Origin of the sequence: Chitinivorax sp. PXF-14 (assembly GCF_040812015.1) — a bacterium.
Lineage (GTDB): Bacteria > Pseudomonadota > Gammaproteobacteria > Burkholderiales > SCOH01 > JBFNXJ01.
This window is the reverse complement of record NZ_JBFNXJ010000003.1, coordinates 220,541-274,576: the sequence shown is the minus strand read 5'-3', so window position 1 is coordinate 274,576 and position 54,036 is coordinate 220,541. Positions and strand designations below refer to the sequence as shown.

The window sequence follows — 54,036 nt, the reverse complement described above, 5'->3', positions numbered from 1 at the left end:
AGCGCGGCGCGGATCGCCCCGGCCGGCCACAGCGCCAGCTCGACATCGGACAGGATGTCGGCGCCGCGCACATTGTCCGGCAGCAGCGGGTGGCGTGTCTCGCTGAGCTTGCTGCCGTCGTAGCTGAGCGTCAGCACGCGCTGGCCCAGCGCCAGGCCGACCAGCGTGAGCTGCTCGGGCGCGATGTCGAGCACCGCGTCGAGTGAGTCGCTGCGGCCCTCGCGCTCCACCGTCACGCGCTGCTGCAGGCTCAGCGCCTGGCCGAAACTGGCTGGCGGTAGCGCGAGCGTCCAGCGCGGCGCCTCGGGCGGCTGCGCGCAGGCGGCCAGCAGACAGGCGGCGGGGAGGGCGCGCGTGAACCACATCAGGCGCACAGTTCCTCGAGCGTCGCCAGGCGGCGCTTGGTCTCGCGCACATAGGCGTTGCTGTCGTCCCAGGCGTAGCCGGCGAGAATCGCGCAGATGCGGCGGCGGATGTCGGGCTGGGCGTTCTCGAAGAAGATGATCTGCTGGAAACCGCCGGCGTACCACGATTCGACGAAGGCGCGGAAGGTGTCGACGCCTTTCTTCAACGGCTGGGCGAAGTCCTGCTGCCAGTCCACCGTCTCGCCGGCGTGTTCGCGCGCGAGGCAGGCGCAGGCCAGGCTGGCCGACTTGAAGGCGATGGTGACGCCGCTCGAGAACACCGGGTCGAGAAACTCGCCGGCATTGCCGAGCAGCGCGTAGCCCTTGCCGGCCAGCGATTTGACGTTGGACGAGTAGCCGACGATCTGACGCGCGGGCGTGTCCCACTGCGCGTTTTTCAAGAGCTCGCGCGAGGCCGGGTCTTCGAACACCAGCGCCTGCAGCCGCTCGGTGTCGCTGCCCTGGTATTGCGCGAGGAATTCCTGCTTCGCCACCACGCCGATCGAGCAGCGGCCGTCGGCGAACGGGATCAGCCAGTACCACACGTCGACATGATCGGGGTGCGTGGTGATGCGGATCTTGTTGCGGTCGAAGCGCACGCCGTCGAGGCCGGCCGGCGGGATGCGGTCCTCGATATGGGTGAAGATCGCGCCGCGCGCGGGGAAGGTCGACGGTGCTTCGAGGTCGAGCAGGCGTGGCAGGATGCGCGCGAAGCCGCTGGCATCGAGCAGGAAGCCGGCGTCGATGCGGTATTCCTCGCCCCCTGCCGAGCGTGCGGTCACCTGCGGGCGCTCGCCCGACACATCGACCGCCAGCACCTCGTGGCGGAAACGCAGCTCGGCGCCCATGCGCTCGGCCTCGCGGGCCAGCACCTGGTCGAAGCGGGCGCGTTGCACCTGGTAGGTCGTGCCCCAGCCCTGCGAGTGCTTGTCGCGGAAATCGAACTCGGTGTAACGCTCGCCGCGCACGAAGGCGGCGCCGTTCTTGTACTGGAAGCCGGCCTCGACCACCGCCTGCAGCATGCCGGCCTCGTCGAGGTAAGCCATGCTTTGCGGCAGCAGGCTCTCACCGATCGAGAAGCGCGGGAACTGTTCCTTTTCCAGTACCAGCACCTGGCGCCCCTGCTTGCGCAGGATGCCGGCCGCCACCGAGCCGGCCGGGCCGGCGCCGATGATCAGGATGTCGCAGTGTTCGAGGCGTTGAGTCATGTCGGTGTGTCTCTTGATGGTTGTCGTTCAGAGTCGGGTGCGGCGGCGCCGGTCTCGATGCCGAAGCAGGGGGCGACCAGCCACACGGTGGCAATGCCGATCAGCATGGTCAGGCCGAAGGCCCTGAGCGCCGGGGTCTCGCTCAGGCCCAGCAGGCCGAAGCTCAGCAGCGTGCTGGCGGCGGACAGGCAGACGGCGAGCCAGGCATGGCGGTCGTGCCGTTCCGGGTGTTCCTGCAGGAAGATGCCGTAATCCTCGCCCATGCCGAGGATCAACAGCAATGCCAGCAGGTGGAATAGCTGCAGGGGCTGGCCGAGCCAGCCGAACACGGCGAGCGTCAGCAGGCTGGCGAACGCGGTCGGCGCCAGCACGCGCCAGGTATGGCGGCGGTAGCGCGGCCACAGCAGCAGCCACACCGCCACATAGCTCGCCAGCACGACCCAGCCCATCATCACGCGGTAGCGGCCCATCACCGACGACACCTCGCCGACCTTGTCGACCCAGCTCACGCCATCGAGCCCCTGCGCCTGTGCCGCGAGCGGCGCCAGATTGCGGTGATCGACGCCGCTGAGCGCGACGATGCTGGCCCACTTGCCGCCGATCTGGCCCAGCCACAGGTGCCGGTAAGGCTCGGACAGCGGGCTGGCCAGCCATTGTTCGACTGCCAGCGGGGTGGCCGGGGCTGCGAGGCGCGCGCGCGTGGCCCGTGCCCAGTCCGGCCCTTCGTCGAGCGCAGCGGCCAGGCTGTCGAGCGCGCCAGACGATGCATACAGCCGGGCTGCGAGCAGCGCCTGGTCTTGCTGCTGGCGCTGGTGCGAGGGCACCCATTCCGACACGGCCTGGTAGCCGCCGAGCTTGTGCTGGCCGACCAGCGTGTCGAGCCGCTGGCGCAACCGTTCTTCGCGCTGCAGGAGCGCCTGTTCGCTGTCCGCGCGCAGCAGGTAGAACTGCGCCGGCGCCGGCGCGCGCAGGATGCGGCCGACCTCCAGCTGCGCTGTCAGCAGCTCGGGCGGCGAGTTCTGCAGCAGGCGGATGTCGTCGTTGCTGGACAGGCGCGAGATGCCGATCGCCAGCGCAACGGCGGCGCCCAGGCCGAGCAGCACGGTGGCGCGGTTCCGCCGCAGGCGCGGCCAGTACTGGCGCGTGGCGCCGAGCCGGCGGGCAAAGGCCGATTCGTGGGCATGGCGGCGATCGAGCCAGGGAAACCATAGCGCGACCGTGAGCCAGGCGAACACCAGGCCGACGCCCGAGAACACCGCCATCTGCCGTAGGCCGGGGAAGGGCGTGAGCGCCAGGCCGAAATAGGCGACGACGGTGGTCAGCATCGCCAGCGCGAGCCCCGGCAGCAGCGCCCGCATCACCGCGATGTTGTCGCGGCGGTCGCCGAGCCGCGTGGCCAGGTAGTGGATGCCGTAGTCCTCGGCTACGCCGACCAGGCTGGCGCCGAACACCAGCGTGATCAGGTGCAGGTGTGGAAACAGCAGCAGGCTGACCGACAGCGCGCCGAGCGTACCGACCGCGAGCGATAGCAGCACGAGCGAAATCGGCCACAGCGAGCGGAAACTGAGCCACATCAGCAGGACGATGCCGGCCAGCGAGCCCCAGCCTATCGTCGAGATTTCGTCATTGGCCTGGGCCGAGGCGTGCGCCGCGTGGAGCACCACGCCGGCGGCAATCAGACGGCTGTCCGGCACAGCCTTGAGAGCGGCCTGGCGCGCGGCGTCGAGCACCGGCAGCACCGCCTGCTGGGTGCGGAAGGAGAAGGCCTTGTCGGTCAGCGTGACGGGCAGCAGCACATAGTGCAGCTCGCCATCGTCGACGCGCAGCTGGCCATCGAGCTGGCGCACCGGGGTTTCGGCCGCGCGCTCGGCAAGCCAGTGGCCGAACAGGGCGAAGGGATCGTCCTGCCAGGCGCCGAGCTTGGCGGCGCCGAGCGGGCTCGCCAGATTGCGCAGCGCACCTTGCGCCCACTGGGCGGCACTCTGCGTCTGCAGCGCCTGGCGGTCGGCCTGGCTCAGCAGTGCGCCGCGGTGCGCCCACCAGCCTGCCAGCGCCTGCTGTTGTTCGGCGCCCAGCGCCGTGGCGGGCTTGAACCACTGCGGTGCCGCATCGAGCTCGCGACGGTAGGCCGCCGCCGCCGCGCGTGCCCGGCCCCAGTCGCGGTGGCCGACGAGCACCACGAGGTGCTGCTGTGCGGCATCGGCTACCTTGGCGATGGCCTGGCCTACCAGCGGGTCGCGTTCCTCGGCCGGCAGCAGCGCCAGGATGTCGGTCTCGGGCGCGCGCTTCTCGATCAGCCACACCCAGCCGTTGTGCAGCGACACCGCGAGCACCACCAGCAGCCAGGCCCAGGCGAGCCGGCGCCAGACGGCATGGCCTTGCGTGGTCAGGGTGTCGGGCAGCGCTTGCGGGCTAGTCAAACTGTTTCGCCTCGTCGCCCTGGAACGCGGCGCGCCCCTGGCTGGTTGCGCTGAAATCGATGTCGGTGCGGTCGCCGCTCGTCTCGACAATGGCGACGCGCCTGACCGTGTCGGCGCCGCTCAGCGAGATGGCGGCGATCACACGCTTCAGGTTGGCGTCGCGCGGGGCCAGCTGCGCCTGCCAGTCGCGGCCGCTGGTGCTGGCCTTGAGCTCGAACAGGGCATCGAGCTGGCGCAGGTCGCCCGCAAGCAGCGAGAACAACAGGCCGTTGATCATGCGGATCGCCGGCTCCTGCTGCGCCGACAGCCGCTTCACCACCTGCCCGCCCTGCGATTCGACGATCTCGTCACGCGCGAGCCTGAGCTCCGATGGGAAAGGTCGCACGGTGCGCCACAGCACGCCCTTGCCGGGCACCACGCAGAAACGCCCGCTCGATTTGACCGGGTTTTTCAGGCCGAGCAGCGTTTTGGCCTGCTGGAACTGGCCGCACACCACGTCGGGCCTGGCCAGCAGCGGCTGGATCTTGTCGATGTCGCCCGCCGCGCGGGCCGCCGGCATGGCGAGCAGCGATGCCGTGAGCCACAGCGGATACAGTACGCGGCGCGTCATACCGGCTGCAGCCCGAGTTTCTCGAACAGGATCGCGGGCGAGACGAAGCACATCTCCTGCGTCGTGATCTCGACCGCCACCTGTACCGTCGTGCCCTTGGTCAGCCGGCGGCCGCTCGCCACGTCGCTGATCAGGTAGGCGATCTTCATGCGGTTTTCCCACTCCACCAGCTCGGCACGCACGCGGATCAGCTGGCCGAAGGTGGCCGGCTTCACATAGCGCAGGTGCAGGTCGATCACCGGCCAGGCATAGCCCGAGGCGCGCATCTGCGGGTAGTTGTAGTCGATCTGGTCGAGCAGCGCGCAGCGCGCGATTTCGAGGTATTTGACGTAGTTGCCGTGCCACACGATCTCCATCGGGTCGAGGTCGAAGAACTGCACCTGCAGCTCGACTTCGGCCACGCGCGGGTTGGCCGGCGGGTTGATGGCATCAGGCATATACGCTCCAGTGTTGGCTGCGGATCTGTTCGAGCAGCTGGCGCAGCTCGCCGTCGAGCGCGCGGTCTTCCGTGATCGGGTGCACGCTGCCGGCCAGCGCGTCGAGCTGTTGCGCCAGCGCCGGAGTCAGCGCGAGCGCGGTCTGCTGCTGGCGCAGCCAGATGCCCTGGCGCACGGTGATCAAGAGGCCGGCCGTGACCTGTTCGGCGAGCTCGAGCACGCGCAGGCAATCGCGCGCGGCGATGGTGCCCATGCTGACCTTGTCCTGGTTGTGGCACTCGGTCGAGCGCGAGAATACCGAGGCCGGCATGGTCAGCTTGAGCGCCTCGGCCGTCCACGCCGAGACGCTGATCTGCAGCGCCTTCAGGCCGTGGTTGATGGCCGCGCGCGGGCCCTGCGCGCCGGACAGGTTGGCGGGCAGCCCGTGGTTGAACTTGGTGTCGACGAGCAGCGCCATCTGCCGGTCGAGCAGGTCGGCGACGTTGGCCACGGCCTGCTTCAGCGAATCCATGGCGAAGGCGATGTGGCCGCCGTAGAAATGGCCGCCGTGCAGCACGTGCTCGTTCTCGCCGTCGATGATCGGGTTGTCGTTGGCGCTGTTGAGCTCGTTCTCGATCCATTGCCCGAGCCACGGCAGCGCATCCTGCAGCACGCCGATCACGTGTGGCGCGCAGCGGATCGAGTAGCGGTCCTGCAGGCGGCGTTCGTTGCGTTCGGGCGTATCCGACGCCAGGTCGGCGCGGATGCGCGCGGCCACGAGCTGCTGCCCGGCGTGCGGCTTGACCGAGAACAGCGTTTCGTCGAAATGATGGGCATTGCCGTCCAGCGCGATGCTGGCGAGCGCCGTGATGCGCGTGGCGAGCCGGGCCAGGTAGTCGGCGCGCTCGAAGGCGAGGCAGGCCAGCGCGGTCATCGCCGCCGTACCGTTCATGATCGCCAGGCCCTCTTTCGGGCGCAGGCGGATCGGCTCGATCCCGGCCTGGGCCTGGGCCTGCGCGGCGGCCATGCGCTCGCCGCGGTAGATTACCTCGCGCTCGCCGCACAGCGCGGCGGCGACATAGGACAGCGGCGTCAGGTCGCCGCTCGCGCCGACCGAGCCCTCGGCCGGGATCAGCGGCAGGATGTCGTGCGCGAGCAGCGCCGCGAGCTGTTCCAGCAGGCGCACGCTGACGCCCGAGTAGCCGCGCGACAGCGAGGCGAGCCGTGTCGCCAGCACCGCGCGCGTCTGCGCGGGCGTGAGCCAGGCGCCAAGGCCGCAGCCGTGGTAGGTGTAGAGATGGTGCGGCAGCTCGGCGACGAGCTCGGCCGGCACGGTGACCGTGCACGAGTCGCCGTAGCCGGTGGTCACGCCGTAGATCACGCCGTCCTCGGCCAGCAGGCGGTCGAGGAAGTCGGCACCGCGCTGGATGAAGGCGCGGAATGCCGGGTCGCTCGACAGCTCGGCCGTGGCGCGGCCATGCGCGATGTCTGCGATGTCGGCGATGCTCAGCCGTGCGCGGTCGAAAACCACGCGGCGACGCGTATTCGGTTCAGTTGGGTGCATCGTGTGTTACCGCCTGGGGCGGTGCCCAGAAATCGTAGAAATTGAACCACTGCAGCGGCGCCAGCCGGCAGTAGTGGGCAAGCCGCGCGGCGTAATCGGCCGCCAGCTCGGCGAATGCGGCATCGCGCTCGCGGCGCGGCAGCTTGATCTGCTCGCGGAACAGCTCGTAATAGACGTGATAGCCGCCGTCGCGCTGCAGGCAGAACAGCAGGTAGGTCGGGCATTGCAGCAGGCTCGCCAGCACATAGGGGCCGACCGGGAAGGCCGCCCGCTCGCCGAGGAAATCGGCCCAGGCGACGCGAGGATTCGGCGACACCGGCACGCGGTCGCCCGCGATCACCACGAATTCGCCGGCGTTGACCTTCTCCGCCAGGCGGATCGCCACGTCGGGCGACATGTCGGTCACCTGCCACAGGTTCAGCATGCTTTCCGGGTTGAGCTCGGCCAGCAGCTTGTTGAAGGCCTGCGCATGCTTGGTGTGGACGAGGATGGTGAGTTTCAGCCCCTGGCGCGTTTTCGACAGCGCGCGGCAGAGCTCGACGTTGCCGAGGTGGCCGGTGATGATCAGGCCGCCGCGTCCCTGTGCCTGCTGGTCGGCGAAATGCTGCTGGTTGTGGCGTGTCACCTGGCCCACGTCGAGCTTGCCGCTCCACACGCGCAGCTTGTCGAGCAGCGCCTCGGCGAAGGCGATGAAGTGCCGCACCATGAGCCAGGTGCCGGCCCGGCCCGGCAACACGTGATCGAGATAAGCACGCGATGCGGCGCGCGCGCGCGGGTTGCGCAGCACGTAGAACAGCACGACCGGGTAAAGCAGGAAACGGAACGGCCAGCGGCCGAACCAGCGGAACACCAGGAACAGGAACTTCATCCCGGCGACGAAGCTGACCTCGTTGATTTGCGCCCAGTGGCGGCGGTCGGCGCTCATGCGGGCCTCCAGCGGCGCCACAGCAGCTGCGGCAGGCGCGCCAGCATGCCGAAGAACAGCACCGTGTGCATGCGCGAGATCAGCACATTGTCCATCACCATGCGGAAATGCGAGACGCCGTCGACCGGGTAGCGCACCGGCGTCAGCAGGTTGACCATCTTCATGCCGGACCAGTGCAGCCGCACCAGCACCTCGGTATCGAAATCCATGCGGCTGCCGAGCTTCACGCGCTGCGCCAGTGCCAGCACCGGCGCGATCGGGTAGACGCGGAAGCCGCACATCGAATCGTGGATGTCGAGGCTCAGCGTGTTGATCCACACCCATACGTGGGTCAGGTAGCGCGAATAGAGACGACCCTTGGGCACTGACTCGTCGTATTGCGGCTGGCCGACGATCATCGCCCGCGGCTCGGCGCGCGCATGCTCGACGAAGCGGCCGATGTCGGCCACCTTGTGCTGGCCGTCGGCGTCGATCTGCACGGCATGGCTGTAGCCCAGCCTGGCCGCGTGGGCCAGACCGCTCAGCACCGCGTGACCCTTGCCCCGGTTGGCCGCGTGCACCACCAGCGACACCCGCTCTGCATGCGCCGCCGCGAGGCGCACCAGCGCCTGCGCGCAGGGCGGCGACGAGCCGTCGTCGACGAGCACGCAGTGCAGGCCGCTGTCGAGCGCGCCCTCGACCACGGCGTCGATCGCGTGCTCGTGGTTGTAGACGGGAATCACGACACAGGCCTGGAACATATCAACTCTCGAAAACGACACGGCCGCTCGCATGCTGGCCGACATCGGATGCCAGCCTGAAGGCCAGCGACTGCTTCTCGGCACGCCAGTCGAGCTCGAGCCGCACCGGCCGGCCCGGCTGGATCACGCGCTGGAACTTGACCGCTTCGAGCCGCAGGAAGGCGCCGGCAATCGCGAAATGCCGGCGGCCGTAGTGGATCGCCCAGTCGACCTGGGTCACGCCGGGCAGCACCGGCGCGGCGGTGAAGTGGCCGTCGAAATGGATCAGGTCGCCCGGGATGCCCAGTTCGAGCACGAGGCGGACGTCATTCTGCTCGACGACGCGTGTCAGCGGCAGGCTGGGGGCCGCAAACAGCCCAGCCAGCGCGGCCTCGGTAGTCTTGCCCTGGGCGTTGGCCGGCAGGGCATCGACAAAGCGCCAGCGGCGCGGCAGGGCGACGCGTTCGGTCGATTCGGCCAGCAAGGCGCGCAGCCGGCGGCTGAACGCCGGCTTGCCGTCGCTGGCCAGCAGGGCCTGCCCGGCCGTGCTCGGCACCACTACCGCGGCCAGTTGCTCGCGGCCGTCGGCCAGTGCCAGCACGCGGGCTTCCGTGATCCAGCCCGAGGCCCGCAATGCGTGCTCGATCGCGTCGAGCGACACGCGCTTGCCCTCGATCTTGGCGATGCGGTCGGCGCGGCCCGCCAGCAGAAAGCGGCCATCGGGCAGAAAGCGGGCGCGGTCGGCCGTGACGAAAGGCGTGGCATCGGCCAGGTGCGGCGACGCCACCACCAGGCAGCCATCGGCCAGACTCAGCGTGACGTTCGGAAAGGCGCTGCAGGCTTCGTCCAGCCCGCCCGTGCGGCGGCGCCAGGCGATGCCGCCGGTTTCGGAGCTGCCGTAGATTTCGGTCGGCGTGTGGCCGAGCAGTTGCTCGCAGCGCAGTACGCCATCGAGCGGCAGCGGGCCGCCCGACGAGAACACGGTGCGCAGCCCCGCGCGGGGCCAGTCCAGCGTATCCGGCAGGCGCTTGAGATGGGCCGGGCTGGCGACGAGTACCGCCGCGCGGTCGGCGAGCGCTGCCGCCAGCTCCTCGGGAAACGCCAGGCTATGCGCGAGGAAGGGCCGGTGCGACGCGAGTGGCCACAATATCTTGAACAGCAGGCCGTAGATATGTTGGTGCGACACCGTGGCGACCACCTCGGCATCGCCAAGGGCGGCGCCGAACATCGCTTCCAGCGTGGCGACTTCGCTTGCCAGCTGCCGCAGGCGCTTGGGGATCGCACTGGGCTGGCCGGTGCTGCCCGAGGTGAACACGACAACGGCCGGGAAGTCCGCATCCAGCGCGGAGAACGGCGCCGCGCCAGGGTTGCCGTGCAGGGCCGTCAGCGGGCGGTAGTCCGGCGGGAATTCGCCGGCGAAGGCGCTGACCTGGGCCGCCAGCTGGCGGCAGGTGGCCGGCAGCGCGTCGCCGGGCAGCCACACGGTCTTGCCGGCCTGCCAGGCGCCGAGCAAGGCAACGGCGAATTCGAGGCCATCGGTCTGGTAAAGCGCGACGGCTTGTCCGTCCACCAGCGCGAAAGCGGCCATCCAGGCCGCCGCGCGCTGGCGGAAGGCCTGCTCGTCGATGGATTCGCCGTGGCGGCTCGCGACGGCGCGTGGCGACGGCGTGTCGATCAGGCGGCGATACAGGCGCTCAGGCATGCAGCCTCCGCTTCACGCGCAGCCGCACCAGGTATTCGCCGGCGAATAACAGGCCCATCAGCCCGTAGGCGATCAGGCCGTTGTACAGCGACCAGACCGCGGGCGAGGCCCACAGCGCGGTGTACAGCGCAATCGCGCCATTGAGCACGAAGAAGCCGCACCACACCTGGGTCACGCGGCGCGTGTAGGCGACGCCGGCGGGCGGCAGATCGGGCTCGGTCAGCCGGGCCAGACGTTCGACCACGCTCGGCGGATGCGCGAGGCTCCAGCCGAACACGCCGAGCATCGCTGCGTTGACGAGCACCGGGTAGAGCTTGAGCGGCAGCGACTGGTTGCTCCACAGCACCGCCAGCAGCAGTACGCCGGCGCCGATCAGCCAGCCGCGCGAGGCGAGCGTCCTGTTGGCGCCGATGCGGGCCAGCACCACGGCGGCCAGCAGCGCGGCCATCAGGCGCGGCTCGACATGCCCCTGGCCGTACCACACGGCAAAGGGGTAGAGCAGCGTCAGCAACGCGACGACGAGATTGCGCCAGGACAAGCCTATTCCTTGGTCAGTGCGGCGATCGCATCGATCACGTCCTGCACGGTGCGCACGCTCTTGAAGGTCTCCGCCGTCAGGCGCTTGCCGGTCAGCTGCTTGAGCTTCACCGCAAGATCGACCGCGTCGATGCTGTCGATGTCGAGATCGGTGTAGAGATTGGCGTCACGCGTGATCCTGGCGGGCTCGAGCTCGAAGGTGTCGTGCAGCACATCCACGATCATTTGGTAGATTTCGTCTTGGGTCATGTGGAGTCCTTACTGCTTGCGGCTGGCGATCAGCTGGGTCAGCGCGGCGACCGAGGCGAAATGCTTGCGGGTGTCCTCGGAGTCGGCCGAGAGCTGGATGCCGTAACGTTTCTGGATGGCGACGCCGAGTTCGAGCGCATCGATCGAATCGAGCCCGAGGCCCTCGACGAACAGCGGCGCATCGGTGTCGATGTCGGCGGGGGTCATGTCCTCGAGCTGGAGCGCGTCGATGATCAGTTGTTTGACTTCGTCTTCAAGCTGCATGGGCCTGGCTTTCCTTGATGAAATACTGTTCCAGATGGGCGGTCAGCTGTCTCGCGGCCAGGGCTTCGTGGCCGGTGTGCTGGATATAGGGGGCGATCGCGATGTCTTCCTTGACCTCGATCGTGAAGTGGGCGCGGCGTGGCGGCACGCGCCACCATTTTTCGCCCTTGCCGAGCGTCGGCGGCGTACAGCGGATGACCACCGGCGTCACCGCGCGCGCGCCACGCACTGCGATATTGGCGGCGCCGCGCTTGAGGTGGATGGCACCATCGCGCGGCGTGCGCGTGCCTTCGGGGAAGATGATCAGGTTGCCGCCGCGTTCGAGCGAGGCCACGCAATCCTCGACCAGCTCCACCCCCGAGTCGTTGCGGATATAGCCCGCCGCCCGCACCGGGCCGTGGGTGAAGGGGTTGCGCCAGAGCGTGGCCTTCACCACGCAGTCGGCATTGCGCACGAAGGCCATCAGGAACACCGTGTCGATCAGCGACGGGTGGTTGGCCAGGATCAGGAGCCCGCGCCGGTTGAGGCGCTCCAGCCCGCGCAGCTCGTAGCGCAGCACGCCGACGCCACGCATCAGCGCGATGAAGGTACGGAACGTCAGCCGCAGCACCTCGCGCGCGATGGCGACGCGACGCTTGCGATGCCAGACGAACAGGTCGATCAACGGGAACACCGCGACGCGCAGCAGCAGCCCGCCCGCGCCGAATGCCGCGAAGCTCAGGCCGGTGCCGACGATACGCCAGCAGCGGTCGACCACCTCACGCATCGCGGCTCCAGTGCCAGGTATGGTGGCCGGCGACGTGGGACAGCTGCTCCGCGCCGCCGATGAAGAAACGCAGCACCTCCAGCGCCGGCAACTGCGCGCTGGCGGCCGTATCCGCGTGGTCGGGCGCCGTCCGCCAGCTCAGGTTGAGCGGCCGCTCGCCCGCCGGCTCGATGAGCCAGGCCCAGGCATAGGCGGGTGTCGGCTCGTCGGCGAAACCGGCATAGACCGTCGGCAGGGGGCAATCCGCCACGACCAGCAGCACCTGCTCGGCGCCGTCCGCCAGCAGGCCGCAGGCCTCGATGACGCCGTGTGCGGCCGATTCGCTGCCGGCTGCGAGCGCGATGCAGTTGGCCTGGTCCTTGCGCGCGATCGAGAACAGGCCGCCCGAGGCATTGTGCACGGACAGGCCGAAGGTGGTCGGCGACAATGGCTCGCCCTGTGCGAGCGCGGCCAGCAACTCGATCGAGCGTTCCGTTTCGCCGTGACGCGAGCAGAAGATCGTCGGTACGCCGACCCGGCCATCAAGCACACGGTAGGCGACGTCGCACGCCATGCGCGACAGGCGGCCGGCGCGGCGGCGCAGCATGGCCGGCATCTGGGCGAGCGCAGGCTCGCCATCGCAGCCGATGGCGAGTTCGCCACGTGTCCAGGCCTGCCAGTCGGCATCGCTTTCAATGCCGGGTGCCCAGGCAGCGAAGCCCGCGACTGAAAACTTCACTGGCAGTGCTCCGCGCGAGGGCTGCAAGATGCGATTTCGCGCCTATTCATTTGTCATTCGGTTTGCGTCAAAAAAGGGCGGAATTATACCAGATGGGGTGGCCGTCATCCAGAAAAGGCGGAGCTTAGGCTTTGATAAATAATGATTTTATATTTTCCGCCGCATACGGTTGCGGTGTGCCGCTCCCACGCAGCAGCCGGCTCGCCGGCCGGCCATGGGCAACGGATTGGCTGCCCAATCAAGTACATATGAAATATGTAATGTATGGATCGGTGCGTTTGTGAGCATGTGCGCGCTGCGGCCGTTCCGCCGGGTGGCTACCCCTCGACGGATGGGGCCGCCAGCCTGCCACGGTGCGTGCGTTTCGGACGAAAGTAGTCGGTGTTGCGGTAGAAATCGGTATCCGCATTGCCCGGCCACCAGCCCGGAACGCCGAGCAGCGGCAGTGGTAGCAGCGTGCGCGGGCCTGGCAGAAAGCCGTGAGCGGCGAAGCCTGCCGCGATGGTGCTGTCGAGATGCAGCCGCTGCTCATCCGGCGCGAGCGAGAAGAACACCGGGTCGACCACTACCGGCAGCGCCTTGCCGGTGAAGCCGAGATAGGGCGTCAGCGCCTTCTCGTGCAAGGCGTGGCCGATGATGTGGGCGGAGATGGATCGCCCCCAGGCCGCGCGGTGGCCGACGAACAGCGCCTCCCAGGCGTGATCGGCCAGCAGCTCGATCAGCCGCGGTTCGCTGCAGGCCAGCAGCACGCCCGATTCGTCGAGCAGGGTGGCGGCATCGCGCCGGCTGCCGCGTTGCTGGCGGCTGGCGGCCGCCTGGAGCTCCTCCACGTGGCGCCGGTTCAGCGCATGCTTGATCCGGGGGAAGCTGAGCCAGGTCAGTGCGTTGTATAGGTCGTGCCAGTTTTCATGTCGCGTGGGGATCTGGCCGGTATCGTGGATGCGCTGCTCATAGTAGCGGGCGTTGGCGGGAACGCTGTCCGGCAGTACGAAGCGCAGTGCCTGGCAAGATCGCCCGCCGACATGGGCAAGCAGCGCATCGAGCTCTGCCTGGCCGGGCCAGTGCCGCCATTGCTGGTGGGCCGCTAGCCAGGCCAGCGGGGCCAGCAGCGGACTGCCGGTGAGAAAGTCGTCGCGCCAGAGGTCGCTCATAAAGCAAACGGGGCGCGGTAGCGCGCCCCGTTTCCGTCCGTTTTGCCGCTTACTTCAGCGCTGCCAGTGCGGCATCGTAGTTCGGCTCGTTCTTGATTTCCGATACCAGCTCGCTGTGCAGCACCTTGTTCTGCTCGTCGAGCACCACGACGGCGCGGGCTGCGACGCCGGTCAGCGGGCCCTCGACGATCTCGACGCCGTAGTTCTCGAGGAAGTCACGGCCGCGCATGGTCGACAGCGTGACCACGTTGTTGAGCCCTTCGGCGCCGCAGAAGCGCTTCTGCGCGAACGGCAGGTCGGCCGAGACGCACAGGACGACGGTGTTGGCGAGGCTCGAGGCTTCCTGGTTGAAGCGGCGTGTGGACATGGCGCAGGTCGGCGTATCGATGCTCGGGAAGATGTTGAGGATCTTGCGCTTGCCGGCATAGTTCGCCAGCGAGACATCGACCAGATCGTTGCCGACCAGGCTGAAGGCGGGTGCGGTCTGGCCGACTGCGGGCAGGTTGCCGTTGACTTCGATTGCGTTGCCGCCGAGTGTGACGCTAGCCATGCTGTATTCCTCGTGCTTACTGTTTCGGGGCCAGCGCGTCGGCGATGGCTTGGTAATTGGGCTCGCTGGTCAGCTCGTAGACGAGCTCCGAGTGCAGCACGGTGTCGTTCTCGTCGAGCACCACGATGGCCGATGCCATCAGGCCGGACAGCGGGTAGTCGGTGATCATGACGCCGTAGTCCTTGTGGAAGTCGCGGCCACGCAGCGTCGACAGTGTGACGATGTTGCGGAATTCCTCGACGGCGACGACGCGGGCCTGGGCGTAAGGGGTGTCGACCGACACAACGATCGCAACCGTGTTCGGGAACTGATCGGTCATGCCGTTGAGGCGGCGTGCAATGGTCAGCCCGATCGATGCGTCGAGACTCGGTACGATGGCCAGAATCTTGCGCTTGCCGGCGTATTGGCTCAGCGATACATCCTTCAGGTCGTTGTTCACGAGCATGAAGCTGTGGGCCGTGTCGCCCGGTCGCGGAAAATGCCCGCCCACGCCGATCGGCTCGCCGTTCAACAGGATGGTTGCCATCTAGATCCTCTCCTCTTGTCTGATGCCGGCCACCTGGCCGGTGCTGCACTCATTATAGGCGACAAAAATGCGGCGGGGCGGATGCTGGGCCAACGCCCTTCACCGCCCGGCGCTATTTCTGCGGAAAGAACAGGAACAGCCGGTACCCCGATGCCTTGAGCTGGCCGACATCGAGCGCCAGCCGGGCCTGCACCTCGGAATTGGGGGCAATGCCCTGGCCGGTGTGCGACGGGTCGAGGTATTGCGCGGGCTCGAAAACCTTGCGCACGACGGTCTGATCGTTGTTGTCGGTCAGCGTCAACTCCATCATCGGCAAGGCCTGCTCGAATTCGGCGCGATTGCGCAGCGTGGCCGAGAGCTTGATCAGGTTGGGCTGGGCCGGGTCGGGGATCAGCTCCGAGCCTTCGATGCTGATCAGGTTTTCGTCGGCGGGTAGTGGCACCTCGCAGCCGATGAGGCCGCACATCTTCACCAGCAGCGGTTTGCTGCCCGGCAGCTTGGCTGCCAGCGGTGTGCGATACACATAGGCCAGTTGCGCCGCGGCCAGCAGCGCGGCGATCAGGCTGCCGGCCAGCCATAGCGGGCGGGTGCGGCTGGCCGCCGGCTCGGCGCCTTCGCTGAAGGTGTCGACGTCGATGATGGGGTGGTAGACGCGGGATTTCCGCGCCGCCTGCTGTTCCTCGATTTCTTCGGGCGGGCTGATGTCGAGCTCGAGTTCCGGTTCGACATAGCGTGGCGGTTTGACTTCGATCGTGCCGTCCGCTTCCGGCGCGGCGTCGATCACGATCTCCTCGCCGGCGCCGCTCGCTGCCGTCGCCGCTTGGACTGGCTCCGATGGTGTCGCATCCTGCGCCGGCAGCTCGCTGCTGATGGCGTCGATGAAGGCGTCGAACGGCGAGGCGCTGGTCTCTTCGTCGGACTGGCCGATTTCGCTGAGGCGCTGTGCCACTTCACCCGGGGCAGTGATCTGGATATCTTCGATCACCAGATCGTCTATCTGCGGGGCTTCGGGCTCGCCGGACGACAGGCTTTGTGCGAGCGCGTCGCGCGGAATGAAGTCTTGCGACGGGTCGAACGCAGGTTGAGCGACCTCGGGCTGAGCCACTTCGGGTGCGACTTGTGGTTCTGGCGCTGGCTCCGGTTGCGGTGTTTCCATCGCGGCGGGCTGGGAGGCTGTATTGGCCACCTCTGCGGGGGGCGCCATGACTGGCTCGGCCACGGCCTGCGCCGCCGTCGGCTTGGGGGCTTCCTGGCGGATGGCGTTGGGCGGCATGTGCAGCGTCTGCGCCGACATGTCCTCCACCTCGATCAGGTGGTTCATCGCGTTGAACACAAAGGCGCAGCGGCCGCAGCGGACCTTGCCGTTGTATAGCGAGAGTTGTTCCGGGGTGACTTTGAAGCAGGTCTGGCAGTTGGGGCAGTGCGTGACGTTCATCGGCGCTTGGTTCCGGAGATGCAAGTCCAACCTTCGTCAAAAACCGGCTCGACCAGGTCGAACCACTGGGAATAGAGGCTGACGATTTCGCCGGCCTGTTCCGCCAGGATACCTGACAGCGCAATGCGCCCGCCCGGCTTGCAGCTGCCGGCGAGCAAGGGCCCGAGCATGCGCAGGGGGTTGGTCAGGATGTTGGCGACGACGACGTCGTATTGCTGTCCGCCCGGCATGTTGTCGGGCAGGTGGAAATCGGCCTGCACGCCATTCTGCTCGGCGTTCTGGTTCGATGCGATGATCGCCTGCGGGTCGATATCGACACCGACGGTCGCACCAGCGCCAAGCTTGCGCGCCGCGATGGCGAGAATGCCCGAGCCGCAGCCATAGTCGAGGATGGTCTCGCCGCCACACAGATTGCTGTCGAGCCATTGCAGGCACAGCCTCGTGGTGGGGTGGCTGCCGGTGCCGAAAGCCAGGCCCGGGTCGAGCTGCAGGTTGATGGCGCTCGGGTTGGGCGGCTCATGCCAGGTCGGCGTGATCCACAGCCGCTCGGAAATGCGGATCGGGTCGAACTGCGCCTGGGTGGCGCGCACCCAGTCCTGCTCCTCGATGGTGTCGATGCTGAAGGCCGGCGTGGGCAAGCCGCACTCGGCTGCCGCGGCCGCGATGATGCCCGCTGCATCGCTATCCTGCTCGAACAGCGCGACCACATGGCTGGCTTCCCATACCACGTCGGTAGGCTCGCCCGGCTCGCCGAAAATCGGCTGTTCGGCATCGGTACCGGCATGGGCGTCCTCGATGCTGACGGACAGGGCGCCGAGCTCGAACAGGGCGTCGGACAGCGCCTCGGCGTGGGAGGCGTCGGTCTCGATGGTGGCGGATAACCAGCTCATAGGTATTCGATTTGCTCTGATTTGGAAAGAAAAACAGCCGGCACATCGGCCGGCTGCGTATTTTATCCGAACAGCATCAAGGCTGTATGGAAAATTAGCCTTTCTTCAACTGCTCCATGCGGTGTTCGAGATAGTGGATGCTGGTGCCACCGCGTTGGAAGGCCGAGTCGATCATCAGTTCCTGGTGCAGCGGGATGTTGGTCTGGATACCCTCGACCACCATCTCGGACAGCGCGATGCGCATGCGTGCCATCGCCTGGTCGCGCGTGTCGCCGAAGGCAATCACCTTGGCCACCATCGAGTCGTAGTTCGGCGGCACGAAGTAACCCTGGTAGATGTGCGTGTCGACACGGATGCCGGGGCCACCGGGTGGATGGTAGGTGGTGATGCGGCCGGGGCTGGGTGTGAACTTCACCGGGTCTTCCGCGTTGATGCGGCATTCCATCGCATGGCCGCGCAGCACGACTTCCTTCTGCGTGTAGCGCAGCTTGTCGCCGGCGGCGATACGGATCTGCTCCTGCACGATGTCGATGCCGGTGATCTGTTCGGTGACCGGGTGCTCGACCTGGACCCGCGTGTTCATTTCGATGAAATAGAACTCGCCGTTCTCGAACAGGAACTCGAAGGTGCCGGCGCCACGGTAGCCTATCTGGCGGCAGGCTGCGGCGCAGGCGTCGCCGATCTTCTTGCGTTGCTTGTCGGTGATGCCGGGGGCCGGGGCCTCCTCGATCACCTTCTGGTGGCGGCGCTGCATCGAGCAGTCGCGCTCGCCCAGGTAGATGGCATTGCCGTATTCGTCGGCGAGTACCTGGATCTCGATATGGCGCGGGTTCTCGAGGAACTTCTCCATATAGACGGTGGGGTTGCCGAACGCGGCCTGCGCCTCGGCCTTGGTCATGTTGACCGAGTTGATCAGCGCGGCCTCGGTGTGCACCACGCGCATGCCGCGCCCGCCGCCGCCGCCCGATGCCTTGATGATGATCGGGTAGCCGACGCGCTTGGCGATCTTGGTGATCTCAGCCGGGTCGTCCGGCAATGCGCCGTCCGAGCCGGGCACGCAGGGCACGCCGGCGGCCTTCATCGCATCCTTGGCCGATACCTTGTCGCCCATCAGGCGGATCGAGTCGGGGCGCGGGCCGATAAATACGAAACCCGACTGTTCGACACGTTCGGCGAAGTCGGCGTTTTCAGACAGGAAACCGTAGCCGGGGTGAATCGCCTGTGCATCGGTGACCTCGGCCGCACTAATGATGGCCGGAATGTTCAGGTAGCTCTGCGGGCTCGGCGCTGGGCCGATGCAGACCGATTCGTCGGCGAGCTTCACGTACTTGGCATCGCGGTCGGCCTCGGAGTGCACGACCACGGTCTTGATGCCCATCTCGCGGCAGGCGCGCAATACGCGGAGGGCGATTTCGCCGCGATTCGCAATCAGTACTTTTTCAAACATGGTGGAACCTCGCGGCAAAACCGCCCTGGCAGCTGGCTGCTGCCGGTCGATTTGACTTCGTCGCTGCGCAGCCTTGCGGTTGCTGATCGCCACGACGGGCGGTCAGGACTGTTTCGAACATGGGAGTACCCCTGTGAAGGGACGGTGATGGTGGGCCGCGCCAGGGGGAATGCTTGGCCCCGGCGTGGGGCACCGCGCCTGATTTAACCGATGATGAATAGCGGCTCGCCGTATTCGACGGGCTGGCCGTTCTCGACCAGGACGGCCTTGATCACGCCGGCCTTTTCCGCCTCGATCTCGTTCAGGAGTTTCATCGCTTCGATGATGCACAGGGTGTCGCCGACATTGACCTGCTGGCCCACTTCGACAAAGGACTTGGCGCCCGGGCTGGGGGAGCGGTAGAAGGTGCCGACCATGGGGGACTTCACCGTGTCGCCTTCCACCGGGGCGGGCGCGGGTGCCGCGGCGGCGCCGGCCACCGGGGCTGCAGCCGGCGCGCCGATGGGGGCCGTCGGAAACACGATCTGGGACGGTTGTGGGGCCGCATAGGCGATTGCCTGGTTGGTGGGGACGCGGCTGATGCGAACCTTTTCCTCGCCTTCGGTGACTTCGATCTCGGCGATGCCGGATTCTTCCACCATCTCGATCAGTTTCTTGAGTTTGCGCAAGTCCATGCTTGTCCTTTCCTGTCTTGGCCGTGCGCCGCACGTATCAGTGCGGTGCCAGCTGGCGAATGGCGTAGCTCAGTGCCAGCTCGTAGCCTTGCGCGCCCAGCCCGCAGATGACGCCAACCGCCAGGTCGGAAAAATAGGAGTGCTGGCGGAATGGCTCGCGGGCGTGGACGTTTGAGAGATGTACTTCGATGAAGGGGATCTTGACTGCGGCCAGGGCATCGCGCAGTGCGACGCTGGTATGGGTGAACGCAGCCGGGTTGATGATGATGAACCCCGTATTGTCGCTGTATGCCTGGTGAATCCGCTCGATCAACACATGCTCGGCATTGCTCTGGAGGCTGCTGAGCGCCAATCCTGCCTGCTGTGCCGCGGCCGCCAGACGGCCGTCGATGTCGATCAGGCGGTCCGCGCCGTACAGGTGCGGCTCGCGCATGCCGAGCAGGTTCAGGTTGGGGCCGTGCAGAACCAGGATGTCGCGCTTGCTAGCGGTCATGGAGCGTCACTGGCGTTTTGAACATCGCGGCAGTTTGCCGCAAGATCGGCGAAGTTGTCTAGTTTTCGACAGGCTTCACCACGATGAAATGCTGACGGAATGTTTGCCCGTCCGACGCGGGGCGGCTCTGGTAGCCGTTGCGCAGCATATCTCCGTAGTTTCCCTAGTGCAAGTCATGATTTCGTGACGGACGCTTGTCCAAGCACTTGCTTGAGAGCCGCTTCCAGCTTGGCTTGCGGCAATCTACCCGCGGCTACGGCGACAATCTTGCCCTGCCGGTCGACGATCACCGTGAAGGGTAGGCCGCCGAGCCGGTTGCCAGCCGCACGCATGATTTCCATCGCATCTTCTTCGCCAGTCAGCAGAGGGTAGTTGATACCGAACTGCTTGGCGAAACGGGCGACATCCTTTGGCTCATCGACGGCAACGCCGATGAACTGCACGCCGCTGGTCTGATACTGTTTCTGCGTGGCGATGAACTCCGGTATTTCCTCGCGACAGGGGGCGCACCAGGTGGCCCAGAAGTTGACGACCAGCACCTTGCCTTTCCATTCGGCGATCTTGCGCGGTTTTTGCTGCAGATCCTTCAGCGGGGTCGTCAACAGGTCGTACTGGGCGGCCGGCGCCGGTGGCGCGGAAAAAGCCGTGACGGGGAGCGCCAGCAAGGCGGTGATCAGCAGGGGGCGAACGGTCATGGAAAGAGGGTTCAGGGAAACGCGCGGTTAAGGGTGGTGAGGAAAACGTCGGCGCTCTGGTAACCCACGACTTTATCTGCATGCGGCTGCTGGTCGCGGCCGAAGAAGATGATGCCGGGCGGGCCAAACAGGCCAAAGCGCTTGAGCAGGGCCTGGTGGGCATCGGTATTGTCGGTGACATCGGCCTGCAACAGCACGATCTGCCGCATCTTTGCCTGCACGCTTGGGTCGGAGAAGGTGAAGCGCTCCATCTCCTTGCATGAAACGCACCAATCCGCATAGAAGTCGAGCAGCACCGGCTTGCCGGCCGCCGCCTGCAAGGCCGCGTCGAGCTCGGCCTCGGACTGGATGCGGCGGAAAGCGGGCGCGGCTGGCTGCGGGCTGGTGCTCGCACTCAGGGTGAAGCTGCGCAAGGGCTGCAGCACGTCGCGGTTGCCCGCCAGTGCGCCGAGCAGCAGCGCGCTGCCGCCGAGCAGTGCGATGACGCCGATACCCTTCCACAGTTTGCGCCAGCCGGAGGCATTGCTCGGCAGCGGGTCCAGCGCATGCAGATAGATCGCGCACACGATCAGCAGCGCAGCCCAGGCCATCATGTAGGCGAGCGGCGGCAGAATCGGCGTGGCGATCCAGATGGCGAGCGCCAGCATGACCACGCCGAACACCGAACGCACGGCGTTCATCCAGGCGCCGGCCCGCGGCAGCACATGGCCGCCGAACACGCCGACTACGATCAGCGGCAGCCCCATGCCGAGCGCCATGCTGTAGAGCGTGGCACCACCGAGCACCACGTCGTGCGTGGCGCCGATGTAACCGAGCGCCATGGCCAGCGGTGGTGCGACGCAGGGGCCGACGATCAGCGCCGACAGCGCGCCCATGCCGAATACCGACAGCAGGTGGCCGCCCTGAAGGCGGTTGGATTGGTCCGACAGCCGGCTTTGCCAGCTGCTGGGCAGCTGAATCTGGTACAGGCCGAACATGGCACCGGCCATCAGCACGAAAAACAGGCTGAATACGGCCAGCACCCAGGGTTGCTGCAGCGCGTTGCTGAGCAGTGCGCCGGAGAGGCCGGCGGCGATGCCTGCCACTGCATAGGCAATAGCCATGCCCTGCACGTAGATGAAGCTCAGCACGAAGCCGCGGCGCTTGGTGGCCTGGTGCCCGTGGCCGACGATGATGCCGGACAGGATGGGAATCAGCGGATACATGCAGGCGGTGAACGCCAGCCCCAGCCCCGCCAAAAAGAAAAAGCCCAGCAAGGGGCCGAGGCTTTGTGTGGTGAAGGCCGGCAGCAGGCCGGGCGGGCCGTCCGCCTTGGCGCCGAACAGCTTGTCCAGCCGGCTGGGGGCCGCGCCCGATGCCGAGCCCGGCTGCAGCTTGAGCGTGTGGGTATAGGGCGGGTAGCAGATGCCGGCGTCGGCGCAGCCCTGGCTCGTCACCTTGAGCATGATGGCGCCACCGGCGGGCTGGCTCAACGGGATGACGAACTTGAGCTGGTGGCGATAGGTTTCCACCTTGCCGAAATACTCATCCTGCTTCACTTTGCCGGGCGGAAACCGTGCCTCGCCCAGCGCGCCAGCCGGATCGAGCTTGAACTTGAAGCGGTCGCGGTACATATAGTAGCCGTCGGCGATGTCATAGCTGATCTCGACCGTTTGCGGGTCGGTCAGCCGTGCGCTGGCCTTGAAGGCCTGCTCGGGGGGCAGCAGCTCATCCTGCGAGGCGGCGGCAACCTGCACGGCGAGCAGGACGAGAATGGCGGTGATGAGATGTCGGAATAATGCGTACATACTTGATATTGTTCGTCTCTGCCCCGATCTGATAGGGGCGGGTCTTTGTCGGCCTGCCGCTCAGGCTGGCGGGACGGTTTCCTGGGTAACCCAGCTCAGGTAAGCGGGCAGGCCCTTGTCGACGTTGACTGCGACGATTTCCGGAAGTTCATATGGATGACGCTTGCGGATCGCCGCCTCGAGTTCGGCATAGCGGCTGGCGTGGCACTTGATCTGCAGTGGAACTTCCGTTGCGGTTTCTGTCACATCCTGCCAACGATAGACCGAGGTGCACGGCGACAGGATATTGACGCAGGCGGCCAGGCGCTCGTCGATCAGGTGGGCGGCCAGCTGGTGCGCGCTGTCCATGTCCGGCATATTGGTGAAGACCAGCAGCACATCCATCATCGAACAAGGAAAACCATCATGTTGAGAATCGGCGGGCTCATTCTACTCGGATTCCCGTTGCTTGAGCTGGCGTTCACGCTGTGGGTCGGCACGCTGATCGGCCCGTGGATCTGGCTGCTGCTGCTCGGCAGCGCATTGACCGGATGGCTGGTCCTGCGCGGCCAGCGCGTGGGTGCACCGCTGCTGATGTTGCAGGCGCTGCGCAACGGTGACCCGATCGGCGGTGTGCTGTGGAATGTACGCATCGCGCTGTCGGGCGTGCTGCTGATCGTCCCTGGCCTGCTCAGCGATATCGCCGCACTGGCGCTGTTGCTGCCGTGGCGGCTGCGCCCGGTGCCGGTATCGGCCCGCGCCGCGTCGCCTGACTATATCGATGGCGAGTATCGGCGCATGGATTGAGCGCAGGGCAGGGGGAGACAGGCGGCAGAGGCCGCCCCCTTGGCCAGCCGTGTTTCTCCACTCAGGGTTTGCCGAGCAGGCTCTCCGGAGTGACTGCCGAATCTGTCACGATCACGATCTTGCGGCGCGAGCTGTCACCTGATTTCAATACTACCTGCCGTACCGGCACCTTGAAACGCTCCGCCAGGAAGGCAAGCAGGGCCTGGTTGGCCTTGCCGTCCACCGGCGGGGCTGCGAGCCGTATCTTGAGCGCCTCGCCGTAGAGGCCGGCGACTTCCGTTTTCTTGGCCCCGGGCTGGATGTGCAGGGTCAGCGTCACGCTGGCGCCTTGCCATTGATACCAGCTCATAAGCTGGTGCTGAGCAGGCTCAGGATGCCGCGCTCGATGAAGCTCATCGGCAACATCAGGATCAGCTGCAACACCAGCAGCAACACCAGCGGGCTCAGGTCCACGCCGCCGATGGGCGGGACGAAACGCTGCAGTGGCCGCAGGAACGGATCGGTCAAGCGGTGCAGAATCGGCGTCAGCGGGTTGCCGTAGGGCGATACCCAGGACAGCACGGCCTGCACGATGACGGCGCCGATCAGCAGGTAGATCGTCAGTTGCAGCACATGCAGCAGCGCGAGCAGCGTCAGGCCGATCCAGGCCGTTGGCAGGGCGAAGTCGATCGGCGCGCCGACCAGCGTGATGACCAGGAAATCCTTGATCAGCGTCGTGAGCCAGGCCAGCAGCAGCGTTGCCGTGTCGTAGCCGGCCACGGCCTTGATCACGCGCCGGGTGGGGATGACGATCCAGTTGGTGAAGGCCAGCAGGAATTGCGGCAGCGGGTGCTGGAACGGTGCCCGCACCACCTGCAGATAGAAGCGCAGCAACAGGGCGAGCGCAAAGAAGCTCGCGATGTTTTCGATCAGAAAGCGTAAGGCTTGTGCCAGCTCGGACATACTTGATCCCTGTAGGTAGCGCTGCGGGGCCGATCCTGGTCGGCACCGAATTTATCAGCCTGCATTCGGGGGGGCGCTGCCATCACGCCATGGCGGCGTGCTGACGGCGGTACCCAGGCCCCAGCAGGCTGGCCGGGTGTCGACCGGACATCGGCCCCGGGTACTTCTTGCTTTGCCGCGGTTTCGCCCTTACTGGCCCCCGAGTTCCTTGCCCAGCTCCTGGCCGCGCGTATTGGCGGCCTCGATGCCGGCGACGATACCAGCCTTTACCTGAGCCGCTTCCATCTGTTTCAGCGCCGCCTCGGTGGTGCCCCCCTTGGAGGTGACCTTGGTGCGCAGCGTGGCCGCATCGTCCTGGCTATCCAGCGCCAGTTTGACTGCACCGTTGAAGGTTGCGTAGGCAAGCTGCTTGGCGTCGGCGCGATTGAAGCCGAGCTTGGCCGCGCCCTCCATCAACGATTCGATGAAGTAGAACACATAGGCCGGGCCGCTACCCGAGACTGCGGTGACGGCATCCATCATACTTTCGTCGGCCAGCCACAGCGTGTCGCCCACGGCCTTCAGGATGCGTTCCGCCACGGCCCGCGATGCCTCCGACACGGCTGCCGGCGCGAACAGCCCCGACATGCCGGCGCGAACCAGGGCCGGCGTGTTCGGCATCACGCGCACGATGTTGTCGTGGCCGCCGAGCCAGCTTGCGAGCGAGCTTACCTGAATGCCCGCGGCGATGGAAATCACCAGCTGGCCGCCAATCTTGCCGGCCAGTTCACCCGCGACTTCCTTCATGCTCTGCGGTTTGATCGCGAGCAGAATCACGTCGCATGCCGGCAGGCCACCGGCGAGCGCCGCCTGGGTGTGAACGCCGAACGACGCCTGCAACTCGGCGCGCTTGTCGCCGGAGGGTTCGATCACGGTCAGGTCGGCGGGCTCGAAGCCCTGTGCCAGCATGCCGCCGATCAATGCGGTGGCCATATTGCCGCCGCCGATGAATGTGATTTTCATGGGGGTGTACCTGAGTGGTTAACTGCTGATGATGGGGTAATCAGGGGGTGGGCCTGGCCCTGGCGCCGAAGATCGCCGTGCCGATCCTGACGATGGTTGCGCCCTCGGCAATCGCCAGCTCGAGGTCGGCCGACATGCCCATCGACAGGGTATCGAGCGCCAAGCCGCTGCTGTTCAGCCGCTCGAAGCACTCGCGCAGCGTGCGGAACTGCGCGCGCAGCTTGGTCTCGTCCTCGGTCGGCTCGGGAATGCACATGAGCCCGCGTAGGCGCAGCCGTGGCAGCCCGGCCACTGCCGCAGCCAGCGCTGGCACCTCGTCAAGCGCGCAGCCGCTCTTGCTCGCCTCGCCGCTCACATTGACCTGGATGCAGACCTGCAACGGCGCCAGCTGCGCCGGACGCTGCGCCGACAGCCGCTCGGCGGTCTTGAGCCGCTCGACCGTATGCACCCAATCGAAGTGCTCCGCGACCAACCTGGTCTTGTTGCTCTGCAGCGGGCCGATCATGTGCCATTCGAGCGGCAAGAGCAGGGGCCCCGCAAGCGGGGATGCGACGGCGCTCGAATGGCAGTCCGAGCCGGGCTCAATGCCCGGTTCGGATGAACCGGCAGTGCCTCCTACCGTGAACGTTGGCACCGACGAGCCGGTGGTGTCCTCTGCAGTGAGCATCAGGGTCTCGTTGGGCCCCGTCTGCGGGGATGCGACGGCACTCGAATGGCAGTCCGAACCGGGCGCGATGCTCAGTTCGGATGTGGCCGCATCCGGCGCGCCCCGCCTGCCCACCCCGCCATCACCCACATGCGCAACGCTCAACCCACCCAGCCCTGTGATCTTCTCCACCGCCTCCTGCACATAGTTTTCGCCGAATGCGAGCTGCCCCGCCTGGTAGGCGTCGCTGACGCAATCGGCCGGGAAGGTTTTGCTCACAGCCAGCAGGCGCACGCTTTCCGGGCTGCGTCCGGCCGCTGTCGCGGCTTGCGCAATGCGCTGGTGCACGGCTTGCAATGCAGTTTTTATTGTGCCCATAATGAAATTTCAGTCTTTGCTGATATGCCCTTGGGGCAATCGTCCATACCGCCGTGACAGGACGATCTGGCGTGGTTTTCGGGAGATTATAAATGGAAATATCTGAGCTGCTCGCGTTCGCGGTCAAGAACAAGGCCTCCGACTTGCACTTGTCGTCTGGCCTGCCGCCGATGATTCGCGTGCATGGCGACGTACGCCGTATCAATCTGCCCGCGATGGAGCATCGTGATGTGCACGATATGGTGTACGACATCATGAACGACGGGCAGCGCAAGATTTATGAAGAAACGCTCGAATGCGACTTCTCGTTCGAAATCCCCAATCTGGCGCGCTTCCGCGTCAATGCCTTCGTGCAGAACCGTGGTGCGGGTGCCGTGTTCCGGACCATTCCGTCCAAGGTGCTGTCGCTCGAAGACCTCAACGCGCCCAAGGTGTTCACCGAGATCGCCAACCAGCCACGCGGCATCGTGCTGGTGACCGGGCCGACCGGCTCGGGCAAGTCGACCACGCTGGCGGCGATCATCAATTACATCAACGAGAACGAGTACGGCCACATCCTGACGGTGGAAGACCCGATCGAATTCGTGCACGAATCGAAGAAATGCCTGATCAACCAGCGCGAAGTCGGGCCGCATACGATGAGCTTCAACAACGCGCTGAAATCCGCGCTGCGTGAAGACCCGGACGTGATCCTGGTCGGTGAAATGCGCGACCTCGAAACCATTCGCCTCGCGCTGACCGCCGCCGAGACGGGCCACCTGGTGTTCGGCACGCTGCACACCTCGTCCGCCGCCAAGACCATCGACCGTATCGTCGACGTGTTCCCGGCTGCCGAAAAGGAAATGGTGCGTTCGATGCTGTCCGAATCGATCCGCGCGGTGATCTCGCAGACGCTGCTCAAGACCAAGGACGGCACCGGCCGTGTGGCGGCGCACGAGATCATGATCGGCACGCCGGCGATCCGTAACCTGATCCGCGAGAACAAGGTGGCGCAGATGTATTCGGCGATCCAGACCGGCCAGAACGCGGGCATGCAGACCCTGGACCAGAACCTGACCGAGCTCGTGCGCCGCAATGTCGTGTCGGCAGCCGAGGCGCGCACCAAGGCGATGAACAAGGAAAACTTCATGTAATCGTCGCCATGCCGAGCGGGTATCGCCGCCGGCAGGCTACAATGGAGGTTCGAGCGGAATTTGCTTCCGCAATGGCGTTGACGGCGGCTCTGGCGGCCTGCCGCAGCGACGCCCGGCGCCCGGCTGTGGGCGGCCAGAGGAGAGACCATGGAAAGAGATCAAGCCACCAAATTCATGCACGACCTGCTCAAGCTGATGCGCAGCAAGGGTGCATCGGATTTGTTCATCACCTCCGAGTTTCCGCCGGCGATCAAGATCGACGGCAAGCTCACGCCGGTATCGAACCAGGCCCTGAATTCGCAGCATACGCGCGAACTGGCGCGGTCGATCATGAATGACCGCCAGGCCGAGGAGTTCGAGGCGACCAAGGAGTGCAATTTCGCCATCAGCCCGCCCGGCATCGGCCGTTTCCGGGTCAATGCCTTCGTGCAGCAGGGTCGCATCGGCATGGTATTGCGTACCATCACCACCGAGATCCCCAATTTCGACGAGCTCGGCCTGCCGCCGGTGCTCAAGGACGTGGCGCTGACCAAGCGCGGCCTGGTGGTGTTCGTCGGCGGTACCGGCTCCGGCAAGTCGACCTCGCTGGCGGCGATGATCGGCTACCGTAACGAGAACACCTTCGGCCATATCGTCACGATCGAAGACCCGGTCGAATACGTGCACCAGCACAAGAACTGCATCGTCACGCAGCGCGAGGTCGGCGTCGATACCGAATCGTGGCACTCGGCGCTGCGCAATACGCTGCGCCAGGCGCCGGACGTAATTCTGATCGGTGAAATTCGCGACCGCGAGACCATGGACTACGCCATCGCCTTCGCCGAGACCGGCCACCTGTGCATGGCGACGCTGCACGCGAACAGCGCGAACCAGGCACTCGACCGCATCATCAACTTCTTCCCCGAAGAGCGGCGCCAGCAGTTGCTGATGGACCTGTCGCTGAACCTCAAGGCCTTCGTATCGCAGCGGCTGATCCCGCACCGCTCCGGCAAGGGCCGTGCGGCGGCGGTCGAGGTGATGCTGAACAGCCCGCTGATCTCGGACCTGATCTTCAAGGGCGAGGTGCATGGCATCAAGGAAATCATGTCGAAGAGCCGCGAGCTTGGCATGCAGACCTTCGACCAAGCGCTGTTCGACCTCCACGAGACCGGCAAGATCAGCTACGAAGACGCGCTGCGCAACGCCGACTCGGTGAACGACCTGCGCCTGAAGATCAAGCTCGACTCGAAGGAATCGAAGAACCGCGACGTGATGGAAGGCATCGATCACCTCGATATCCTGTAGCTCGCACGGCCGTGGCCGATCTGCTCGTCGATGCCGACGGGCACGATGCGGCCACCGCTGTTTGCACCGCGACGGTCGGGCGCATGACGGCGCCAGGCGCGGTGCTTGAAACCCCCGCCTGGCGCCATGCCTGGGGGGCGCATCATCGGTCACGGCATCCTCCCGCTTCTGTTTCTTGGCCACGACGATGGCGACGTCGCGGCCTGAATGCATTCCCGTTTCCCCCCTGTGTTGGCCCTACCCGCTCGCGCCGGCCGGCCACTGCTGTGCCGCCTGCCTGAGAACACTCGACGCGATTGGGTATTGGCCCGCCACGGCAGATGCCGAGAAGACAACGGCGTGGCACGCAGCGTGCGTCGGGACGGGCCGCAGGCCCGGTGCCCGATACATATGGCAAACCATGCTGACAGTACGCTGTCAGTAGCCCCTCGCTAGACTGCCTCCATCGATTGCGCCACCTGGCGTCAGTCGAACCTTCCCGACCCTCAAGGAGAGCTGTCATGAATGCCGTGAACTGGTTTGAAATTCCGTCCCTCGACTACGAGCGCGCCGTGCGCTTCTACGAAACCGTCTGCGCGACCGAGTTGAAGCGCGACGACAGTTCCGAAAGCATGCGCCTGGCGATTTTCCCGCACGCCGAGACGGGCGTGGGTGGCTGCGTCTGCTACGATGGCCGGCAAAAGCCGAGTGCCGACGGCGTGCGTATCTACCTCAATGCCGGCGATGACCTGGCGCCCATCCTTGGACGGGTGGCGCAGGCCGGCGGCGAGGTGGTCATGCCCAAGACGTTTCTCGCTGACGAGATCGGGCATATCGCGATGTTCCGCGATAGCGAAGGCAACCTGATCGGCCTGCATTCATTGCACTGACGGAGGCGGCGCCGCTAACTCCGGCGCCGGATCGAGCATGTGGTCCCACTTACTGCTGTACCCTGCGGGGCGTAGCGCCAAGCCCGCGAGCAGCGAGGCCGATGCGCTGCTCGCGTCGTTCCCCCCAGACATCGCCAACCTGACCGGCGAGCTGCGCCAGGCCCTGCGGCGGATCGACCCGGGCTTGCAGGAGCGCATCTACGCCGGCTGGCGCGGCTTTGGCTATCGTCATGCCGAGGCGGGGTATGTGTGCGGGTTGTTTCCCGCCGCCCATCGCGTCAAGCTCGGCTTCGAGCATGGCGTGGCGCTAACCGACCCGGCCGGGCGCCTGCGCGGCGAGGGGTCGCGTGTGCGCTACCTGGAGCTGGTCCCGGGCGATGCGCTGCCGATGGGCTTGCTGGCGGCCTGGGTCGGCGAGGCTGTTGCCTTGCGGCGAGGCCGTTGATGCGGCGTGCCGACCGCTTGTTCCAACTGGTGCAACTGCTGCGCGGCCGCCGCAGTGTGGTCACTGCGCAGGCGCTGGCGGATGCCTTGCAGGTGTCTGTGCGCACCGTCTATCGCGATATCCAGGATCTCTCGCTGTCGGGCGTGCCGATCGATGGCGAGGCCGGGGTCGGCTACCGGCTTGCGCGTGGCTTCGATCTGCCGCCGCTGATGTTCGATCGCTCCGAGCTCGAGGCAGTACTGGTCGCTGCGCGCATGCTCAAGGCCTGGGGCGAGCCCGGCATGGCCGCCGCGGCGCAGTCGGCACTCAGCAAGATCGAGGCGGTGCTGCCGCGCGATTTGCGCCAGGGTTTCGGGCAGTCCGGCTTCTATGTCCCCGATTTCGGCGACTATCCCTTGTTCCAGCTCACGCCGATCCGCGAGGCCATCAACCTGCGGCGCAAGCTGGTGTTCGACTATGTGCGCGAGGATGGCCTTGCCTCGTCGCGCGTGGTGTGGCCGCTGGGCGTGTATTTCTGGGGTAAGGTGTGGACCTTGGCCGCCTGGTGCGAGCTGCGCGATGATTTCCGCCATTTCCGTGTCGACCGCATGGCGACGATCGAGGTCAGCGCCGACGATTTCCCCGCCATGCCGGGCCGCACCCTGCAGGATTTCCTGCGCAACGTCTATGGTCGATCCGGCCAGGATGACGGCGGGTGATCGTCCGCCGCCATGCGGCCACGCAGGAAGTCGATGAAGGCGCGCACCTTGGCCGGCGGGTTCGGCATCGGGTAGACCGCATGGAGCCCGGCATCGGGCAGCGCGTACCCAGCCAGCAGCCGCACCAGGCGGCCCTCGGCGAGGTCGCGCTGGACCAGGTAATCGGGCAGCACCGAGATGCCGGTGTCGGCCAGCACAAAGGCGCGTACCGCCGTGGGCGAATTGGCTTGCGAGATGGCGTTGACGCGCACCGTCTGCTCGGTGCCGTCCGCACCGGCGAAGGCCCAGGTCAGCGGCGTGCGCAGCAGGCTCAGCGCGATCCAGCGATGGGCGGCGAGGTCGGCTGGCTGCCGTGGCATGCCATATCGCGCCAGGTAGGCGGGCGTGGCGACGACGACCTGGGCGAAATGACCGAGCCGGGTCGCGTACAGGCCCGAGTCGGCGAGCATGCCGCCGCGGATGGCGAGGTCGAAACGCTCGCCGATCAGGTCCACCACTTCGTCGCTTACCGTGAAGTCCGCCTTGAGCCCCGGATGCGCGTTGACGAAGGCAGCCAGCGCCGGTCCCACCACCTGCACGCCGAAATCCGCCGTTGCCGTCAGCCGCAGCGTGCCGCGCAGCTGCTGCTGGGCATGACCGACGCGCTCGAAGGCGGCCTCGGCTTCCTGCAGGATGCGCACACAGTCAGCGTAGAAGGCCGCGCCATTTTCGGTGAGCGTGACGCGGCGCGTGGTGCGCGTCAGCAGCGTGGCGCCAAGTTCCGCTTCGAGCCGTGCCACATGCTGGCTGACCATGGCCTTGGTCAGGTCCAGCCGGTCGGCCGCCGCGGTGAAGGAGCCGGTTTCCGCTACGGCGGCGAATACCGCCAGGCGGTTGAGGTTGACGCTGCTGCTCATGTCGATTGTTTGTTATTGATTGACAGTCAATTGTTGTTGGCAGGATTTATTGTGTCAATCGGATTGGGCACACTGCCATCTTTGCAATCACGGATATCATCATGGCTGACCAGGCTCTTCTTTTCGTCTTCGACCCACTGTGCGGCTGGTGCTACGGCGCCGCACCGGCCATGGCGAGGCTGCAGGCCGCTACCAGCCTGCCGATCGAGCTGTGGCCCACGGGCCTGTTCGCTGCTGGCAATGCACGGCCGATGACGCCAGCTTTCCGCGACTACGCCTGGCAGAACGACCAGCGCATCGAGCAGTTGACCGGCCAGCGCTTCACGCAAGCCTATTACGATCAGGTATTGAGCAATTATTCCGTCGCCTTCGATTCCTGGTCTGTCACGCTGGCGCTGCACCTGATCGAGCAGGCCGCGCCGGGCCAGGGGTTGGCGGCCCTGCATCGGCTGCAGGCGCTGCGCTATGTCGATGGCCGCGACCTGAGTCAGCCCACGGTGCTTGCCGACGTGGCCGAATCGTTCGGGCTCGCGCGTGCCGACTTTCTTGCCGCCTATGCCGACGTCGAGCAGCATCGCGCGCTGCGCATCCGCATCGATGCCGGGCAGCAGCTGATGGCCAGCCTGCACCTGCATGGCGTGCCGGCCCTGGTCTCGCGTGATGGCGAGCGCCTGGCGGTGCTGCCTTCGCAGCTCTTGTTCGAAGCGGGTGACGGCATGGCCGCGTGGCTGCAAGCAGCGTGCGCGCCGCGCTAGGCTGCACCTTCTTGCCTGGCCGGTGGCGGCATGGTCGAAGTGCCGTCGCCGCAGCCTTCGGCTATAGTCCGGGGCGATGACATCCGTTCCCGATCTGCCCACTGCCACCCGCGCGGCTCGCCGCCGGGCCTGGTGGTATCGCGTCCTGTCCGACCGCGAATCGGGCTCGCCGCGGCAAATCCTGTTTCTTGAGCTGGCCCGCGCGGCCGATCAGGCCCACGCGGGCGACACCGCGCCATGGCGCCCGTCCGCCACGGACTGGCTGCTGCGCATGCTGCTCGATCGATTCGGCACCCGCGTGCTGATCCCCGTCCTGCGCCGTGCTGGCGTGGGCGCGCTGGCCGTTTACCGTCGCCGGGGCGGCCAGGATGATCGGGCGGCGGACTGGCGCAATGCCGGGGATGGCCTGCTGAGCGTGTTCTGCGTGTTGATGGGCGGGCTCGCGGCGGGGTTCCCGCCGGCCGGCGTGGTGCTGGTAGCCTGGGCCATGCTCAGCGTGGCGATGGCTGTGTTGTCGCTGCGCACGGGGCTCAGGGCGAGGCAGCAGTTCGACGAGCAGGCGGCCGAACAGGCGCTGCGCCATGACGACCCGCTGCGCCATCCGCCCGAAGGGGCGACCAGCCTGGCGCTGATCGCCATCTCGCGTGGGCTTGTGCCGGATGCGGCGCAGCGGCTGGTGGACGGCATCGTCGTCGCGCCCGACAGCGCGCTTGACGAGGCGACCATCGATTTTCTGTGCCTGCGCCGCGACGAGCCCGTGCGGCCGGTGCATCGCGTGCTGCGCCATGTCGGCGGCTTCGCCGGCGGCGTGCTGGCCGGGCTCTTGCCCGTCCTGCTGTGGCCGCGGCCGGCGGCGCTCTGGATCGCGCTGGCGCTGACGTTGTGTGCGATCGAGCTGACGGCTCGCCGACGTTTGCCGCCCAGGCCCTGGCAGCATGGCCTGCAGGCCGTGCTATCGGGGGGGCTGGTGTTCCTGGCGGTACGGCTGTTGGCCTGGCTGCTCTAGGCCTGGCGGCGTCGGGCGCGCAAGGCCGGTGAGGTGGACGATGTTCTGTGTGTTCGTGGTGGCAAAGTCTTGCACCTTGGCTGCCTCGCGCAACTGACGGGCAGGCCCGGTCTGCGGCCCTTGCGGGCGATCAGCCGTGCGGCGTTTGCTCAAGGCGCCCGCCGTTTCCGCTGGCGCCGCCCGTGCCTAGCTGCCGTAGGCCGGCACCTTGCCGATGCGCTCATGCAGCGTCGGCGCATCGTGGTTGAAGGTGCGCGCGTACCAGTAGGCGTTGGCCATCACCTTCTTCACATAGTCGCGCGTCTCGGTGAACGGGATGGTCTCGATGTACACCGCGGCATCGAGCGCACGGCTGTCCTGCCAGTTGCGCGCGCGCCCCGGGCCTGCGTTGTAGGCCGCCGTGGCCAGCACTTCCTGGCCGCCGAGGCTGTCGAGCACGTGTTTGAGATAGTAGGTGCCGAGCTGCACATTGGTACCGACCTCGTTCACCATCTCGGCGCGGAACTTCTTGTAGCCGAGCTTCTGCGCCACCCACTTGGCCGTTGCCGGCATCAGCTGCATCAGGCCGCCGGCCCCGACATTGGACTTGGCCACCGAGACGAACCGGCTCTCCTGGCGCATCAGCCCGTAGACCCAGGCCTCGTCGAGCGACAGCTGCTTGGCTGCCTCGCTCACCACGTCACGGTAAGGTGCGATGTAGCGCAGCGTGAAGTCGTGGATGTCCTTGGTGCGGTCGGCCGTGTAGATGGCGCGGTCGTACCACTGGTGGCGCGCCGCGAGCTCGGCCGCGGCCAGCAATTGGGTATCCTGCAGGTTGCGCACGCCCCAGTTCCATTCGCGCACGGCGTCGGAGCGCTGGTCCAGCTTGTACAGCGCGATCGCGCGGCCAAGGCTCGGCAGGCGGCCGATCGCGCCGACTTCATCCTCGCTCGGCTTGTAGCGGCCGGCAGCGGCATCGAGCACGCTGCCGAGCTCTTCCTTGGCGAGCAGGCCGTAGAAATGGTGCTCGCGTGACAGTGGCGCCAGCAGCTCGTTGGCCTCGGGCAAGCGCGACAGGGTCTTCAGGCAGCGCGCGCGCCAGTAGCGCCAGCTTGCCTCGCCTTGCTGGCTGGCGGACATGTGCTCGATGGTGTCGAGTGCGAGCGTCCAGTCCTGCACGCGCAGCGCCGAGCGCGTCTTCCATTCGAGCTGTAGCGGCGAGAGCTGGGTGTTGCCCGCCTCCTTGAACCAGGCCAACGCCTGCGGTTGCTGCTTTCTCGCCGCGACCAGCGCGAGCTGGCCCCACACATAGCCCTGGTCGGCCGCGTCGAACGACTTCGCCATGGCGCGCCAGTGCTCGGCGCCCACTGCCGGATCGCTGGCACCGACGCGTTGCACGGCGTAGATGGCCAGCTCCCGCCCGCCGCGCGTCGACAGCGCAAACTGCTCGCGCTTGAGGGCCGCCGCCGGATTGGCCGCGACGTTGTCGAGCTGCTTCGCCGTGAATACCTGCGCATCGGGCAATAGTGCCGCCATGCGGTTCATCAGCCCGGTGTTGTTCTCTTCGCTGCCGAGGCGCAGGCGCTGCCATACGTTGTCCTGCGTGATCTGGCCCAGGTCGCGCAACTGCTCAAACAGCGGGCCGCAGGCTTCCGGCATGTCCTTGCCGGTGAACCACAGCGGGCGCGCCGCCTGGCTTGCCGCGGTGTCGCCATGGGCCAGGCGCGCGCGCAACTGGTAGCAATTGAGCTCGGTATCGGGGCTGACCAGGGCCGGATATTCGGCGCTGAAGTCATCCCAGCGCTGGCCGCGGCCCAGCCGCTTGAGCCAGTCGCTGCGCAGCCGTTCGGCCAGCAGGCTGCCGGCATAGGTCTGCAGGAAGGTGCGGATCTGTGGGTCGCCCACGGTATCGAACTGCGACGTCAGCCACCAGTAGCGCGGGTAGATTTCCAGGTCGTCGCCCTGCAGCTTGTTCGCAAGCTGTTCGAGCCGCGCCAGGTCGCGCGTGCGGTAGGCGTCGCGGGCAGCGTTGAAATCGGAAGCGGAGACGCCGGCAAGTGCAGCCTGGCTCAGCAATAGGGAAATGCAGGAAAAGACAAAACGTTTCATGGGAAGTATAGTTCCGGGCCTTACCCGGAGAATGCAAGCAGACGGCGGAAAGCGATACCAGGCGGGAAGAGTCAGCAAGCCCGTCAATCAAGGATAACACATCGATGCCGTACCTCAGTTCGAACCCCGCGACCGGCCTGGTTTTCCGGTCGTATGACAACCACGATTCGCGCCAGATCGCCGAGATCGTCGAGTCTGCCGCCCGTGCCCAGCTCGACTGGGCCGAGCGCGACTGCACCAGCCGCGCTCAGGTGCTGGCGCGCGCAGCCGACCTGCTGGCCGAGCAGCGCGACACGCTGGCGGCGCTGATCACGGGCGAGATGGGCAAGCTGCTGCGCGAATCGCTCGATGAAATCGACAAATGCGCGGCACTGCTGCGCTGGGTCGCGGCCCAAGCGCCTGCGGCCCTGGCCGACGAGCAGGTGGCCGAGGGCTGCGTGGTGCGCAAGGCGCCGCTCGGTATCGTGCTCGGCATCATGCCGTGGAACTACCCGTTTTCGCAGGTGCTGCGCTATGCCGCGTCGGCCCTGGTGCTCGGCAACGGCTGCTTGCTCAAGCACGCCACCAACGTACCGCAATGCGCGCTTGCCATCGAACGGCTGTGGCTCGACGCCGGCCTGCCGCCAGGGCTGTTCCGCACGCTGCTGATCGAGCCGGACGAGGTCGCCACGCTGATCGCCCGACCCGAGGTGCAGGCCGTTGCGCTGACCGGCTCCGAAGCGGCGGGGCGCGCCGTTGCTGCGGTGGCAGGCAAATACCTGAAGAAGACGGTGCTCGAGCTCGGTGGCTCGGACCCATTCGTCGTGCTGCATGACGCCGATCTCGATCATGTGCTCGACCGGGCGCTGCCGGCGCGTTTCACCAATTGCGGCCAATCCTGCCTCTCCGCCAAGCGTTTCATCGTCGTGCCGGAAATCGCCGATGCTTTCGTGGCGGGGCTTGCCGAGCGTATCGGCCGTCTGCTGCCGGGCGACCCATTCGACCCGCAGGCCACGCTGGCCCCGATGGCGCGCGACGACCTGCGCCTGCGCGTGCGCCGCCAGGTGGCCGATACCGTCGATGCCGGTGCACGGCTGGTGCTGGGTGGACAGATGCTCGGCCGCGCTGGCTTCTTTCTCGCCCCGACGCTGCTCGATCACGTGCCGCCTGCGTCGCCGGCCTATGCGGACGAGGTGTTCGGGCCGGTGGCCGCAGTGATCCGCGCTGCCGACGAGCTCGATGCGCTGCGCATCGCCAACGACAACCGCTTCGGCCTCGGCGGCAGCGTGTGGAGCCGCGATGTCGAGCGCGCCACCCGTATGGCCTGTCGGCTCAAGGCGGGTTATGTGTCGGTCAACCAGCCTTGCCGATCCGACCCGCGCCTGCCCCTGGGGGGGGTCAAGGCATCGGGTTATGGCCGCGAGATGGGGCTGGCCAGCCTGCATGAGTTCGCCAATCTGCAATCGTTGCGCATCGGGCGCTGAGCCCGGATGAGAAAAGGGCATCGCTGCGATGCCCTTTTTCTTGCCCGTGAGGCACGCTCGCCGTGCGAGGCCTGACGGGTTGACCCGCGCTTAGGCCGGGTTCTTCACGGCGGCCTTGGCTGCCTTCTTGTGGTGCTTCTTGGCAGCCTTGTGGTGTTTCTTCATGGCGACCTTGTGGGCCTTGGCTTGAGCAACCGGTGCTTCGGCAGCCATGGTCTGGCCAGCAACGCCCAAAGCAGCCAAGGTCGAAACGAGTGCAATCAGCTTCTTCATGATGAATCTCTTCCTCTGGTTCGGTGACGGATGGCGAGCCACGCCGGCTCGCCTGACTGAATAACGCACGTCCGGCCGGGGCCGATGACAGTCGGCGATAAAAAAACCCGCTCGAAATGAGCGGGTTTCCGTGCCGTTGCCCTTGCCTGATCAGGCGGACAGGCGGCGACGCTGGGTGGCGCCGATGCCCAGCAGGCCGAGGCCCAGCAAGGCCAGCGTGCCAGGCTCCGGTACTGCCGTGGCGCGGATCCAGTCGAGGTAGGAATAGAGCAGCACACCGCCCATCCCGTCGCCGAAGCCGCCCTTGGGCAGGCCGGTGTCGAGATGGAAGCCGAAGGTGTTGTTGGCTACCAGCAGCAGGTTGCCGCTGCCGTCGTTGATGAAGGATGGGCCACCGGAGTCGCCACCACCGATATTGGTTTCCACGTCGTTGCCGAGCGATGCGCCGCAGACGGCTACGCCGAGCACGCTCGGGTCGCAGAACGAGTCGTACACGGTGCCGTCGGGGCCGGTGCCGTCGAAGTCGGCATACCAGACTTCGTCCGGACTGTTCGGGTCGAAACCGGCTTCATCGTCGTGGTCGGCAAAATCGTAGACGTTCTTGCCGCTGCGCTTGACGCGGAACGCCGGGCTCACGTTGTAGCCATTCCAGCCGTCGCCGCTGGTGCCATAGCCAGCCATGGTGATGACCGAGCCCTGGGCCAGCTGCTGGTTGCTCAGCTTGTACCATTTCGAGCTCAGCGGAATCGCGCGCGGCAGGCGCAGGATGGCGATGTCGTCGTTGACGCAGAAGCTGTTCACGCCGGGTGGGCAGACGCCGAAACCCTGGTAGTTGGGGTTCATCGTCACCTGGTTGGCGGTGATGATGGAGTGGCCGTCGGCGCCGGCTGCGGATTCGGAATTGAACACCACGCGCACGTCGTTGCCGGGCTTGTTGAGGTCGATCACGCTGCCCTGGCCGTTGGTGTCGACGCAGTGGCCGGCGGTCAGCACATGCCAGGGACTGATGGCTGCGCCCGAGCAGATGTAGCTGAGGCCGTCGTAGCGGATATTGATGCTGACGACGCCCGAAAACGGCGAGGTCGGCTCGTTCGGGTCGATACGCGTGGTGGGGGTGTCCGGCGGGGCGCCTGCCGTGATCAGCGGCGTCGGCGTGATGCCGAGGCCGCTGATCAGGCTGGTAGGTGCTGCCTGTGCCGCCACGCCAGTCACCATCAGGGCGATTGCCGAGATGGCGCCTGCAGTCTTACGGAACTCTCTCCTAGTGCTGTTTTTCATTGGTTTTCCCGTTGTTGTATGGGTTGAGCTCGACCGGACGATAGGCCGCCTCGATGTGACGGATACGCCCAGCCTCTCCGCCGCGCCTCACCCGCGTCAAACGCGGTGCGAGAGGCAGCCCGATAGCCCAAGCAAAACCGGTGCCATGTATATACAACTCAGAAATAACAATGATTTATGCGCGTTTTCGAGTGTTTGGAAACAAAACTGTAAGATAGTCCGACACATTTTTTTACACATGCGACGACTGGCCGCCCTGGCCGGCAGGTGGCGCCCGTACTGGCTTGCGTCCGTTCCGGACGTCACCTGGACGGCGGCTAAAACGAAAACACCCGGGATGACCCGGGTGTGTTTCAAGCGCGGCGAGGGCTCAGCTGAGGAACAGCTGGTAGGCCGGATTGTCGGTTTCTTCGCTCCAGGCGTAGCCCAGGGTGTCGAGGAAGCGGCGAAAATCGGCATCGTCCTCGGGCGGAACCTGGATGCCGACCAGGACGCGGCCGTAATCCGCGCCATGATGGCGGTAGTGGAACAGGCTGATGTTCCAGTCATGATTCATGCAGTTGAGGAAATTCGTGAGCGCGCCCGGCCGCTCGGGAAATTCGAAGCTGATCAGCTGCTCGTGCCTGGCTTGCGGCGCATGACCGCCGATCAGGTTGCGGATATGCAGCTTGGCGAGCTCGTTCTCGGTCAGGTCAAGTGCGTTGAGGCCGTGCTGGGCCAGCTCGGCCACGATCTGCCCGGCCTCGGAGCGGTGGCTCACCTGCAGGCCGACGAAGACATGCGCCTTGTCCGGGTCGGCATAGCGGTAGTTGAACTCGGTGACGAAGCGGCCGCCGAGGAAGCCGCACATGGTGCGGAAGGCGCCGGGCCGCTCGGGCAGATTCACTGCCAGCAGCACCTCGCGCTGCTCGCCGACCTCGGCGCGCTCGGCGACGTGGCGCAGGCGGTCGAAATTCATGTTGGCGCCCGAGGCGATCGCCACCAGCGTCGCGCCGCTCGCGTTCTCGCGTGCCGCCCACTTCTTGGCTCCGGCGACAGCCAGCGCGCCGGATGGCTCGAGAATCGAGCGCGTGTCTTCGAATACATCCTTGATTGCGGCGCACATCTCGTCGGTATTGATCAGGATGATCTCGTCGAGATGCTGCTGGCACAGGCGGAAGGTTTCGGCACCGACCAGCTTGACCGCCACGCCGTCGGCGAACAGCCCGACCTGCGACAGCTGCACCCGTTCGCCGGCCTGGAGCGAGCGGTACATCGCGTCGGAATCGACGGGCTCGACGCCGATCACCTTGATCTCGGGGCGCAGCCGCTTGACGTAGGTTGCCACGCCGGCCGCCAGGCCGCCGCCGCCGATCGGCACGAAGATGGCCTCGATCGGCTTGGCGTGCTGGCGCAGGATTTCCATCGCGATCGTGGCCTGGCCTGCGATCACATCGGGGTCGTCGAATGGATGCACGAAGGTGGCGCCCTCCTGCTTCACAATGGACATCGCGTGCTTGTAGGCATCGTCGTAGGAATCGCCATGCAGCACGACATTGCCGCCGCGCGCGGCGACGGCATTGACCTTGATCTTGGGTGTGGTGGCCGGCATCACGATGGTGGCCTTCACGCCGAGCGCCTGGCCTGACATCGCCACGCCCTGCGCATGGTTGCCGGCCGAGGCCGTCACCACGCCGCGTGCCAGCTCCTCCGCGCTCAGCTGCGCCATCTTGTTGTAGGCGCCGCGCAGCTTGAACGAGAACACCGGCTGCATGTCCTCGCGCTTGAGCAGCACCGTGTTGCCGATGCGCTTGCTCAGGTTGGGAGCGGGTTCGAGCGGGGTCTCGACGGCAACATCGTAGACGCGGGCGGTGAGGGTTCGTTCCAGATAATCGCGGTGCATGAGCCTAAAGCCGTGGAAAATTGCGCAAGCCGCAAGGTTAACAGATGCGTGCCCGCGAGCCTATTTCAGTTGGGCGCAAACGCCAGCGGTACACCGCATCCAGGGCGGCCGTCACGCCGGCGTCCACGGCTTTTGTGGCGGCCTTGGCCGCGCGGCTCGGTGCCGCTGCCAGTCGAGCCCGGCGGGCGTTTAGCGCGTGCCGGTGCCGTGCTCGAGCCAGCGCTGCCACATGGCGCGATAGGCCTGCTCCATATCGCGAGCGAAGGCCGGCCCGTCGTGCAGTGCCGATATCCGCGCGCGGCCCGGTAGCGAGGCGCGGATCTCCGCCAGGCGCGGCAGGTCGGCCGCCAGTGCGGTCGCCACGCGGGCCGCCGCATCGGCATCGTCGCCCGACCATTCGGGGTGGCCGACGGCGTTCAGCACCATCATCGAGCCCCGGCGCGAGGGCAGGGCGCCGGCGATGGTGACCATCGGCACGCCCATCGCCACCGAGATGGCCGTGGTGGTGAGGCCGGCAAACGGGCTGGTGTCGAGCTGGATGTCGACCTCGCGGTGCAGCGCCAGGAAGCCATCCCAGTCGCGCGGCCGCTCGAGAATCAGGCGGTCGCGCTCGATGCCATGGGCCGCGAGCGCCCTGATCAGCCGCTCGCTGTGTCCCGACGGCTTGCCGTCACGCGTCAGGGCGACCACCATGAGTTTGCTGCCGGGCGTGCCGTGCAGCGTTTCGGCCCAGAAGCGCAGGCTGGACGGTCCTTTCTTCGACAGCCGGTTGAACACGCAGAAGGTGACATGGCCCTTGGCGAGGGCGGGCAGCGGCCCCGGCTCGGGGTAGTGGTCCGGGCGGTCGAGCACCTGGGTTACCTGCGGCAGGCGCCACAGCATTTCGCTGTGGTAGCGCTCGGTCATGCCCGGCGGATCGAGGCTGGCATCGGTCAGGCGATAGTCGATGCGCGACAGACCCGTGGTCGATTGCAGCCCGCACCATGCTGCCTGGACGGGCGCCGGTTTGCGCGCGAAGACCGGCAGCCGATGGCCATCGGTGTGCAGCGAGCAGTCGATCAGCACGTCGATGCCGTCGTCGGCGATCAGCTCCGCCAGCTGCGTGTCGTTCAGGTCGGCGACATGGCGCCAGGTATCGGCCAGCGCCATGAATTCGCGTGTGGCCGCATCGGCGTAGCGGCGCGTGTAGTAACAGAACACCTCGACCTGATTGTGGTCGTGGTGGCGAAACAGCGGCAGCGCGCACTTGGCGAACGCATGCGCACGAAAATCGCCCGAGACATAGCCGATGCGCAACCGGCGGGACGGCGACAGGTCGCGCTTGGGCTGCTGGATCGGCCGTACTTCCTGCTCCAGTGCGTTGCCGTAGCGGCGGTGCAGCTCGAATACCTGTTCCGGGCTCAGCGATTCGACATACATCGAATGGTGGCTGTAGCTCGACAGCACCTGCAGATTCGTCGGGTCGAAGGCCAGCGCCCGCTCGAATTCGGCACAGGCCTGTTCCGGGTCGATGCCATCGGCCAGTGCTACGGCCAGCGCCTGGTACGTGTTTGCGTTGGGCGAGAGCTTCACGGCTCGTTCTGCCATGGCGATGGCCGACTTGGTATCCTGGCGGTCGAGCGCGATGTTCCAGGCCGCTTCCAGCGCCGGCAACGAGCGGGCGTCGATTTCCAGCGCATTCGAGGCGGCGCGCCAGGCATCGTCGAGACGGCCGGCCCGCAGGAATATCCGTGCCAGCTCCACATGCCAGGCCGGATCGCTGCGCTTACCCGGGATCGCCTGTTCAAACGCCGCCAGCCCTTTCCTGGCATTGCCCGTCATGCACAACGCCAGGCCCAGCGCGCGGTGCAGTTCGACATCCTGTTTCAGGGTCTTGGCCGCCTGCTGCAGGTGCGGGAGCGCATCCTGCCAGTTGCCGAGCGTGGCCAGTGCGATGCCCCAGTCACGGCGTATCGCCATGTCGGCCGGCACCAGCGCCGCAGCCGCGGCGAAAGGCTCGAGCGCCTGCTCCGCGCGCCCCTGGCGGCAGAACACACGAGCCCGTTCGAGCAGCGACGGCGCATGCTCGGGGTGCCGGCGCAGGTTGTCGTCGAGATACTCGTGGGCGCTTCGGTGCTTGTTCATGCGGGCGGCGACGACCGCCATATAGTAGGCCGACAACGGGTCGTCCGGCTGCGTCATGTGTGCCTGGGTCGCCAGCACGGCGGCATCGGACAGGCGGCGTTCTTTCAGTGCAGCGACAATCTTGCCAAAAATCGGTGAAACGGGTTCTGTCATGTCGAACAGCGAGAGGGTGTTGGATTGTCGGCCATTTTGCCACGGCTGCAGCGGAATAAGGATGTTGACGTCATGGCCTTCGACATTGTGCGCGGGCATTTGCTGAGGCTATGCTTTGGAATATGGGGGAGCCGGGCCCCGCTAGCTGTTGCACACAGGGCATCGACGGCGCTAGGCTCTAGGCTGGATTCACAGGGATTTGACGATGACTCAGGACGAATTGAAGCAAGCGGTGGCCAAGGCCGCCATCGAATATGTGCCCGACAACTGTATCGTCGGTGTCGGCACCGGCTCGACCGCCAACTATTTCATCGACGAGCTGGCCAGGATCAAGGGCCGCATCGACGGTGCCGTGGCGAGCTCCGAGGCCAGCGCACAGCGCCTCAAGGCCCATGGCATCCCGGTGCTCGACCTCAATGTCGTCGACGAGCTGCCGGTCTATGTCGATGGCGCGGACGAGATCAACCACCAGCTGCACATGATCAAGGGCGGCGGTGCCGCGCTGACGCGCGAGAAGATCGTTGCCGCCGTGGCCAAACAGTTCATCTGCATCGCCGACCAGAGCAAGCTGGTGGACGTGCTGGGCACCTTCCCGCTGCCCATCGAGGTGATCCCGATGGCGCGCAGCCATGTCGGCCGCGAGATCGTGCGTCTCGGGGGGCATCCGGCGCTGCGTGAAGGCGTGCTGACCGACAACGGTAATGTCATCATCGACGTGCATGGTATGCAGATCGCGCAGCCTGTGGAGCTCGAAAAACAGCTGGACCAGATCGTCGGTGTCGTCACCAACGGCCTGTTCGCGGCACGCCGTGCTGACGTGCTGCTGCTGGGCACGGCGCAGGGCGTCAGGACGTACAAATGAGCCGTATAACCGTATTTAACGAGTATTACGCCTGAGTCAGCAGGCGATGGGAGGGGCGGCCGCCAAGGCCGCCCGATGTGCGGTAGGACGAGCCCGGCAACGAGAATCGGGACATCACCGCGCTGTCACAATCCGGGTCTACACTGCCCGATTGCATATGTAGGAGACACACAACCATGCCGGAGCACATTTCAAAACAATTCGATAGCGATCTGGAAGCCGTGCGTTCACGCGTGCTGCAGATGGGCGGCCTGGTCGAGCAACAGATCGTGATGGCGATGGAAGGCCTGGCCACAGGCGACATCGACCTGCTGAACAAGGTGATCAGCGACGACCACCGCGTCAATGCGCTCGACGTCGAGATCGACGATGCCTGTCAGCACATCATTGCGCGCCGCCAGCCGGCAGCGACCGACCTGCGCATGGTGATGACCATGATCAAGACCACGTCCGACCTCGAACGCATCGGCGACGAGGCGGAAAAGGTCGCGCGCATGAGCAAGATGATCTACGAAGCGGACCGCGTGAACATGCCGCGTTTCCACGAGGTGCGCCACATGGCGGACCTGGCGATCGAGATGCTGCGCAAGGCGCTCGATGCCTTCGCCCGGCTCGATCTGTCCGCCGCGGCCCAGGTGGTGCGCGCCGACCTGCAGGTGGACGAGGAATACCGCGCCATCATCCGCCAGCTGATCACCTTCATGATGGAAGACCCGCGCACCATCTCGATCGCGCTCGAAATCCTGTCCATCGCCAAGGCGCTCGAGCGCATCGGCGATCACGCCAAGAACATGAGCGAATACGTGGTGTTCCTGGTCAAGGGCAAGGATGTCCGTCACACCTCGGTGGAAGAGGTCGAGCGCCAGGCGCTAGAATAAGCCTGTCGCCATTCAACAATACTCGCCCGGCGACGAGCCGGGCGTTGTCATATTCAGGGTATGGACTTTCCCACGATCGCCGCCGTTGATCTCGGCTCCAATAGCTTCCGCCTGCAAGTCGCCCGCGTGGTCGACGACCAGATCTATCCACTCGATACGCTGAAAGACCCGGTGCGGCTCGGCGCGGGCCTGCGGCCCGACGATTCGCTGGACGCGGCCGCGGTCGAACGCGCCGTGGACTGCCTGAGCCGCTTCGGCGAGCGCCTGCGCGGCCTGCCGAAAGAAGCCGTGCGCGTGGTCGGCACCAATACGTTGCGCGTGGCGCTCAATGCGCCCGAGTTTCTGCCGCGCTTCGAGCAGGCGCTGGGCGGTTTTCCGATCGAGATCATCGCCGGACGCGAAGAGGCGCGGCTGATCTACCTCGGCGCCGCGCACAGCCTGCCGGCGAGCAAGGAGAAGCGGCTCGTGGTCGATATCGGCGGTGGCTCGACCGAGTTCATCGTCGGCCAGCAGCTCAAGCCGCAGAAGACCGAGAGCCTGTACATGGGCTGCGTCAGCTACACGCTACGTTTCTTCCCCGACGGCAAGATCACCAAGCAGGCCCTGCGCGCCGCCGAGCTGGCTGCGCGCAACGAGCTGCAGACCATCGTCGGCGAGTTCCAGCACGGGCAGTGGCACCAGGCAGTCGGCACCTCGGGCACGGCGCGATCACTGCAGGACATCATGGAGCTCAACGATTTCAGCAGCAATGGCATCACCGCCAGCGGCATGGATCAGCTGCGCGAGCTGCTGATCAAGCAGGGCAGCATCCGCACCCTGGCGGTCAACGGTCTGCGCCCCGACCGTGCGCCGGTGATCGTCGGTGGCTTCGCCATCATGGCGGCGATCTTTTCCGAGCTCGGCATTGACCACATGGTCACCGCCACCGGCGCACTGCGCGAAGGCGTGTTGTGGGACCTGATCGGCCGCCATCACCACAAGGACATGCGCGACGTCACCGTGGCCCAGTTCAAGCGCCGCTACCACATCGACCTGGGCCAGGCCGAGCGGGTGATGAACCTCGCGGTGAAGCTCTACCTGCAACTCGCCCGCCAGCTCGATGGCGACCATGAGCAGGGGCTGCAGCTGCTGTCTTGGGCAGCCAAGCTGCACGAGATCGGGCTCTCGGTATCGCATACCGGCTACCACAAGCACTCGGCCTACATCCTCGAGAACGCCGACATGCCCGGCTTCGCCAAGCCCGAGCAGCGCCTGCTGTCGCGGCTGGCGATGGCGCATCGAGGCAATCTGGCGAAGCAGCTGGCCGGCGTGCCGCTGCTCGAATGGGCGCGCATCATCGCGTTGCGGCTGGGGGTGCTGTTCCACCGCAGCCGCATGGACATCAATCTGCCGGAGATGCATCTGAGCCTGCACGGCAAACGCTTCTCGCTGAGCATCGACCCTGCCTGGCTTGCGCATAGCCCGCTGACGTCGACTGCGCTCAAGCAGGAATGCGATTTCTGGGCTGCGGTCGGTCTCGGGCTCGATATCCAGCATGGCGCGTCGGCGTAAGCTCTACCAGCAAAGGCTGGCCAAGACCGGCCTGCCGCCCGGTTCGCTGCTGCATACCGGCGAGCAGAAGACGGCCGAGCCCGCCGTCACGCTGATCGAATACGACGCCGACAACTGCCGCGAGACCCATTTCCGCAGCCTCGGCGAAGGCCAGCGCCATCAGCCGCAGGCGGGCGTGCTGTGGCTCAATGTGCACGGCCTGCACGAGCCCGAGATCATGAGCGAGATCGGGCGCCGCTTCGATCTGCATCCGCTGACGCTCGAAGACGTGCTCAACACCGACCAGCGCCCCAAGCTCGAGGATTACGGCCACTACCTGTATATGGTTGCGCGCGTGTTCAATTACGATCGCGCAACGGCCGACCTGAGCTCGGACCAGGTGAGCCTGATTCTCGGTGACGGCTGGGTGTTGACCTTCCAGGAGCGGCCGACGGGCAAGTTCGCCGCCGTGCGCGAGCGTTTGCGTGCCAACAAGGGCTCGATCCGCAAATGCGGGGCCGATTACCTGGCCTACACGCTGCTCGATGCGATCGTCGATCATTACTTCGTCGTGCTCGACGAGGTCAACGAATACACTGAGGACCTCGAAAACGCGCTGCTCGACAACCCCAGCCACAAGCTGCTGCCGAACATCCATGCGCTCAAGGCCGATACCCTGCTGCTGAAGCGTTCGTTGTGGCCGCTGCGCGAAGTGTTCAACGCGCTGTCGCGTGGCGATTACGAGCTGTTCAAGCCCGAAACCCGCCTCTATCTGCGCGACGTGTACGACCACACGGTACATGTGATCGAGTCGACCGAGACGATACGCGACCTGATTGGCGGCATGCTCGACATCTACATGTCGGCGCTGTCCAACCGGCTCAATGTCGAGATGCGCTTTCTCACCGCCATCACCACCGTCTTTCTGCCCTTGACGCTCATCACGGGCATCTATGGCATGAATTTCGAGTACATCCCCGAACTCAAGTGGCACTGGGGCTACTACGCGGTGCTCGGTTTCATGGTCAGCGTTGCCGGCGGCATGGGCTTCGCCTTCTGGCGCCGCAAGTGGCTGTGATTGGCGACATCGAGAAATAAAGAAGCCCGTCTCATGACGGGCTTCTTACTGGGGGCGAGCCGGCCGTCAGGGGCGCGACGGGAAGATGCCTTCGATGGCGATGCAGGTCAGCATGCCGAGCGAGGGCTGGTGCTGGTCGAAAGGCTGGCTGCCGCCCGCCACCCCGACCGTCGTCGTGGCGCTTGCCGTCGTCGTGACCGCCGAGCCGCCCATATCGCTATCGGCCGGGCCGGCACCGTAGATATTGGTCCGCGATTGCTTGGCCAGCACGGCGCCTGCCGGGCTATCGGTCGAGCCGGCGCCGCTGCTGGCGCGCAGCTTGGTAGTGACCGTGGCCGCGGTGCTGGCAGTGTGCGTGTGTGCCGGCATGCTGTTGATCGTCAAGGTGGTGTTGTCCTGGCCGAAAACCTGACCCTGATCGACTGGCGCCAGCCCTGGCCCTTGCCCCATTCCAACCACCACCCGGCCGCGCAGATCGGGCAGGGCAAAGGTCACCCGGCCGTCACCGCCGTAGGTGGTGCCGAGCAGCGAGAACAGTGCCGTGTTCTGTGCAATCGACATGAGCTGGCCATTCGTCGCCGCCCAGCCGCGCGGACAGAAATTGAAGCCGAAGGTACAGATGGTGCCCAGGTAGGGGTCCGCACCACAGGCCAGCGCATTGGCGGTGGGTAGCCCGAGCAGGGCGGCGGCGAGCAGGGTGCGACGGATGGTCTGTGTCATGGTTTGCTCCAGTCAAAGGGTTCGACGCGATGCCCGGCTCAGCGGTGGGCAGTCAGCCTGCGTACCCAGGCGAGGCCGGTCAAACCAAGACCCAGCAGCAGCGCGCTCATGGGCTCGGGCAATGGGTTCGGGCCGACGTCCTGGGCTTGCACGTTGACGATGCTGAAGAAGGTGTCCAGGCCGCCGCTGTAGCTGCCATCCGCCGAAAATGCGCCGCCACGGGCCGATACCACCCCGGCATAGCTTGCGCTGGCGCCCGGGTTCAACAGCACGTCGAAGCTGTCGCTCGCGCTATCGCTGGTCTCGTTGGGGTTGACCGTGTCGACCAGGCGATGGCTGAACAGCAACTCATTGTTGAGCTGATCCTTGACCGATACGTCGAACAGTACGAATGCATCGCTACCCAGCGCCGACAGGTTCACATAGCTCGTGCCCAGCCGCAGCGTCACGGTGTAGCTGATGGTGGCCGAGGTATTGGCCAGGCCCAGCGAAAAATCACCGAACAGGAACTGGTTCTCGCTCGTGCCGTTGCTGCCCGTCCCTGCCAGGTCCGCATGCAGGCCGGCGCCATCGTTGATGTCACTGAGCGAGCCATTCAATGCCGATGGGGAGAGCGCGAGGCCAGTGAAATTACTTTGCGTCGTCGCGCCGCTGCTGGTCAGGCGGATATTGCCTGTCTGCGCGGCATCGCCGGTCGGCACGGTGGAATTGACCAGATCGAGGCTGCTGGCGCCGTTGACCGTCAGGTTGCTGGTAAACGGGATGGCTTGGGCCAGCCCAGGCAGGGCGGCAAGCGTTGCGACGATCGCCAGGGAACGGCAGGCCGTGATACGGGGGAATGCCATGATGCTTCTCCTCATATAGCTTGGGTTCGGCGCAGGGGCAGATGCTGTCGATTTCTCAAGCAAGTGGCGAGCCAGAAAATTAATTAATTAAAAATCAGATTGTTATGTGATTTTTTTGGTTTGTTTCGAAGCGAGTGTCAATAATTCCGACACGCGTCAGACAGCGAAACGCATGCCGCGTACCAGCCGTTGCGCCGTGCCGGCCCCGAGGGCCTGCTCGATATCCGCCAGCACCCCCGCCTCGTGCCCGGGCTCAAGATGCGAGATCAGCACCGTCACCGGCTGGCCGAGCCAGGCCAGGCCTTCGGCCAGCAGTGCCGGGGTCATGTGGCCGCTGCGCAGCGCCTGTTCGCGTTGCGCGCTGCGAAAGGTGGTTTCGATCATCAGGTAGCGCAGCCGTGGCAGCTGCTGCAAGGCCTGCCAGAACGGCGGGTGCAGGGTGGTGTCGCCGCTGAACACGAAACTGCCGCTGCCGCCATCGACGGCATAGCCGCAGGCCGGCACCGAGTGTTTGACCGGCAGCACCGTGACCTGCTTGCCCTTGAGGCTGAAGCTGTCGCCCACGGCGACCGGGGCGAAGCGCAGCCATGGCGATTCGGGCGAGGGATGGCGCGTGTAGTCGGGCCAGAGCTGGTTGTTGAACATGTGCCCGGTCAGCGCGGCGATGGTTTCGGGCAGCGCGTGGACGGTCAGCGGCCCAGGGCGGAAGCCGGCTGCCGCATCGGCCAGCAGCGGCAGCGAGCCGGCATGATCGAGGTGGGCGTGGGTGAGCAGCACGGCGTCGATGGCGATGATCTGCTCATGGGTGAGCTCGCCGGCACCGGTGCCGGCGTCGATCAGCAGATCGTCGTTGATCTGGATGCAGGTGGTGCGCCGTGGCGCACCGATGCCGGCGCTGCAGCCGAGAATATGTACTTGCATGGCGGCCTCCTCGCGCATCGCGGCGGCAAGGGGCCGCGATGCCCTACCGCTTCAGCATAGTGCAGCGGATGGGGGCTAGACGCTGGGCTTGCGGCCGAACATGACGAACAGCATGGCGCCGACGATGATCATCGGTAGGCTCAGCCACTGCCCCATGCTCAGGTGCAGGCTCAGGTAGCCCAGGAAGCTGTCGGGCTCGCGCGCGAACTCGGCAATGAAGCGGAAGGCGCCGTAACCGATCAGGAACAGCGCAGAAACCTGCCCCGCCTGGCGTGGCTTGGCCGAATAGAACCAGAGGATGAGGAACAGCGCCAGCCCCTCGAGCCCGGCCTGATAGAGCTGCGACGGGTGGCGCGGCAGGCCGTTGAATTGCGTCAGCCACTGCAGCCATTGCGGGTTGCTGGCGGCCTGCTGGATATCCTCGCGTGCGGCCTGCGGGAAGATCATCGCCCACGGCGCATCGGGGCTGGTGACGCGGCCCCACAGCTCGCCGTTGATGAAGTTGCCGATGCGGCCAGCAAGCAGGCCGGTGGGCACCAGCGGTGCGACGAAGTCGGCCACCTGCCAGAAGCCCTTGCCGGTGCGACGGCCGTAAATCCACATCGCGACGAGCACGCCGAGAAAGCCGCCGTGGAAGGACATGCCGCCTTCCCACACCTTGAGGATGGACAGCGGATTGGCCAGGTAGTCGCCGAACTTGTAGAACAGCACGTAGCCGAAGCGCCCGCCGAGTATCACCCCGAGCACGCCGTAGAACAGCAGGTCGTCGAGCTGGCGCGCATCCCAGCCGAGATCCGGGCGCTGCTTGATGCGATAGCGGCCGAGCGCGACGAACAGCATGAAGCCGACCAGATACATGAGGCCATACCAGCGCACGGCCATGGGGCCCAGGTGGATGGCGACGGGGTCGAACTGCGGGTGAATCATCATGGTGTGGGCACCTTGGCTGCGGAAGCTCGCGATTATACACAGCACGCCGCGGCCGGCTGTGCCGGTGAGGCGATGGCGGAAGTGTGGCTTGTGCCGGTTACAGGCGTTTGTCGATAATGCTGCGACATGTCGGTCGCCGCATGCAGCGGCGATGGACGCTACTCACGACGATAGGTTCCCCATGCCGGCCCAAGCAGATACGCCCTCCCTCAAATCCCAAGGCCACGCGCTGTCCGTGCTCGCTGCGGGGTTGGTCACCGTGCTCGTGGGCTTCACCAGCTCCTACGCGATCGTGGTGCAGGCCGGGCAGGCCATGGGCATGGACCGCGCCGGCATCATCTCGATGACGCTGGCGCTATGCCTCGGCATGGGGCTGACCACGCTGCTGCCGAGCCTGTGGCTGCGCATGCCGGTGGTCACGGCCTGGTCCACGCCCGGCGCGGCGCTGCTGGCGGTCACCGCGCATCAGGGCGGGGTGGCGAGCGCCATCGGCGCCTTCATGCTGTGCGGCGCGCTGCTGTTGCTGGTCGGCATCACCGGCTGGTTCGAGCGCGGCATGAGCCGCATCCCGGCTGCACTGGCGAGCGCGCTGCTGGCCGGCGTGCTGGTGCGTTTCGGGCTGGAGACCTTCGCTGCGCTGAAAACCGCGCTGCCGGTGGTGGGCGCCATGTTGCTGGTCTACCTCGTCGGCAAGCGCGTGACCCAGCGTTTCGTGATCCCGCTGGTGCTGCTGGCCGGCGTGGCGGCTGCGCTGCTCTCCGGCAAGCTCGTGCTGCCAGTACTGGCGCTGCACTGGGCGACGCCGGTGGCGACCGCGCCGCACTTCGTGCTGGCGGACATGATCGGCATCGCGCTGCCATTGTTCATCGTCACCATGGCCTCGCAGAACGTGCCGGGCGTGGCCGTGCTCAAGGCATTCAACTACCCGGTGCCGGTCTCCCGGGTGATCGCGCTGACCGGGCTGGCGACGCTCCTGCTGGCGCCGTTCGGCGCCTATGCGCTGAACCTGGCTGCGATCACGGCGGCGCTGTGCATGGGCGCCGAGGTGCACCCCGACCCGGGCAAGCGCTATCTTGCGGCGGCGGCGGCCGGTGCGCTCTACATCGTGATCGGCCTGCTCGCGCCGAGCATCGTCGATATCTTCACCGCCTTCCCGCACGAGCTGATCATCGCCGTGGCGGGCCTCGCACTGCTGCCGACGATCGGCCGCGGGCTGGCGACCGCGCTCGCCGACGAGACGGAGCGCGAGCCGGCGCTGATCGCGTTTCTCGTCACCGCCTCCGGCGTCACGCTGTTCGGCATCGGCGCCGCGTTCTGGGGCGTGGTGGCGGGTGTCGTGTCGCGGCTGATCCTGGTGCGCAAGCCGTGATGGGGGCTTGCTCCGATGCCGCTTGCACTGCGGTATGGCTCGCCAGATGAGCGGCAAGCGGCCGGCGCGCTGCTGCGACTGGATTGCACGGTATCTGAATGCACCGTCACAGTTTTGCCTCTGCCTTCGGTAGAACTGCGCATTCGGCGGCGCCCTGTTTTTGTTACAATCTTCCCCATCCCTTGTTTGGCGCCGCGTCAGGCCTACCCGTGCCGAGACCCTGCCGTTTCCGGCCTACCCCGCCGTATCGTCGCCCAGTCGCGACGCCGTGAATGCCCGCCCGTTGCGGGCCGTACGTATTGATACACCCGATTCCGTTTGAGGTTGCCATGCCCGCTTACCGTTCCCGCACATCCACCCACGGCCGCAACATGGCCGGCGCCCGCGCCCTGTGGCGCGCCACCGGCATGAAGGACGAGGATTTCAACAACAAGCCGATCATCGCGATCGCCAACTCCTTCACCCAGTTCGTGCCGGGCCACGTGCACCTGCAGAACATGGGGCAGCTGGTGGCGCGCGAGATCGAGAAGGCCGGCGGCGTGGCCAAGGAATTCAACACCATCGCCGTCGATGACGGCATCGCCATGGGCCACGGCGGCATGCTGTACTCGCTGCCGAGCCGCGACCTGATCGCCGATTCGGTCGAATACATGGTCAACGCCCACACCGCTGATGCGCTGGTGTGCATCTCGAACTGCGACAAGATCACCCCAGGGATGCTGATGGCCGCGCTGCGCCTCAATATCCCGGTCGTGTTCGTATCCGGCGGGCCGATGGAAGCGGGCAAGGTCAACTGGCGCGGCGTCGAGCGCAATCTCGACCTGGTCGACGCGATGGTCGAAGCCGCCGACAGCAAGGTCAGCGACGAGGAAGTCGCCGTGATCGAGCGCTCCGCCTGCCCGACCTGCGGCTCCTGTTCCGGCATGTTCACCGCCAACTCGATGAACTGCCTGACCGAAGCGCTGGGCTTGTCCTTGCCCGGCAACGGCTCGCTGCTCGCCACCCACGGCGACCGCAAGGAACTGTTCCTGAAAGCTGGCCGCACCATCGTCGAGCTGGCCAAGCGCTACTACGAGCAGGACGACGCCTCGGTGCTGCCGCGCGCGATCGCCACCTTCGATGCCTTCGAAAACGCGATGAGCCTCGATGTCGCCATGGGCGGCTCGACCAACACCGTGCTGCATCTGCTGGCTGCCGCTCATGAAGCCGGTGTGCCGTTCACGATGAAGGACATCGACCGCGTCTCACGCCGTGTGCCCTGCCTCAGCAAGGTTGCCCCGGCGACGCAGAAATACCACATGGAAGACGTGCACCGCGCCGGTGGCGTGATCGGCATCCTCGGCGAGCTGGACCGCGCCGGCCTGATCAACCGCGATGCCAAAACCGTCCACGCCCCGACCATGGCCGACGCGCTCGACAAGTGGGACATCAAGCGCCCGAGCGTCGATGACGCGGCCAAGACCTTCTACCGCGCCGCGCCCGGCGGCGTCGCAACCACCATCGCGTTCAGCCAGAGCATGCGCTACCCCGAGCTTGACGATGACCGCGCCGAAGGCTGCATCCGCGACAAGGCCAACGCCTACTCGCAGGACGGCGGCCTGGCCGTGCTGACCGGCAATATCGCCGAGCGCGGCTGCATCGTGAAGACGGCCGGTGTCGATGACTCCATCCTCAAGTTCAGCGGCCGTGCGCGCGTGTTCGAGAGCCAGGATGCGGCGGTTGAAGCAATTCTCGCCGACCGGATCGTGGCCGGCGATATCGTCGTGATCCGCTACGAAGGCCCGAAGGGCGGCCCGGGCATGCAGGAAATGCTGTATCCGACCAGCTACCTGAAATCCAAGGGCCTGGGCAAGGAATGCGCCCTGTTGACCGACGGCCGCTTCTCCGGCGGCACCTCGGGCCTGTCGATCGGCCACGTCAGCCCGGAAGCGGCTGAGGGCGGCGTGATCGGCCTCGTCAACGAAGGCGACATGATCGATATCGACATCCCGAACCGCGGCATCAGCCTGCGTGTGGACGACGCGGAAATCGCCGCCCGCCGCGCCGCGATGGAAGCCAAGGGCCGCGACGCGTGGAAGCCGGTCAACCGCCAGCGCTACGTGTCGCCCGCGCTGCGCGCCTACGCGGCGATGACGACCTCGGCCGACACCGGGGCCGTGCGCGATGTGAGCCAGGTCGAACGCAAGTAAGACCAAGCTCCGAGAGGATGCCGCCCGCAGGGCGGCATTTTTCATGGCAAGGCCCGTCAAGCCGGGCTGTTTGATGTTTTTGAACGGATTTAGCGTTACATGATCGTCCGCGACCGCCCCTCTGGTTTCCGCCTGTTTTTTGTCCTGCGCGGCTCCATCCTGCCGCAGATACGCGGCCCGCTGCTCGCGAACACCCTCGTCGCCACCATCGTGGCCGTCACCCACGGCGCGCTGTTCCATCTCAAGATCACGCTGACCACCATCCCGTTCAGCCTGATTGGGCTGGCGCTCGCCATCTTCCTGGGTTTTCGTAATTCGGCGGCCTACGACCGCTACTGGGAGGCACGCAAACTGTGGGGCGAGCTCGTGCACCGCAGCCGCAGCCTGGCGCGGCAATGCCAGAGCCTGATCGACATGCCCACGCCGATGCTGGCCAGCAACGGCCTGTCCGACGTGCGGGTAC

The 54,036-nt window shown here is 66.2% G+C and carries 56 protein-coding genes (2 of these 56 only partly in view); 16 read left to right on the top strand and 40 right to left on the bottom strand.

Annotated features, from left to right (window positions below; genetic code table 11):
* From ABWL39_RS06215 to cutA, 25 genes are all read right to left on the bottom strand, one after another.
* Positions 1 to 365 carry the 5' portion of a DUF3261 domain-containing protein gene (locus ABWL39_RS06215; RefSeq protein WP_367788162.1) on the bottom strand. It extends 175 nt beyond the left edge of the window, so only the first 365 of its 540 coding nucleotides appear in the window; it begins with the start codon at positions 363 to 365; its stop codon lies beyond the left edge, outside the window.
* Positions 365 to 1,612 carry an NAD(P)/FAD-dependent oxidoreductase gene (locus ABWL39_RS06210; protein ID WP_367788160.1) on the bottom strand — a complete coding sequence of 416 codons (1,248 nt, stop codon included), beginning with the start codon at positions 1,610 to 1,612 and terminating at the stop codon, positions 365 to 367. Before ABWL39_RS06210 ends, ABWL39_RS06215 begins: the two co-directional genes overlap by 1 nt.
* A complete protein-coding gene (locus tag ABWL39_RS06205) occupies positions 1,609 to 4,032 on the bottom strand; it encodes an MMPL family transporter (protein ID WP_367788158.1) in 2,424 nt (807 codons plus the stop codon). Before ABWL39_RS06205 ends, ABWL39_RS06210 begins: the two co-directional genes overlap by 4 nt.
* Complete coding sequence (locus tag ABWL39_RS06200) at positions 4,025 to 4,642, bottom strand: outer membrane lipoprotein carrier protein LolA (protein ID WP_367788156.1); 618 nt, start codon at positions 4,640 to 4,642, stop codon at positions 4,025 to 4,027. The genes ABWL39_RS06205 and ABWL39_RS06200 overlap by 8 nt, the downstream gene beginning before the upstream one ends.
* Complete coding sequence (locus tag ABWL39_RS06195) at positions 4,639 to 5,079, bottom strand: acyl-CoA thioesterase (RefSeq protein WP_367788154.1); 441 nt, start codon at positions 5,077 to 5,079, stop codon at positions 4,639 to 4,641. The genes ABWL39_RS06200 and ABWL39_RS06195 overlap by 4 nt, the downstream gene beginning before the upstream one ends.
* Positions 5,072 to 6,622, bottom strand: a complete 1,551-nt coding sequence (gene hutH, locus ABWL39_RS06190) for a histidine ammonia-lyase (protein ID WP_367788152.1) — start codon at positions 6,620 to 6,622, stop codon at positions 5,072 to 5,074. The genes ABWL39_RS06195 and hutH overlap by 8 nt, the downstream gene beginning before the upstream one ends.
* Entirely contained in the window at positions 6,609 to 7,547 is a 939-nt protein-coding gene (locus ABWL39_RS06185) for an acyltransferase (RefSeq protein ID WP_367788151.1), read from the bottom strand. The genes hutH and ABWL39_RS06185 overlap by 14 nt, the downstream gene beginning before the upstream one ends.
* Entirely contained in the window at positions 7,544 to 8,287 is a 744-nt protein-coding gene (locus ABWL39_RS06180; RefSeq protein ID WP_367788149.1) for a glycosyltransferase family 2 protein, read from the bottom strand. The genes ABWL39_RS06185 and ABWL39_RS06180 overlap by 4 nt, the downstream gene beginning before the upstream one ends.
* 1 nt (position 8,288) lies before the next feature.
* A complete protein-coding gene (locus ABWL39_RS06175; RefSeq protein ID WP_367788147.1) occupies positions 8,289 to 9,968 on the bottom strand; it encodes an AMP-binding protein in 1,680 nt (559 codons plus the stop codon).
* Positions 9,961 to 10,506, bottom strand: a complete 546-nt coding sequence (locus ABWL39_RS06170; RefSeq protein WP_367788145.1) for a hypothetical protein — start codon at positions 10,504 to 10,506, stop codon at positions 9,961 to 9,963. Before ABWL39_RS06170 ends, ABWL39_RS06175 begins: the two co-directional genes overlap by 8 nt.
* A 2-nt stretch (positions 10,507 to 10,508) precedes the next feature.
* Positions 10,509 to 10,754 carry an acyl carrier protein gene (locus ABWL39_RS06165; protein ID WP_367788143.1) on the bottom strand — a complete coding sequence of 82 codons (246 nt, stop codon included), beginning with the start codon at positions 10,752 to 10,754 and terminating at the stop codon, positions 10,509 to 10,511.
* Positions 10,755 to 10,763: 9 nt separating this feature from the next.
* Positions 10,764 to 11,018 (bottom strand): phosphopantetheine-binding protein, encoded by a 255-nt coding sequence (locus tag ABWL39_RS06160; protein WP_367788141.1) that lies wholly within the window; start codon positions 11,016 to 11,018, stop codon positions 10,764 to 10,766.
* A complete protein-coding gene (locus tag ABWL39_RS06155) occupies positions 11,008 to 11,784 on the bottom strand; it encodes a lysophospholipid acyltransferase family protein (RefSeq protein WP_367788139.1) in 777 nt (258 codons plus the stop codon). Before ABWL39_RS06155 ends, ABWL39_RS06160 begins: the two co-directional genes overlap by 11 nt.
* The gene (locus tag ABWL39_RS06150) at positions 11,777 to 12,502 is read right to left on the bottom strand and encodes a beta-ketoacyl synthase chain length factor (protein ID WP_367788137.1); all 726 of its coding nucleotides are present in this window, start codon (positions 12,500 to 12,502) and stop codon (positions 11,777 to 11,779) included. The genes ABWL39_RS06155 and ABWL39_RS06150 overlap by 8 nt, the downstream gene beginning before the upstream one ends.
* Positions 12,503 to 12,819: 317 nt before the next feature.
* Complete coding sequence (locus tag ABWL39_RS06145; RefSeq protein ID WP_367788135.1) at positions 12,820 to 13,653, bottom strand: DUF3025 domain-containing protein; 834 nt, start codon at positions 13,651 to 13,653, stop codon at positions 12,820 to 12,822.
* Between the two features lie 49 nt (positions 13,654 to 13,702).
* Positions 13,703 to 14,203 carry a thiol peroxidase gene (gene tpx, locus ABWL39_RS06140; protein WP_367788133.1) on the bottom strand — a complete coding sequence of 167 codons (501 nt, stop codon included), beginning with the start codon at positions 14,201 to 14,203 and terminating at the stop codon, positions 13,703 to 13,705.
* 16 nt (positions 14,204 to 14,219) lie between these two features.
* On the bottom strand, positions 14,220 to 14,729 hold the full coding sequence (gene tpx / locus ABWL39_RS06135) for a thiol peroxidase (protein ID WP_367788132.1): 510 nt from the start codon (positions 14,727 to 14,729) through the stop codon (positions 14,220 to 14,222).
* 112 nt (positions 14,730 to 14,841) lie between these two features.
* On the bottom strand, positions 14,842 to 16,164 hold the full coding sequence (locus ABWL39_RS06130; RefSeq protein ID WP_367788131.1) for a DUF3426 domain-containing protein: 1,323 nt from the start codon (positions 16,162 to 16,164) through the stop codon (positions 14,842 to 14,844).
* Positions 16,161 to 17,054: a 50S ribosomal protein L11 methyltransferase gene (gene prmA, locus ABWL39_RS06125; RefSeq protein WP_367788129.1), complete on the bottom strand. Its 894-nt coding sequence runs from the start codon at positions 17,052 to 17,054 to the stop codon at positions 16,161 to 16,163. The genes ABWL39_RS06130 and prmA overlap by 4 nt, the downstream gene beginning before the upstream one ends.
* A 94-nt stretch (positions 17,055 to 17,148) precedes the next feature.
* Positions 17,149 to 18,501, bottom strand: a complete 1,353-nt coding sequence (accC, locus tag ABWL39_RS06120) for an acetyl-CoA carboxylase biotin carboxylase subunit (RefSeq protein WP_367788127.1) — start codon at positions 18,499 to 18,501, stop codon at positions 17,149 to 17,151.
* Positions 18,502 to 18,704: 203 nt separating this feature from the next.
* On the bottom strand, positions 18,705 to 19,175 hold the full coding sequence (gene accB / locus ABWL39_RS06115) for an acetyl-CoA carboxylase biotin carboxyl carrier protein (RefSeq protein WP_367788125.1): 471 nt from the start codon (positions 19,173 to 19,175) through the stop codon (positions 18,705 to 18,707).
* A 37-nt stretch (positions 19,176 to 19,212) separates the two neighbouring features.
* The gene (aroQ, locus tag ABWL39_RS06110) at positions 19,213 to 19,668 is read right to left on the bottom strand and encodes a type II 3-dehydroquinate dehydratase (protein WP_367788123.1); all 456 of its coding nucleotides are present in this window, start codon (positions 19,666 to 19,668) and stop codon (positions 19,213 to 19,215) included.
* A gap of 173 nt (positions 19,669 to 19,841) precedes the next feature.
* On the bottom strand, positions 19,842 to 20,363 hold the full coding sequence (locus tag ABWL39_RS06105; RefSeq protein ID WP_367788121.1) for a TlpA family protein disulfide reductase: 522 nt from the start codon (positions 20,361 to 20,363) through the stop codon (positions 19,842 to 19,844).
* Positions 20,364 to 20,374: 11 nt separating this feature from the next.
* A complete protein-coding gene (locus ABWL39_RS06100) occupies positions 20,375 to 22,150 on the bottom strand; it encodes a protein-disulfide reductase DsbD (RefSeq protein ID WP_367788119.1) in 1,776 nt (591 codons plus the stop codon).
* Positions 22,151 to 22,210: 60 nt separating this feature from the next.
* Positions 22,211 to 22,537 (bottom strand): divalent-cation tolerance protein CutA, encoded by a 327-nt coding sequence (gene cutA, locus ABWL39_RS06095; RefSeq protein WP_367788117.1) that lies wholly within the window; start codon positions 22,535 to 22,537, stop codon positions 22,211 to 22,213.
* Positions 22,538 to 22,555: 18 nt separating this feature from the next.
* On the opposite strand from cutA, the gene ABWL39_RS06090 reads away from it, so the two are divergent.
* Entirely contained in the window at positions 22,556 to 22,936 is a 381-nt protein-coding gene (locus tag ABWL39_RS06090; RefSeq protein ID WP_367788115.1) for an FxsA family protein, read from the top strand.
* Between the two features lie 61 nt (positions 22,937 to 22,997).
* Here ABWL39_RS06090 and ABWL39_RS06085 read toward each other — a convergent pair whose 3' ends face one another.
* From ABWL39_RS06085 to ABWL39_RS06070, 4 genes are all read right to left on the bottom strand, one after another.
* Positions 22,998 to 23,285, bottom strand: a complete 288-nt coding sequence (locus tag ABWL39_RS06085) for a DUF167 domain-containing protein (protein WP_367788113.1) — start codon at positions 23,283 to 23,285, stop codon at positions 22,998 to 23,000.
* The gene (locus ABWL39_RS06080) at positions 23,282 to 23,878 is read right to left on the bottom strand and encodes a YggT family protein (RefSeq protein ID WP_367788111.1); all 597 of its coding nucleotides are present in this window, start codon (positions 23,876 to 23,878) and stop codon (positions 23,282 to 23,284) included. Before ABWL39_RS06080 ends, ABWL39_RS06085 begins: the two co-directional genes overlap by 4 nt.
* A gap of 189 nt (positions 23,879 to 24,067) precedes the next feature.
* Positions 24,068 to 24,880 carry a pyrroline-5-carboxylate reductase gene (gene proC, locus ABWL39_RS06075; protein ID WP_367788109.1) on the bottom strand — a complete coding sequence of 271 codons (813 nt, stop codon included), beginning with the start codon at positions 24,878 to 24,880 and terminating at the stop codon, positions 24,068 to 24,070.
* Positions 24,881 to 24,920: 40 nt separating this feature from the next.
* Positions 24,921 to 25,904 (bottom strand): YggS family pyridoxal phosphate-dependent enzyme, encoded by a 984-nt coding sequence (locus ABWL39_RS06070; RefSeq protein WP_367788107.1) that lies wholly within the window; start codon positions 25,902 to 25,904, stop codon positions 24,921 to 24,923.
* A 92-nt stretch (positions 25,905 to 25,996) separates the two neighbouring features.
* On the opposite strand from ABWL39_RS06070, the gene ABWL39_RS06065 reads away from it, so the two are divergent.
* Together ABWL39_RS06065 and ABWL39_RS06060 are read left to right on the top strand one after the other, a co-directional pair.
* A complete protein-coding gene (locus ABWL39_RS06065) occupies positions 25,997 to 27,037 on the top strand; it encodes a type IV pilus twitching motility protein PilT (protein ID WP_367788105.1) in 1,041 nt (346 codons plus the stop codon).
* A gap of 147 nt (positions 27,038 to 27,184) precedes the next feature.
* Positions 27,185 to 28,321: a PilT/PilU family type 4a pilus ATPase gene (locus tag ABWL39_RS06060; protein WP_367788103.1), complete on the top strand. Its 1,137-nt coding sequence runs from the start codon at positions 27,185 to 27,187 to the stop codon at positions 28,319 to 28,321.
* Here the strand turns inward: ABWL39_RS06060 and ABWL39_RS06055 are convergent.
* Positions 28,303 to 28,467 carry a hypothetical protein gene (locus ABWL39_RS06055; RefSeq protein ID WP_367788101.1) on the bottom strand — a complete coding sequence of 55 codons (165 nt, stop codon included), beginning with the start codon at positions 28,465 to 28,467 and terminating at the stop codon, positions 28,303 to 28,305. The two genes, ABWL39_RS06060 and ABWL39_RS06055, sit on opposite strands and share 19 nt — an antisense overlap.
* 354 nt (positions 28,468 to 28,821) lie before the next feature.
* Between ABWL39_RS06055 and ABWL39_RS06050 the strand changes: the two genes are divergently transcribed.
* The 3 genes from ABWL39_RS06050 to ABWL39_RS06040 are packed head-to-tail and all read left to right on the top strand — an operon-like array spanning position 28,822 to position 30,333.
* The gene (locus ABWL39_RS06050) at positions 28,822 to 29,190 is read left to right on the top strand and encodes a VOC family protein (RefSeq protein WP_367788099.1); all 369 of its coding nucleotides are present in this window, start codon (positions 28,822 to 28,824) and stop codon (positions 29,188 to 29,190) included.
* 37 nt (positions 29,191 to 29,227) lie between these two features.
* Positions 29,228 to 29,635 (top strand): DUF1801 domain-containing protein, encoded by a 408-nt coding sequence (locus ABWL39_RS06045; protein WP_367788097.1) that lies wholly within the window; start codon positions 29,228 to 29,230, stop codon positions 29,633 to 29,635.
* The gene (locus ABWL39_RS06040; RefSeq protein ID WP_367788095.1) at positions 29,635 to 30,333 is read left to right on the top strand and encodes a helix-turn-helix transcriptional regulator; all 699 of its coding nucleotides are present in this window, start codon (positions 29,635 to 29,637) and stop codon (positions 30,331 to 30,333) included. The genes ABWL39_RS06045 and ABWL39_RS06040 overlap by 1 nt, the downstream gene beginning before the upstream one ends.
* On the opposite strand, the gene ABWL39_RS06035 is transcribed toward ABWL39_RS06040, so the two are convergent.
* On the bottom strand, positions 30,300 to 31,229 hold the full coding sequence (locus ABWL39_RS06035) for a LysR family transcriptional regulator (RefSeq protein WP_367788093.1): 930 nt from the start codon (positions 31,227 to 31,229) through the stop codon (positions 30,300 to 30,302). The genes ABWL39_RS06040 and ABWL39_RS06035 overlap by 34 nt on opposite strands.
* A gap of 101 nt (positions 31,230 to 31,330) precedes the next feature.
* Here ABWL39_RS06035 and ABWL39_RS06030 point away from each other — a divergent pair, with 101 nt between their 5' ends.
* Positions 31,331 to 31,984, top strand: a complete 654-nt coding sequence (locus ABWL39_RS06030) for a DsbA family protein (protein WP_367788091.1) — start codon at positions 31,331 to 31,333, stop codon at positions 31,982 to 31,984.
* 76 nt (positions 31,985 to 32,060) lie between these two features.
* On the top strand, positions 32,061 to 32,990 hold the full coding sequence (locus ABWL39_RS06025) for a VIT1/CCC1 transporter family protein (RefSeq protein WP_367788089.1): 930 nt from the start codon (positions 32,061 to 32,063) through the stop codon (positions 32,988 to 32,990).
* A gap of 186 nt (positions 32,991 to 33,176) precedes the next feature.
* Here ABWL39_RS06025 and ABWL39_RS06020 read toward each other — a convergent pair whose 3' ends face one another.
* Complete coding sequence (locus ABWL39_RS06020) at positions 33,177 to 35,078, bottom strand: transglycosylase SLT domain-containing protein (protein WP_367788087.1); 1,902 nt, start codon at positions 35,076 to 35,078, stop codon at positions 33,177 to 33,179.
* Positions 35,079 to 35,182: 104 nt separating this feature from the next.
* On the opposite strand from ABWL39_RS06020, the gene ABWL39_RS06015 reads away from it, so the two are divergent.
* Positions 35,183 to 36,541, top strand: a complete 1,359-nt coding sequence (locus ABWL39_RS06015; RefSeq protein WP_367788085.1) for an aldehyde dehydrogenase family protein — start codon at positions 35,183 to 35,185, stop codon at positions 36,539 to 36,541.
* Between the two features lie 90 nt (positions 36,542 to 36,631).
* Here ABWL39_RS06015 and ABWL39_RS06010 read toward each other — a convergent pair whose 3' ends face one another.
* The 4 genes from ABWL39_RS06010 to ABWL39_RS05995 all read right to left on the bottom strand — a co-directional run bounded on the left by ABWL39_RS06010 (position 36,632) and on the right by ABWL39_RS05995 (position 42,350).
* Positions 36,632 to 36,814 (bottom strand): hypothetical protein, encoded by a 183-nt coding sequence (locus ABWL39_RS06010; RefSeq protein WP_367788083.1) that lies wholly within the window; start codon positions 36,812 to 36,814, stop codon positions 36,632 to 36,634.
* A gap of 150 nt (positions 36,815 to 36,964) precedes the next feature.
* Positions 36,965 to 38,092 carry a trypsin-like serine protease gene (locus ABWL39_RS06005; RefSeq protein WP_367788081.1) on the bottom strand — a complete coding sequence of 376 codons (1,128 nt, stop codon included), beginning with the start codon at positions 38,090 to 38,092 and terminating at the stop codon, positions 36,965 to 36,967.
* Between the two features lie 370 nt (positions 38,093 to 38,462).
* Entirely contained in the window at positions 38,463 to 39,974 is a 1,512-nt protein-coding gene (ilvA, locus tag ABWL39_RS06000) for a threonine ammonia-lyase, biosynthetic (RefSeq protein WP_367788079.1), read from the bottom strand.
* A gap of 189 nt (positions 39,975 to 40,163) precedes the next feature.
* Positions 40,164 to 42,350 carry a tetratricopeptide repeat protein gene (locus tag ABWL39_RS05995; RefSeq protein ID WP_367788077.1) on the bottom strand — a complete coding sequence of 729 codons (2,187 nt, stop codon included), beginning with the start codon at positions 42,348 to 42,350 and terminating at the stop codon, positions 40,164 to 40,166.
* Positions 42,351 to 42,456: 106 nt separating this feature from the next.
* On the opposite strand from ABWL39_RS05995, the gene rpiA reads away from it, so the two are divergent.
* The 4 genes from rpiA to corA all read left to right on the top strand — a co-directional run bounded on the left by rpiA (position 42,457) and on the right by corA (position 46,599).
* A complete protein-coding gene (gene rpiA, locus ABWL39_RS05990; RefSeq protein ID WP_367788074.1) occupies positions 42,457 to 43,113 on the top strand; it encodes a ribose-5-phosphate isomerase RpiA in 657 nt (218 codons plus the stop codon).
* 176 nt (positions 43,114 to 43,289) lie between these two features.
* Entirely contained in the window at positions 43,290 to 43,991 is a 702-nt protein-coding gene (gene phoU, locus ABWL39_RS05985; RefSeq protein ID WP_367788072.1) for a phosphate signaling complex protein PhoU, read from the top strand.
* Between the two features lie 60 nt (positions 43,992 to 44,051).
* Positions 44,052 to 45,542 carry an exopolyphosphatase gene (gene ppx / locus ABWL39_RS05980; RefSeq protein WP_367788070.1) on the top strand — a complete coding sequence of 497 codons (1,491 nt, stop codon included), beginning with the start codon at positions 44,052 to 44,054 and terminating at the stop codon, positions 45,540 to 45,542.
* Positions 45,526 to 46,599, top strand: coding sequence for a magnesium/cobalt transporter CorA (corA, locus tag ABWL39_RS05975; protein WP_367788068.1), 1,074 nt, complete (start codon positions 45,526 to 45,528; stop codon positions 46,597 to 46,599). The genes ppx and corA overlap by 17 nt, the downstream gene beginning before the upstream one ends.
* A 66-nt stretch (positions 46,600 to 46,665) precedes the next feature.
* On the opposite strand, the gene ABWL39_RS05970 is transcribed toward corA, so the two are convergent.
* The 4 genes from ABWL39_RS05970 to lgt form a co-directional block, all read right to left on the bottom strand.
* A complete protein-coding gene (locus tag ABWL39_RS05970) occupies positions 46,666 to 47,319 on the bottom strand; it encodes a phage tail protein (RefSeq protein WP_367788066.1) in 654 nt (217 codons plus the stop codon).
* 38 nt (positions 47,320 to 47,357) lie between these two features.
* The gene (locus tag ABWL39_RS05965) at positions 47,358 to 48,164 is read right to left on the bottom strand and encodes a hypothetical protein (protein ID WP_367788064.1); all 807 of its coding nucleotides are present in this window, start codon (positions 48,162 to 48,164) and stop codon (positions 47,358 to 47,360) included.
* Positions 48,165 to 48,320: 156 nt separating this feature from the next.
* Positions 48,321 to 49,085, bottom strand: a complete 765-nt coding sequence (locus ABWL39_RS05960; protein WP_367788062.1) for a 3',5'-cyclic-nucleotide phosphodiesterase — start codon at positions 49,083 to 49,085, stop codon at positions 48,321 to 48,323.
* 75 nt (positions 49,086 to 49,160) lie between these two features.
* A complete protein-coding gene (gene lgt, locus ABWL39_RS05955; protein ID WP_367788060.1) occupies positions 49,161 to 50,015 on the bottom strand; it encodes a prolipoprotein diacylglyceryl transferase in 855 nt (284 codons plus the stop codon).
* A 181-nt stretch (positions 50,016 to 50,196) separates the two neighbouring features.
* On the opposite strand from lgt, the gene ABWL39_RS05950 reads away from it, so the two are divergent.
* From ABWL39_RS05950 to ABWL39_RS05940, 3 genes are all read left to right on the top strand, one after another.
* Positions 50,197 to 51,384 (top strand): benzoate/H(+) symporter BenE family transporter, encoded by a 1,188-nt coding sequence (locus ABWL39_RS05950; RefSeq protein ID WP_367788058.1) that lies wholly within the window; start codon positions 50,197 to 50,199, stop codon positions 51,382 to 51,384.
* 329 nt (positions 51,385 to 51,713) lie between these two features.
* Complete coding sequence (gene ilvD, locus ABWL39_RS05945; RefSeq protein WP_367788056.1) at positions 51,714 to 53,573, top strand: dihydroxy-acid dehydratase; 1,860 nt, start codon at positions 51,714 to 51,716, stop codon at positions 53,571 to 53,573.
* A gap of 99 nt (positions 53,574 to 53,672) precedes the next feature.
* A protein-coding gene (locus ABWL39_RS05940; protein WP_367788054.1) for a bestrophin family protein crosses the window boundary here: on the top strand, positions 53,673 to 54,036 show its 5' portion. The gene runs 578 nt beyond the window's last position; the window shows 364 of its 942 coding nt (coding positions 1–364); its start codon is at positions 53,673 to 53,675; its stop codon lies off the right edge, out of view.

What these genes read in the sequence shown, in the direction of transcription:
- ABWL39_RS06175 (WP_367788147.1), bottom strand. Translation starts at nt 9,968, where the DNA reads ATGCCTGAGCGCCTGTATCGCCGCCTGATCGACACGCCGTCGCCACGC.
- ABWL39_RS06035 (WP_367788093.1), bottom strand. Translation starts at nt 31,229, where the DNA reads ATGAGCAGCAGCGTCAACCTCAACCGCCTGGCGGTATTCGCCGCCGTA.
- ABWL39_RS06020 (WP_367788087.1), bottom strand. Translation starts at nt 35,078, where the DNA reads ATGAAACGTTTTGTCTTTTCCTGCATTTCCCTATTGCTGAGCCAGGCT.
- ABWL39_RS06100 (WP_367788119.1), bottom strand. Translation starts at nt 22,150, where the DNA reads ATGTACGCATTATTCCGACATCTCATCACCGCCATTCTCGTCCTGCTC.
- prmA (WP_367788129.1), bottom strand. Translation starts at nt 17,054, where the DNA reads ATGAGCTGGTTATCCGCCACCATCGAGACCGACGCCTCCCACGCCGAG.
- ABWL39_RS06185 (WP_367788151.1), bottom strand. Translation starts at nt 7,547, where the DNA reads ATGAGCGCCGACCGCCGCCACTGGGCGCAAATCAACGAGGTCAGCTTC.
- ABWL39_RS06030 (WP_367788091.1), top strand. Translation starts at nt 31,331, where the DNA reads ATGGCTGACCAGGCTCTTCTTTTCGTCTTCGACCCACTGTGCGGCTGG.
- ABWL39_RS05965 (WP_367788064.1), bottom strand. Translation starts at nt 48,164, where the DNA reads ATGGCATTCCCCCGTATCACGGCCTGCCGTTCCCTGGCGATCGTCGCA.
- corA (WP_367788068.1), top strand. Translation starts at nt 45,526, where the DNA reads ATGGCGCGTCGGCGTAAGCTCTACCAGCAAAGGCTGGCCAAGACCGGC.
- tpx (WP_367788133.1), bottom strand. Translation starts at nt 14,203, where the DNA reads ATGGCTAGCGTCACACTCGGCGGCAACGCAATCGAAGTCAACGGCAAC.
- ABWL39_RS06010 (WP_367788083.1), bottom strand. Translation starts at nt 36,814, where the DNA reads ATGAAGAAGCTGATTGCACTCGTTTCGACCTTGGCTGCTTTGGGCGTT.
- ABWL39_RS06195 (WP_367788154.1), bottom strand. Translation starts at nt 5,079, where the DNA reads ATGCCTGATGCCATCAACCCGCCGGCCAACCCGCGCGTGGCCGAAGTC.
- ABWL39_RS06070 (WP_367788107.1), bottom strand. Translation starts at nt 25,904, where the DNA reads ATGGGCACAATAAAAACTGCATTGCAAGCCGTGCACCAGCGCATTGCG.
- ABWL39_RS06165 (WP_367788143.1), bottom strand. Translation starts at nt 10,754, where the DNA reads ATGACCCAAGACGAAATCTACCAAATGATCGTGGATGTGCTGCACGAC.
- ABWL39_RS06050 (WP_367788099.1), top strand. Translation starts at nt 28,822, where the DNA reads ATGAATGCCGTGAACTGGTTTGAAATTCCGTCCCTCGACTACGAGCGC.
- ABWL39_RS05950 (WP_367788058.1), top strand. Translation starts at nt 50,197, where the DNA reads ATGCCGGCCCAAGCAGATACGCCCTCCCTCAAATCCCAAGGCCACGCG.
- ABWL39_RS06090 (WP_367788115.1), top strand. Translation starts at nt 22,556, where the DNA reads ATGTTGAGAATCGGCGGGCTCATTCTACTCGGATTCCCGTTGCTTGAG.
- phoU (WP_367788072.1), top strand. Translation starts at nt 43,290, where the DNA reads ATGCCGGAGCACATTTCAAAACAATTCGATAGCGATCTGGAAGCCGTG.
- ABWL39_RS06200 (WP_367788156.1), bottom strand. Translation starts at nt 4,642, where the DNA reads ATGACGCGCCGCGTACTGTATCCGCTGTGGCTCACGGCATCGCTGCTC.
- lgt (WP_367788060.1), bottom strand. Translation starts at nt 50,015, where the DNA reads ATGATGATTCACCCGCAGTTCGACCCCGTCGCCATCCACCTGGGCCCC.
- ABWL39_RS06105 (WP_367788121.1), bottom strand. Translation starts at nt 20,363, where the DNA reads ATGACCGTTCGCCCCCTGCTGATCACCGCCTTGCTGGCGCTCCCCGTC.
- ABWL39_RS06210 (WP_367788160.1), bottom strand. Translation starts at nt 1,612, where the DNA reads ATGACTCAACGCCTCGAACACTGCGACATCCTGATCATCGGCGCCGGC.
- ABWL39_RS06045 (WP_367788097.1), top strand. Translation starts at nt 29,228, where the DNA reads ATGTGGTCCCACTTACTGCTGTACCCTGCGGGGCGTAGCGCCAAGCCC.
- ppx (WP_367788070.1), top strand. Translation starts at nt 44,052, where the DNA reads ATGGACTTTCCCACGATCGCCGCCGTTGATCTCGGCTCCAATAGCTTC.
- hutH (WP_367788152.1), bottom strand. Translation starts at nt 6,622, where the DNA reads ATGCACCCAACTGAACCGAATACGCGTCGCCGCGTGGTTTTCGACCGC.
- ABWL39_RS06155 (WP_367788139.1), bottom strand. Translation starts at nt 11,784, where the DNA reads ATGCGTGAGGTGGTCGACCGCTGCTGGCGTATCGTCGGCACCGGCCTG.
- ABWL39_RS06065 (WP_367788105.1), top strand. Translation starts at nt 25,997, where the DNA reads ATGGAAATATCTGAGCTGCTCGCGTTCGCGGTCAAGAACAAGGCCTCC.
- rpiA (WP_367788074.1), top strand. Translation starts at nt 42,457, where the DNA reads ATGACTCAGGACGAATTGAAGCAAGCGGTGGCCAAGGCCGCCATCGAA.
- tpx (WP_367788132.1), bottom strand. Translation starts at nt 14,729, where the DNA reads ATGGCAACCATCCTGTTGAACGGCGAGCCGATCGGCGTGGGCGGGCAT.
- ABWL39_RS06025 (WP_367788089.1), top strand. Translation starts at nt 32,061, where the DNA reads ATGACATCCGTTCCCGATCTGCCCACTGCCACCCGCGCGGCTCGCCGC.
- accC (WP_367788127.1), bottom strand. Translation starts at nt 18,501, where the DNA reads ATGTTTGAAAAAGTACTGATTGCGAATCGCGGCGAAATCGCCCTCCGC.
- ABWL39_RS06130 (WP_367788131.1), bottom strand. Translation starts at nt 16,164, where the DNA reads ATGAACGTCACGCACTGCCCCAACTGCCAGACCTGCTTCAAAGTCACC.
- accB (WP_367788125.1), bottom strand. Translation starts at nt 19,175, where the DNA reads ATGGACTTGCGCAAACTCAAGAAACTGATCGAGATGGTGGAAGAATCC.
- ABWL39_RS06180 (WP_367788149.1), bottom strand. Translation starts at nt 8,287, where the DNA reads ATGTTCCAGGCCTGTGTCGTGATTCCCGTCTACAACCACGAGCACGCG.
- ABWL39_RS06005 (WP_367788081.1), bottom strand. Translation starts at nt 38,092, where the DNA reads ATGAAAAACAGCACTAGGAGAGAGTTCCGTAAGACTGCAGGCGCCATC.
- ABWL39_RS06040 (WP_367788095.1), top strand. Translation starts at nt 29,635, where the DNA reads ATGCGGCGTGCCGACCGCTTGTTCCAACTGGTGCAACTGCTGCGCGGC.
- ABWL39_RS05970 (WP_367788066.1), bottom strand. Translation starts at nt 47,319, where the DNA reads ATGACACAGACCATCCGTCGCACCCTGCTCGCCGCCGCCCTGCTCGGG.
- ABWL39_RS05995 (WP_367788077.1), bottom strand. Translation starts at nt 42,350, where the DNA reads ATGCCCGCGCACAATGTCGAAGGCCATGACGTCAACATCCTTATTCCG.
- ABWL39_RS06015 (WP_367788085.1), top strand. Translation starts at nt 35,183, where the DNA reads ATGCCGTACCTCAGTTCGAACCCCGCGACCGGCCTGGTTTTCCGGTCG.
- cutA (WP_367788117.1), bottom strand. Translation starts at nt 22,537, where the DNA reads ATGATGGATGTGCTGCTGGTCTTCACCAATATGCCGGACATGGACAGC.
- ABWL39_RS05960 (WP_367788062.1), bottom strand. Translation starts at nt 49,085, where the DNA reads ATGCAAGTACATATTCTCGGCTGCAGCGCCGGCATCGGTGCGCCACGG.
- ilvA (WP_367788079.1), bottom strand. Translation starts at nt 39,974, where the DNA reads ATGCACCGCGATTATCTGGAACGAACCCTCACCGCCCGCGTCTACGAT.
- ABWL39_RS06055 (WP_367788101.1), bottom strand. Translation starts at nt 28,467, where the DNA reads ATGATGCGCCCCCCAGGCATGGCGCCAGGCGGGGGTTTCAAGCACCGC.
- aroQ (WP_367788123.1), bottom strand. Translation starts at nt 19,668, where the DNA reads ATGACCGCTAGCAAGCGCGACATCCTGGTTCTGCACGGCCCCAACCTG.
- ilvD (WP_367788056.1), top strand. Translation starts at nt 51,714, where the DNA reads ATGCCCGCTTACCGTTCCCGCACATCCACCCACGGCCGCAACATGGCC.
- ABWL39_RS06085 (WP_367788113.1), bottom strand. Translation starts at nt 23,285, where the DNA reads ATGAGCTGGTATCAATGGCAAGGCGCCAGCGTGACGCTGACCCTGCAC.
- ABWL39_RS06080 (WP_367788111.1), bottom strand. Translation starts at nt 23,878, where the DNA reads ATGTCCGAGCTGGCACAAGCCTTACGCTTTCTGATCGAAAACATCGCG.
- ABWL39_RS06060 (WP_367788103.1), top strand. Translation starts at nt 27,185, where the DNA reads ATGGAAAGAGATCAAGCCACCAAATTCATGCACGACCTGCTCAAGCTG.
- ABWL39_RS06160 (WP_367788141.1), bottom strand. Translation starts at nt 11,018, where the DNA reads ATGCAGCTTGAAGACGAAGTCAAACAACTGATCATCGACGCGCTCCAG.
- ABWL39_RS06145 (WP_367788135.1), bottom strand. Translation starts at nt 13,653, where the DNA reads ATGAGCGACCTCTGGCGCGACGACTTTCTCACCGGCAGTCCGCTGCTG.
- proC (WP_367788109.1), bottom strand. Translation starts at nt 24,880, where the DNA reads ATGAAAATCACATTCATCGGCGGCGGCAATATGGCCACCGCATTGATC.